This is a genomic window from Gallicola sp. Sow4_E12 (assembly GCF_052116305.1).
GTDB lineage: Bacteria > Bacillota > Clostridia > Tissierellales > Peptoniphilaceae > JBQKLI01.
The window spans coordinates 57,672-115,342 of record NZ_JBQKLI010000004.1 but is presented as its reverse complement, the minus strand read 5'-3'; the positions used below and the strand labels follow the sequence as shown (position 1 = coordinate 115,342).

57 protein-coding genes, 2 tRNA genes and 1 riboswitch (1 of these 60 only partly in view) are annotated in these 57,671 nt (G+C 36.1%); of the genes, 14 read left to right on the top strand and 45 right to left on the bottom strand.

The features are described from left to right. Nucleotides 1–588, top strand: partial view of a cobaltochelatase CobT-related protein gene (locus tag ACTQ46_RS03580; RefSeq protein WP_441747510.1) — the 3' end only. Its footprint begins 1,149 nt before the window's first position; only the last 588 of its 1,737 coding nucleotides appear in the window; the start codon falls outside the window, past its left edge; it ends in the stop codon at nucleotides 586–588. Between the two features lie 237 nt (nucleotides 589–825). Here the strand turns inward: ACTQ46_RS03580 and ACTQ46_RS03575 are convergent, their stop codons facing one another. Then, on the bottom strand, nucleotides 826–906 hold the full coding sequence (locus ACTQ46_RS03575; protein ID WP_441747533.1) for a hypothetical protein: 81 nt from the start codon (nucleotides 904–906) through the stop codon (nucleotides 826–828). Beyond that, entirely contained in the window at nucleotides 891–1,511 is a 621-nt protein-coding gene (locus tag ACTQ46_RS03570) for a helix-turn-helix transcriptional regulator (RefSeq protein WP_441747509.1), read from the bottom strand. Before ACTQ46_RS03570 ends, ACTQ46_RS03575 begins: the two co-directional genes overlap by 16 nt. A gap of 363 nt (nucleotides 1,512–1,874) precedes the next feature. Here ACTQ46_RS03570 and ACTQ46_RS03565 point away from each other — a divergent pair, with 363 nt between their 5' ends. Both ACTQ46_RS03565 and ACTQ46_RS03560 read left to right on the top strand, forming a co-directional pair. Next, nucleotides 1,875–3,149: a tryptophanase gene (locus ACTQ46_RS03565; RefSeq protein WP_441747508.1), complete on the top strand. Its 1,275-nt coding sequence runs from the start codon at nucleotides 1,875–1,877 to the stop codon at nucleotides 3,147–3,149. 74 nt (nucleotides 3,150–3,223) lie between these two features. Then, entirely contained in the window at nucleotides 3,224–4,549 is a 1,326-nt protein-coding gene (locus tag ACTQ46_RS03560) for a sodium-dependent transporter (protein WP_441747507.1), read from the top strand. Nucleotides 4,550–4,589: 40 nt separating this feature from the next. On the opposite strand, the gene nrdG is transcribed toward ACTQ46_RS03560, so the two are convergent. The 7 genes from nrdG to ACTQ46_RS03525 form a co-directional block, all read right to left on the bottom strand. Further along, a complete protein-coding gene (nrdG, locus tag ACTQ46_RS03555) occupies nucleotides 4,590–5,093 on the bottom strand; it encodes an anaerobic ribonucleoside-triphosphate reductase activating protein (RefSeq protein ID WP_441747506.1) in 504 nt (167 codons plus the stop codon). 8 nt (nucleotides 5,094–5,101) lie between these two features. Further along, nucleotides 5,102–7,225: an anaerobic ribonucleoside-triphosphate reductase gene (gene nrdD / locus ACTQ46_RS03550; protein WP_441747505.1), complete on the bottom strand. Its 2,124-nt coding sequence runs from the start codon at nucleotides 7,223–7,225 to the stop codon at nucleotides 5,102–5,104. Nucleotides 7,226–7,594: 369 nt separating this feature from the next. Beyond that, nucleotides 7,595–9,931 (bottom strand): endopeptidase La, encoded by a 2,337-nt coding sequence (gene lon, locus ACTQ46_RS03545; protein WP_441747504.1) that lies wholly within the window; start codon nucleotides 9,929–9,931, stop codon nucleotides 7,595–7,597. Nucleotides 9,932–9,985: 54 nt separating this feature from the next. Continuing rightward, nucleotides 9,986–11,224: an ATP-dependent Clp protease ATP-binding subunit ClpX gene (clpX, locus tag ACTQ46_RS03540; protein ID WP_441747503.1), complete on the bottom strand. Its 1,239-nt coding sequence runs from the start codon at nucleotides 11,222–11,224 to the stop codon at nucleotides 9,986–9,988. Nucleotides 11,225–11,233: 9 nt separating this feature from the next. Beyond that, nucleotides 11,234–11,818 (bottom strand): ATP-dependent Clp endopeptidase proteolytic subunit ClpP, encoded by a 585-nt coding sequence (gene clpP, locus ACTQ46_RS03535; RefSeq protein ID WP_441747502.1) that lies wholly within the window; start codon nucleotides 11,816–11,818, stop codon nucleotides 11,234–11,236. A gap of 32 nt (nucleotides 11,819–11,850) precedes the next feature. After that, nucleotides 11,851–13,152, bottom strand: a complete 1,302-nt coding sequence (gene tig, locus ACTQ46_RS03530) for a trigger factor (protein WP_441747501.1) — start codon at nucleotides 13,150–13,152, stop codon at nucleotides 11,851–11,853. A 170-nt stretch (nucleotides 13,153–13,322) separates the two neighbouring features. Further along, nucleotides 13,323–15,617, bottom strand: coding sequence for a cell wall-binding repeat-containing protein (locus ACTQ46_RS03525; RefSeq protein WP_441747500.1), 2,295 nt, complete (start codon nucleotides 15,615–15,617; stop codon nucleotides 13,323–13,325). A gap of 253 nt (nucleotides 15,618–15,870) precedes the next feature. Between ACTQ46_RS03525 and ACTQ46_RS03520 the strand changes: the two genes are divergently transcribed. After that, a complete protein-coding gene (locus ACTQ46_RS03520) occupies nucleotides 15,871–16,539 on the top strand; it encodes a helix-turn-helix transcriptional regulator (RefSeq protein ID WP_441747499.1) in 669 nt (222 codons plus the stop codon). 110 nt (nucleotides 16,540–16,649) lie between these two features. Here the strand turns inward: ACTQ46_RS03520 and ACTQ46_RS03515 are convergent, their stop codons facing one another. The 12 genes from ACTQ46_RS03515 to ACTQ46_RS03460 all read right to left on the bottom strand — a co-directional run bounded on the left by ACTQ46_RS03515 (nucleotide 16,650) and on the right by ACTQ46_RS03460 (nucleotide 24,615). Further along, nucleotides 16,650–16,799: a FeoB-associated Cys-rich membrane protein gene (locus tag ACTQ46_RS03515; RefSeq protein ID WP_441747498.1), complete on the bottom strand. Its 150-nt coding sequence runs from the start codon at nucleotides 16,797–16,799 to the stop codon at nucleotides 16,650–16,652. 33 nt (nucleotides 16,800–16,832) lie between these two features. Then, entirely contained in the window at nucleotides 16,833–18,983 is a 2,151-nt protein-coding gene (gene feoB, locus ACTQ46_RS03510) for a ferrous iron transport protein B (RefSeq protein ID WP_441747497.1), read from the bottom strand. 1 nt (nucleotide 18,984) lies between these two features. Further along, entirely contained in the window at nucleotides 18,985–19,215 is a 231-nt protein-coding gene (locus ACTQ46_RS03505; protein ID WP_441747496.1) for a FeoA family protein, read from the bottom strand. A gap of 40 nt (nucleotides 19,216–19,255) precedes the next feature. Further along, nucleotides 19,256–19,465: a FeoA family protein gene (locus ACTQ46_RS03500; RefSeq protein WP_441747495.1), complete on the bottom strand. Its 210-nt coding sequence runs from the start codon at nucleotides 19,463–19,465 to the stop codon at nucleotides 19,256–19,258. A gap of 187 nt (nucleotides 19,466–19,652) precedes the next feature. Further along, nucleotides 19,653–20,369: a phosphatase gene (locus ACTQ46_RS03495; protein ID WP_441747494.1), complete on the bottom strand. Its 717-nt coding sequence runs from the start codon at nucleotides 20,367–20,369 to the stop codon at nucleotides 19,653–19,655. Nucleotides 20,370–20,379: 10 nt separating this feature from the next. Further along, nucleotides 20,380–21,390: a tRNA (adenosine(37)-N6)-threonylcarbamoyltransferase complex transferase subunit TsaD gene (gene tsaD / locus ACTQ46_RS03490; protein ID WP_441747493.1), complete on the bottom strand. Its 1,011-nt coding sequence runs from the start codon at nucleotides 21,388–21,390 to the stop codon at nucleotides 20,380–20,382. Continuing rightward, a complete protein-coding gene (gene rimI / locus ACTQ46_RS03485; protein ID WP_441747492.1) occupies nucleotides 21,387–21,830 on the bottom strand; it encodes a ribosomal protein S18-alanine N-acetyltransferase in 444 nt (147 codons plus the stop codon). The genes tsaD and rimI overlap by 4 nt, the downstream gene beginning before the upstream one ends. Then, entirely contained in the window at nucleotides 21,784–22,518 is a 735-nt protein-coding gene (tsaB, locus tag ACTQ46_RS03480; protein ID WP_441747491.1) for a tRNA (adenosine(37)-N6)-threonylcarbamoyltransferase complex dimerization subunit type 1 TsaB, read from the bottom strand. Before tsaB ends, rimI begins: the two co-directional genes overlap by 47 nt. Beyond that, nucleotides 22,515–22,970 (bottom strand): tRNA (adenosine(37)-N6)-threonylcarbamoyltransferase complex ATPase subunit type 1 TsaE, encoded by a 456-nt coding sequence (gene tsaE, locus ACTQ46_RS03475; RefSeq protein WP_441747490.1) that lies wholly within the window; start codon nucleotides 22,968–22,970, stop codon nucleotides 22,515–22,517. The genes tsaB and tsaE overlap by 4 nt, the downstream gene beginning before the upstream one ends. Before the next feature lie 74 nt (nucleotides 22,971–23,044). Continuing rightward, nucleotides 23,045–23,635, bottom strand: a complete 591-nt coding sequence (locus ACTQ46_RS03470; RefSeq protein ID WP_441747489.1) for an ECF transporter S component — start codon at nucleotides 23,633–23,635, stop codon at nucleotides 23,045–23,047. Nucleotides 23,636–23,693: 58 nt separating this feature from the next. After that, nucleotides 23,694–23,812: riboswitch (FMN riboswitch) on the bottom strand. A gap of 33 nt (nucleotides 23,813–23,845) precedes the next feature. Next, nucleotides 23,846–24,343: a PTS sugar transporter subunit IIA gene (locus ACTQ46_RS03465; RefSeq protein WP_441747488.1), complete on the bottom strand. Its 498-nt coding sequence runs from the start codon at nucleotides 24,341–24,343 to the stop codon at nucleotides 23,846–23,848. Nucleotides 24,344–24,538: 195 nt separating this feature from the next. After that, nucleotides 24,539–24,615, bottom strand: a tRNA-Pro gene (locus tag ACTQ46_RS03460). Nucleotides 24,616–24,819: 204 nt separating this feature from the next. On the opposite strand from ACTQ46_RS03460, the gene ACTQ46_RS03455 reads away from it, so the two are divergent. Further along, nucleotides 24,820–25,521: an aspartate/glutamate racemase family protein gene (locus ACTQ46_RS03455; protein WP_441747487.1), complete on the top strand. Its 702-nt coding sequence runs from the start codon at nucleotides 24,820–24,822 to the stop codon at nucleotides 25,519–25,521. Here the strand turns inward: ACTQ46_RS03455 and ACTQ46_RS03450 are convergent. The 7 genes from ACTQ46_RS03450 to ACTQ46_RS03420 form a co-directional block, all read right to left on the bottom strand. After that, entirely contained in the window at nucleotides 25,518–26,789 is a 1,272-nt protein-coding gene (locus tag ACTQ46_RS03450) for a M18 family aminopeptidase (protein WP_441747486.1), read from the bottom strand. The two genes, ACTQ46_RS03455 and ACTQ46_RS03450, sit on opposite strands and share 4 nt — an antisense overlap. Nucleotides 26,790–26,801: 12 nt before the next feature. Continuing rightward, the gene (locus ACTQ46_RS03445) at nucleotides 26,802–27,218 is read right to left on the bottom strand and encodes a GTP pyrophosphokinase (RefSeq protein ID WP_441747485.1); all 417 of its coding nucleotides are present in this window, start codon (nucleotides 27,216–27,218) and stop codon (nucleotides 26,802–26,804) included. 98 nt (nucleotides 27,219–27,316) lie between these two features. Next, nucleotides 27,317–28,237, bottom strand: a complete 921-nt coding sequence (locus tag ACTQ46_RS03440) for a tocopherol cyclase family protein (protein WP_441747484.1) — start codon at nucleotides 28,235–28,237, stop codon at nucleotides 27,317–27,319. 89 nt (nucleotides 28,238–28,326) lie between these two features. Next, entirely contained in the window at nucleotides 28,327–28,698 is a 372-nt protein-coding gene (locus ACTQ46_RS03435; RefSeq protein ID WP_441747483.1) for a hypothetical protein, read from the bottom strand. A gap of 20 nt (nucleotides 28,699–28,718) precedes the next feature. Then, nucleotides 28,719–29,039 (bottom strand): hypothetical protein, encoded by a 321-nt coding sequence (locus ACTQ46_RS03430; RefSeq protein WP_441747482.1) that lies wholly within the window; start codon nucleotides 29,037–29,039, stop codon nucleotides 28,719–28,721. Between the two features lie 52 nt (nucleotides 29,040–29,091). Further along, the gene (locus ACTQ46_RS03425; RefSeq protein ID WP_441747481.1) at nucleotides 29,092–29,238 is read right to left on the bottom strand and encodes a hypothetical protein; all 147 of its coding nucleotides are present in this window, start codon (nucleotides 29,236–29,238) and stop codon (nucleotides 29,092–29,094) included. A gap of 89 nt (nucleotides 29,239–29,327) precedes the next feature. Beyond that, complete coding sequence (locus tag ACTQ46_RS03420; protein WP_441747480.1) at nucleotides 29,328–29,840, bottom strand: nitroreductase family protein; 513 nt, start codon at nucleotides 29,838–29,840, stop codon at nucleotides 29,328–29,330. A gap of 176 nt (nucleotides 29,841–30,016) precedes the next feature. On the opposite strand from ACTQ46_RS03420, the gene ACTQ46_RS03415 reads away from it, so the two are divergent. After that, entirely contained in the window at nucleotides 30,017–30,445 is a 429-nt protein-coding gene (locus ACTQ46_RS03415; RefSeq protein WP_441747479.1) for a Fur family transcriptional regulator, read from the top strand. A gap of 323 nt (nucleotides 30,446–30,768) precedes the next feature. On the opposite strand, the gene ACTQ46_RS03410 is transcribed toward ACTQ46_RS03415, so the two are convergent. Beyond that, complete coding sequence (locus ACTQ46_RS03410; RefSeq protein ID WP_441747478.1) at nucleotides 30,769–31,458, bottom strand: hydrolase; 690 nt, start codon at nucleotides 31,456–31,458, stop codon at nucleotides 30,769–30,771. A 738-nt stretch (nucleotides 31,459–32,196) separates the two neighbouring features. Between ACTQ46_RS03410 and ACTQ46_RS03405 the strand changes: the two genes are divergently transcribed. Genes ACTQ46_RS03405 through ACTQ46_RS03395 form a run of 3 tightly spaced genes read left to right on the top strand, consistent with a single transcriptional unit; the run spans nucleotide 32,197 to nucleotide 33,036 of the window. Further along, nucleotides 32,197–32,532: a hypothetical protein gene (locus tag ACTQ46_RS03405; RefSeq protein WP_441747477.1), complete on the top strand. Its 336-nt coding sequence runs from the start codon at nucleotides 32,197–32,199 to the stop codon at nucleotides 32,530–32,532. Between the two features lie 27 nt (nucleotides 32,533–32,559). Beyond that, nucleotides 32,560–32,805 (top strand): hypothetical protein, encoded by a 246-nt coding sequence (locus tag ACTQ46_RS03400; RefSeq protein WP_441747476.1) that lies wholly within the window; start codon nucleotides 32,560–32,562, stop codon nucleotides 32,803–32,805. 18 nt (nucleotides 32,806–32,823) lie between these two features. Continuing rightward, complete coding sequence (locus ACTQ46_RS03395; RefSeq protein WP_441747475.1) at nucleotides 32,824–33,036, top strand: hypothetical protein; 213 nt, start codon at nucleotides 32,824–32,826, stop codon at nucleotides 33,034–33,036. A gap of 253 nt (nucleotides 33,037–33,289) precedes the next feature. Here ACTQ46_RS03395 and ACTQ46_RS03390 read toward each other — a convergent pair whose 3' ends face one another. Next, nucleotides 33,290–33,781 carry an ECF transporter S component gene (locus tag ACTQ46_RS03390; protein ID WP_441747474.1) on the bottom strand — a complete coding sequence of 164 codons (492 nt, stop codon included), beginning with the start codon at nucleotides 33,779–33,781 and terminating at the stop codon, nucleotides 33,290–33,292. Nucleotides 33,782–33,882: 101 nt separating this feature from the next. On the opposite strand from ACTQ46_RS03390, the gene pdxR reads away from it, so the two are divergent. Together pdxR and ACTQ46_RS03380 are read left to right on the top strand one after the other, a co-directional pair. Then, nucleotides 33,883–35,274 carry a MocR-like pyridoxine biosynthesis transcription factor PdxR gene (gene pdxR, locus ACTQ46_RS03385; protein ID WP_441747473.1) on the top strand — a complete coding sequence of 464 codons (1,392 nt, stop codon included), beginning with the start codon at nucleotides 33,883–33,885 and terminating at the stop codon, nucleotides 35,272–35,274. A 165-nt stretch (nucleotides 35,275–35,439) separates the two neighbouring features. Beyond that, complete coding sequence (locus tag ACTQ46_RS03380) at nucleotides 35,440–35,640, top strand: hypothetical protein (protein ID WP_441747472.1); 201 nt, start codon at nucleotides 35,440–35,442, stop codon at nucleotides 35,638–35,640. Between the two features lie 46 nt (nucleotides 35,641–35,686). Here ACTQ46_RS03380 and ACTQ46_RS03375 read toward each other — a convergent pair whose 3' ends face one another. The 11 genes from ACTQ46_RS03375 to ACTQ46_RS03325 form a co-directional block, all read right to left on the bottom strand. Further along, entirely contained in the window at nucleotides 35,687–36,334 is a 648-nt protein-coding gene (locus ACTQ46_RS03375) for a V-type ATP synthase subunit D (protein ID WP_441747471.1), read from the bottom strand. A 2-nt stretch (nucleotides 36,335–36,336) separates the two neighbouring features. Beyond that, complete coding sequence (locus ACTQ46_RS03370) at nucleotides 36,337–37,725, bottom strand: V-type ATP synthase subunit B (RefSeq protein WP_441747470.1); 1,389 nt, start codon at nucleotides 37,723–37,725, stop codon at nucleotides 36,337–36,339. Further along, entirely contained in the window at nucleotides 37,718–39,487 is a 1,770-nt protein-coding gene (locus ACTQ46_RS03365) for a V-type ATP synthase subunit A (RefSeq protein ID WP_441747469.1), read from the bottom strand. Before ACTQ46_RS03365 ends, ACTQ46_RS03370 begins: the two co-directional genes overlap by 8 nt. Nucleotides 39,488–39,502: 15 nt before the next feature. Next, complete coding sequence (locus ACTQ46_RS03360; protein ID WP_441747532.1) at nucleotides 39,503–39,817, bottom strand: V-type ATP synthase subunit F; 315 nt, start codon at nucleotides 39,815–39,817, stop codon at nucleotides 39,503–39,505. Beyond that, entirely contained in the window at nucleotides 39,807–40,808 is a 1,002-nt protein-coding gene (locus ACTQ46_RS03355; RefSeq protein WP_441747468.1) for a V-type ATP synthase subunit C, read from the bottom strand. Before ACTQ46_RS03355 ends, ACTQ46_RS03360 begins: the two co-directional genes overlap by 11 nt. 13 nt (nucleotides 40,809–40,821) lie before the next feature. Beyond that, nucleotides 40,822–41,376, bottom strand: coding sequence for a V-type ATP synthase subunit E (locus ACTQ46_RS03350; RefSeq protein ID WP_441747467.1), 555 nt, complete (start codon nucleotides 41,374–41,376; stop codon nucleotides 40,822–40,824). 18 nt (nucleotides 41,377–41,394) lie between these two features. Continuing rightward, nucleotides 41,395–41,874 (bottom strand): V-type ATP synthase subunit K, encoded by a 480-nt coding sequence (locus tag ACTQ46_RS03345; RefSeq protein ID WP_441747466.1) that lies wholly within the window; start codon nucleotides 41,872–41,874, stop codon nucleotides 41,395–41,397. Nucleotides 41,875–41,889: 15 nt separating this feature from the next. Further along, nucleotides 41,890–43,848 carry a V-type ATP synthase subunit I gene (locus ACTQ46_RS03340; RefSeq protein WP_441747465.1) on the bottom strand — a complete coding sequence of 653 codons (1,959 nt, stop codon included), beginning with the start codon at nucleotides 43,846–43,848 and terminating at the stop codon, nucleotides 41,890–41,892. A gap of 1 nt (nucleotide 43,849) precedes the next feature. Continuing rightward, nucleotides 43,850–44,161: a hypothetical protein gene (locus ACTQ46_RS03335; protein WP_441747464.1), complete on the bottom strand. Its 312-nt coding sequence runs from the start codon at nucleotides 44,159–44,161 to the stop codon at nucleotides 43,850–43,852. A 277-nt stretch (nucleotides 44,162–44,438) separates the two neighbouring features. Beyond that, nucleotides 44,439–44,885 (bottom strand): arsenate reductase/protein-tyrosine-phosphatase family protein, encoded by a 447-nt coding sequence (locus tag ACTQ46_RS03330; RefSeq protein WP_441747463.1) that lies wholly within the window; start codon nucleotides 44,883–44,885, stop codon nucleotides 44,439–44,441. Continuing rightward, the gene (locus tag ACTQ46_RS03325) at nucleotides 44,885–45,907 is read right to left on the bottom strand and encodes an L-threonylcarbamoyladenylate synthase (protein WP_441747531.1); all 1,023 of its coding nucleotides are present in this window, start codon (nucleotides 45,905–45,907) and stop codon (nucleotides 44,885–44,887) included. Before ACTQ46_RS03325 ends, ACTQ46_RS03330 begins: the two co-directional genes overlap by 1 nt. Before the next feature lie 162 nt (nucleotides 45,908–46,069). Here ACTQ46_RS03325 and ACTQ46_RS03320 point away from each other — a divergent pair. Then, nucleotides 46,070–46,156 (top strand) — tRNA-Leu (locus ACTQ46_RS03320). Between the two features lie 138 nt (nucleotides 46,157–46,294). Here ACTQ46_RS03320 and nifJ read toward each other — a convergent pair. The 4 genes from nifJ to ACTQ46_RS03300 all read right to left on the bottom strand — a co-directional run bounded on the left by nifJ (nucleotide 46,295) and on the right by ACTQ46_RS03300 (nucleotide 54,485). After that, a complete protein-coding gene (gene nifJ, locus ACTQ46_RS03315; protein ID WP_441747462.1) occupies nucleotides 46,295–49,852 on the bottom strand; it encodes a pyruvate:ferredoxin (flavodoxin) oxidoreductase in 3,558 nt (1,185 codons plus the stop codon). Between the two features lie 106 nt (nucleotides 49,853–49,958). Next, on the bottom strand, nucleotides 49,959–50,873 hold the full coding sequence (gene hprK, locus ACTQ46_RS03310; RefSeq protein WP_441747461.1) for an HPr(Ser) kinase/phosphatase: 915 nt from the start codon (nucleotides 50,871–50,873) through the stop codon (nucleotides 49,959–49,961). Further along, nucleotides 50,874–52,718, bottom strand: a complete 1,845-nt coding sequence (gene uvrC, locus ACTQ46_RS03305) for an excinuclease ABC subunit UvrC (protein ID WP_441747460.1) — start codon at nucleotides 52,716–52,718, stop codon at nucleotides 50,874–50,876. It abuts the gene before it with no gap. Further along, nucleotides 52,719–54,485 (bottom strand): aminopeptidase P family protein, encoded by a 1,767-nt coding sequence (locus ACTQ46_RS03300; protein ID WP_441747530.1) that lies wholly within the window; start codon nucleotides 54,483–54,485, stop codon nucleotides 52,719–52,721. A 110-nt stretch (nucleotides 54,486–54,595) separates the two neighbouring features. Here ACTQ46_RS03300 and glmS point away from each other — a divergent pair, with 110 nt between their 5' ends. Together glmS and ychF are read left to right on the top strand one after the other, a co-directional pair. Next, nucleotides 54,596–56,413 carry a glutamine--fructose-6-phosphate transaminase (isomerizing) gene (gene glmS / locus ACTQ46_RS03295; RefSeq protein ID WP_441747459.1) on the top strand — a complete coding sequence of 606 codons (1,818 nt, stop codon included), beginning with the start codon at nucleotides 54,596–54,598 and terminating at the stop codon, nucleotides 56,411–56,413. Between the two features lie 115 nt (nucleotides 56,414–56,528). Then, entirely contained in the window at nucleotides 56,529–57,626 is a 1,098-nt protein-coding gene (ychF, locus tag ACTQ46_RS03290) for a redox-regulated ATPase YchF (protein WP_441747458.1), read from the top strand. Nucleotides 57,627–57,671 lie beyond the last annotated feature (45 nt).

Genomic DNA, 57,671 nt, shown 5'->3' with positions numbered 1-57,671 from the left:
TTTACTGTTGATATTTTGTTGGACAATTCAGCCTCACAGCAGGATCGACAAGCACAAGTCGCAGCCCAAGGCTATATTATCGCCTCTGCCCTAACAAAACTTCATATTCCTACAAGAGTATTAGGCTTTAATAATTTCAATCATATTCAAATATTAAAACTTTATCGGGATTATAATGAACCCTCTTCTAAAAACGAAAAGATATTCGAATATTTAGCATCCGGATCAAACAGAGACGGATTAGCGATTAAAACTGCCTTGGCTCTAATGGATGATGATTCTCAGGATAATATTCTCATTATATTAAGCGACGGAAAACCGAATGATAAGGTCAGTGTAGGTGTCGTAAAAGGCAGAAAACAAAAAGCAGTAGATTATACTGGCGATATGGCCATAAAAGATACTGCAAAAGAAGTCTTTACAGGAAGAAATAAAGACAAAATCATCTTCGGTATTTTTACCGGCAATGAAGAAGATCTAGACCAAGAAAAAAGAATATACGGTTCCAATTTTGTCTATATTCGAGATATTGAAAGATTTTCTGATACTGTAGGATCTTTTTTAAAGAAAATTATAGATGCTAGATAGAATTTATTTATAAAAAATTCATTCCTATACATTTTCGCAAATACTATCTATAGTTAAAATTTCATTTTATATACTTTAATGACATTAAATACCTCCTGTTGCAGTTGAGTTTGCAGACCAAAATTCATTTTAAAATATGGAGGTATTTTATTGTCTGTTTAAAAACGCTAAAATTATAATGCCCCAGTCTAGTTAAGGGTTTTCGAATTAAAAAAGAAGTCAGATTAATGCATTCTTTTAGTAGTTTTCATCGTCTTCTTCCAACTCATTTATATAACGGTATATTGTTGCTTCACTGCTATTTAGCTTTTTTGCGATAATAGGAACAGCCCCTTTATTAACAATATTCCTCGTTTTTTCAACTCTTTTACCATAGCAACTCTATCCTTTTTTCTTATTTTTTCATTCATTTCAGATTTTTGTTGCAATACTTTACCTATTACTTCATCTACATAATCTTCAATATTACCACTGACTATCTCTGCTTCATCATCCAAAGACAAATCCTCCAGCCGTTCGAACCGATAGTCTTTCAACAAATTATCTGGGTGACATAATCCCATAACAGCTCTGCTTATATCTTGATATCTAGAATCATCAAAGGTAATACATAATAAACCCACTAATTTTAAATTATCTTTAATGTAGATTGTCGAACTGCGTAAAGCTTTATTTTTCATAGATATTGAAACATAGTTCACTTCATAAGATTTCTCTTTATAACGCCCCGATGATATGATTTCTAACATAGCTGGTGATAAAGGTGATCCTAATCCCCTATTTGTTATATGTCCATTTGCAATGGCAATTACAGACTTGTCTCCCATTGCCAAATCATGTAATGCGATTTCATAACTAGGTCCCAAAACCAGACCTAAAAAGTTCACTAATTCAACATATCGCTCCCTCAACTCAATCCTCAAAACATACCTCCAGAAATCAAACTTTTACTTTATTTAATAATAGTATATCAAATTTGACAGATTTAAAGTAATTCGTTTATTTCTATCTATTATTAATAATATTTTCTCAATTTTATTCCATATTGTTAATCTAACTTAAATATATTTTTGATTATTTTAATTTTATTGATAATTTTTTATCGACTTTTCTTAATGCAATGATATTCTCATTTTACAATAAGAATTATATAATTCATCTTAATACTCAAGGAGGAAATTTATGAAAAAGTATATGGCAGAACCTTTCAGAATTAAAATGGTTGAACCGATTAAAATGACTACACGTGAAGAGCGAGAAAAAAACTTGAAGATGCAAAGTACAATATGTTTAATCTTAAAGGTGAAGATGTCTATATTGATTTATTAACAGACAGCGGAACAAATGCTATGAGCGATAAACAATGGGCAGGTATAATGTTAGGAGATGAAGCTTATGCAGGTGGTAAAAGTTATTATCATTTGCTTGAAGCTGGAAAAGATATCTTCGGTTATGAATACATTCAACCCGTCCATCAAGGACGAGCTGCTGAGAAGGTCCTCTTCCCTATTATTCTAAAGAAAAACCAGATAGCAATCTCAAACATGTTTTTTGATACTACGAGAGCCCACGTGACATTATCAGGCGGCAAACCAATCGACTGTGTATGTTCAGAAGCTAAAAATCCATCAAAATATGCAGATTTTAAAGGAAATATGGATGTAGAAAAGCTCGAAGATTTAATCAATAAATATGGCAAGGAGAATATTGGTATGATTGTCATGACCATAACAAATAACTCTGCTGGTGGTCAGGCTGTTTCTATGGCTAATATTCGACAAGTTTCTGAAATAGCAAAAAAATACAATATATTCTTCAATATCGATGCGGCAAGGTTTGCGGAAAACGCTTACTTTATTCATCATCGGGAAGAGGAATTCAAAAACACTTCTATCATAGATATCATTAGAGAAACCTTTAAATATGCTGATGCTTTTACAATGAGCGCAAAAAAAGACGGCATTGTTAATATAGGAGGTCTCATCGGGATAAAAACTAATACAGATTTATATCAAGATGTAAAAGAAAAATGTATATCCTATGAAGGATTTATAACATATGGCGGATTGGCAGGAAGAGATCTAGAAGCTTTAGCTATCGGTTTATATGAAGGCATCGATGAACAATACTTAGAATATCGAAATGCTCAAATGGAATACTTGGCATCAAACCTAATGGAAGCCGACATAGCTATTCAGAATCCCGCTGGCGGTCATGGTGTCTACGTAGATGCGAATGCCATGTTCCCTCATATTCCTTACTACGAGTTTCCTGGACATACATTGTGTATTGAATTATATAAAGAAGCTGGAATCCGTACTTGTGATATAGGATCCTTTATGTTGGGAAACGATCCTGACACTGGTGAGCAAATTAAATCAGAATTTGAATTTTGCCGTTTAGCAATTCCAAGAAGAGTGTATACTCAATCTCACTTTGATGTTATTATCCAAGCTTTAATCAATATTAAAAAACGTGCTCATGACGTTAAGGGATACAAAATCACATGGGAACCAAAAATCCTTTGTCATTTCCAAGCACATTTAGAACCTATAAAATAAATCAAAAAAGAGATTAAATATTGTAATTAATATATTTAATCTCTTTTCTCTTCTTAAAATATAAAGGAGTTATTATGGATAAGAATTTTGAGAAACGCGATTTATTTACATCTAAATGGGGGTTTATCTTAGCATGCATTGGTTCTGCTGTTGGAATGGGAAATATCTGGCTGTTTCCTTTTAGAGTAGGACAATTTGGCGGTTTTGCATTTCTGATTCCCTATTTTATATTTATAGCTTTAATCGGATATACAGGTGTCGTCGAAGAAATGGTTTTTGGCCGTTCTATGCGAACTGGCTCTCTTGGAGCTTTTACAAAGGCAACTCAAACTAGAGGCAGCAACGCAGGCAAGGTTATTGGCTGGATTCCAATCATAGGCTCCCTTGGTATTGCTATCGGTTATTCTATTGTTGTAGGGTGGATAATACGTTTTACAGTAGGTTCTTTTACAGGATCGATGTTAAGTACAGCAGATAGCGGTGCATATTTCTCTAGTATAGCAGGCAGTTTTGGAAGTATGTTTTGGCATATCTCGGCAATTGTAATTACAGCCGTAATAATGATTGCTGGAGTATCTTCGGGTATAGAAAAAGTAAATCGATTTATGATGCCTGCCTTCTTTCTATTATTCATAATTTTAGCAGTGCGTTCATTTATGCTACCTGGTTCTTCTGCAGGTTATGAGTTTATGTTTCGTCCAGATTTCTCGAAGCTTTTAGATATTAAGACATGGGTCTTTGCACTCGGGCAAGCGTTTTTCCCACTTTCCTTAGCTGGTAGCGGAACAATTGTCTATGGCAGCTATTTAAGTGATAAGTCTGATCCGCCTTCCAACGCGAAATACATAGCTATATTTGATACGTTAGCCGCTATGTTAGCTGCTTTAGTAATACTGCCCGCTGTGTTTTCCTTTAGTATTGAACCCACGGCCGGACCTCCTCTAATGTTTATAACTATGCCAGAAGTTTTTAAGCAGATGCCCGGTGGATTTATTTTTGCGATATTGTTCTTTGTTGCTGTATTGTTTGCTGGTATCTCTTCCTTGATCAATCTTTATGAGACACCTGTTGAACTGCTTCAGCAAAAATTCAAATTAAAGAGATCTACATCTGTTTTTATAATACTCGCAATCGGATTCCTTGTTGGGATCTTTATCCAAGATGCTGCTAAACTTGGGTTATGGATGGATGTCATCAGTATATACGTTATCCCTCTGGGAGCTCTCTTAGCAGGTGTCATGTTCTTTTGGGTTTTGTCAAAAGATTTTGCATTACAAGCCGTCAATAAAGGTGCATTAAAACCTTTAGGCGAGCAGTATTATATTCATGGTAAATATGTATACTGCGGTCTAACTCTTCTCGTCTATATACTAGGAATTTTTTACGGTGGCATTGGATAATTAAAACAGGGTAGACATCTACCCTGTTTTAATTTATTCTTTATTCTTTTCTATCAGTCCATAAAACAATCTGCTTTGCCAGTCTAGTTTGAACTAGATCGATAATCCTCTGATTAGAAGATCCTCTAAACTGCAGCGTCAAATCTTTAAGTTCTTCCACAAAAGGTCCATCTACTAAAACATCGCATAAGTGAAGGAGTTTCTTATTTTCTTCATTTTGTATCAAGTATTCAAATGTATATCCTGAATAAATCCAAATGCTTTTTTTCGAATTATTCTTTATTTCTCTGACGATCGAAAGGAGACCTTCTGTATTTTCAAAAGGTTCTCCACCTAAGATTGTCAATCCGTTATTCACAGTGTTATTTAAATACTTCAAAATTTGTTTTGTCTCTTCTTCTCCCCACACCGACCCGAAATTAAAATCCTGATATTCTTTATTAAAACAATTTTTGCAGTTGCGGCTGCATCCTGTGACAAAAATACTGGACCGGATACCCGGCCCATTTGCAATATCAAACTCTCTTATTTGTCCATATCTCATAATAACTCCTAAATATGAAGTACTCTGTTTTTAATTTCCTTTGTTTTTCCTTCATTCCAGAAATTCTCGCCTAAATATCCGCAGGTTCTTCTTGTAACATTCATTGTAGAATGATCCTTATTACCGCATTGCGGGCATTGCCACTCTCCCTCATCGTTAATAATAATTTCTCCGTCAAATCCACACTCTTGGCAGTAATCTGATTTTGTATTAAATTCAGCATACTGAATATGCTCATATATATAATTAACCATGGTTTCAAGGGCTTCTAAATTATTACTCATATTCGGAATTTCCACGTAGGAAATACATCCGCCTTTTGAAAGCTGCTGGAATTCTGCTTCAAAGTCAAACTTTTCGAAAGCTGAAATTTCTTCTCGTACATCCACATGGAAAGAGTTGGTATAATATCCTTTGTCAGTGATATTTTCTATCTTTCCAAATCTTTTTACATCTTTATCCGCAAATTTATAGCATAAAGATTCCGCAGGTGTTCCGTAAAGCGCGAATCCTAATCCTGTTTCTTCTTTCCATTCGCTGATCTTTCGATTCATTACTTCCATTATTTTTAAAGCAAATCTTTTTCCGCTGGGAGCCGTTTGAGAAATGCCTTTTACTAACAATGTAGCTTCGTATATCCCGATATAGCCAAGTGTTACCGTTGCATAGCCTCCTGTTAAAAGAGGTGCGATAGACTCATGCTGGCCAAGTCTTGCTATGGCTCCATGCTGCCAGTGGATTGGAGAGGAATCGCTTGTCACTGTTTTTAAGTGATCATATCTCATAATCCCTGCTTTTTTACAAAGCTCTAATCTCTTTTCTAATATTTCAAAGAATTTATCTTCATCTCCATCGGATAGAATACCTATTTGAGGAAGATTTATGGTACATACACCTATATTAAAGCGGCCGTTAAACTGATAATTTCCTTCCTGATCTTTCCATGGAGAAAGGAATGCTCTGCATCCCATAGGAGAAAATACATTGCCTTCGTAGTTTTCTCTCATTTTTTTTGCAGATATATAGTCAGGATACATTCTCTTTGCTGTACATCGGATAGCTAATTGTGTTAAATAATAGTATTCTGAACCATGGTTTACGTTATTATCGTCCAATACATAGATTAATTTCGGGAATGCGGGTGTTACATATACTCCTGCTTCATTTTTTATTCCTTGGATACGCTGTTTTAAGATTTCTTCAATAATATCAGCCGTTTCGTTTTTAAAATAGTCTCCTTCTTCGATATACATAAATAAAGTCACGAAAGGGGCTTGACCATTGCTTGTCATTAAGGTATTGATCTGATATTGGATTGTTTGGATACCAGACTCTAGATCTTTTTTTGTCATTTTATCTGCCATAGCAGATGCCAGCTCTTGATTTCCTAATGTTTCAAAAGCAAGTTTGTAGTTTTTCTCATAGCTTTTTCTTAAGTACTTGCCTAAACAGCGGATATCGATACTTTGACCGCCATACTGATTGGAAGCTATTTGGGCGATAATCTGCGTCATCACATTGCAGGCTACTTGGAAAGATTTTGGTGTTTCGATTAATTTTCCGTTTACAACTGTCCCTTTGTCCAGCATATCTTCCATATTTACCAAACAGCAGTTAAACATCGGCTGAATAATATAATCCATATCATGAAGATGTATTGCTCCTTCGTCATGAGCTTCTAATAAATCTGTAGGGATCATTTTTCTGCGGGCAATATCTTTTGAAACTTCCCCTGCAATCAAATCTCTTTGTGTGGAAGCAATGACAGGATTCTTATTGGAATTTTCTTCCATAACAGATTCGTTGTCTTTTTGCAGCAAACCGATAATACTTTCGTCTGTAGTATTGCTTTCTCTTTTAAAACGCTGTACAGCCTTATAGTTTTCATAGGCTCTTGCTGTTGCAGGATTATTGTATTGAATAAGTTTATAGTAAACTTGTTCCTCTATATCGTATATTGAAAATGTTTTATCGCTGCTTTTTGCATTATCTTCAATTTCATAAGCGATGCGGTCTGCTAAGCCTTCTTGAAAAACTCCTGTACTGCTGCTCATCGCCTTTTCAATAGCCAATACGATTTTTTCTTTATTAAATGGAACTTGTTCTCCGCTTCTTTTATATACCTTAATCATGATCCTGCCTCCTATTTATAATAGGAGTAATGCTTATATCATAATATATAATTTTATATACCATGGTATAGGTATTACCCCTACGAGTTATAATGTATTTTCTAGCAAATTCATTATAACTCGTAACGGTATATTTAGCAATCACAAGATGTCGAACCACTATATATAGTGTTATTTCATATTTATTCAAAGAACCTTTCATAAGCTGATATATTTTGGAGAATTATACATTATTTCTAATAATATAATTGAATACAAAAATATAATCTACATATTGTGGTCACCATGTTTTTATATTAACGTATATTTCTTCTTAAATAAAACAAAATCGGCATCTTAATGGAACATAAGAATACCGATTTTTATTTTTTACGCGTGTATTGCTATTTTAAAAACATCTTTTATTTCTGAAACATAATCAAATTTAACTTTATCTCTGATTTTTTCAGGGATATCATTTACATCTTTTTTATTCGCTTCTGGTAAAATAATATGATGAATATTGTATCGATTGGCTGCTAAAACTTTTTCTTTCACACCACCGATAGGAAGGACTCTTCCTCTAAGGGTGATTTCGCCAGTCATCGCTATATCATGTCTGATTTTTCTGCCTGTTATCGCTGATAACACCGCTGTTGCCATAGTTACACCAGCAGACGGGCCATCCTTTGGCACGGCTCCTTCCGGTACATGAATATGGATATCCTTATTTTTATAGAACTCTTTAGGAAGATCGAATTCTTCTGCATGGCTTCTTAGATATGAAATAGCTGCCATGGCAGATTCTTTCATTACATCCCCCAGCTGACCCGTTAATTGGACTTTGCCGCTTCCGTCCATAATATTGGCTTCTATGGTAAGAATCTCCCCCCCTACTTGTGTCCAAGCAAGGCCGTTGACAACCCCAACGGAATCTTCTTTCGGAATGTCGTCGTCTACTCTTTTATTCGGCCCTAAAAAGTCCGGCAGATTGCTTTTTGTTACTTTAACCGGTTTTTCGTCCCCTTCTAAAAGCTTAATGATTGCTTTACGCACCACAGTCCCGATATTTCGCTCTAAATTACGAACACCAGCTTCTCTTGTATAATTGTTTATAATCGAACGGATAGTATCCCGTGTGATGGTGATATCATCCTTATTCACACCATTTTCTCTTAATTGTTTTGGAATAAGATATTTTTGTGCAATATTGTATTTTTCATCATCGGTATACCCTGAAATCCGAATGACTTCCATACGATCCAGCAGCGCAGATGGAATCGTATCTGTACTATTTGCTGTCGTTACAAAAAAGGTATTAGACAGGTCGATAGGTATCTCCATAAAGTGATCCACAAAACTGTCGTTTTGTTCCGGATCTAGGACTTCAAGGAGTGCAGATGCCGGATCTCCTCGGAAATCAGAAGCCAATTTATCAATTTCATCCAATAGAAAGACAGGATTATTCACCTTTACTTTTTCTAAAAGTGTGATAATTCTACCAGGCATTGCTCCGATATAGGTTCGCCTATGGCCTCGTATCTCAGCTTCGTCCCGAACCCCCCCTAACCGCATGCTGATGAATTTGCGGTTTAAGGAATGAGCTATCGATTTCGAAATAGACGTCTTTCCAACTCCAGGCGGTCCTACTAAGCAGATGATCGGCCCTTTTAGATTGCCTTTCATCTTCTTTACAGCGATAAACTCTACGATTCTCTGCTTTACATCTTCTAAACCGTAGTGTTCTTTTTCTAAAGTCTTTCGTACAAATTTTATATCAGTATCATCATCTGTTTTATTTCCCCATGGAAGATCCATAACATGATCTAAAAAGTTTCGTACAACTGAAACTTCCGGCGAGCCCGGCGACATAGAACGAAGTCTCTTTACTTCTTTTTCCACATATTCTCTAGAATCCTCATCCAGCTCTAGTTCATCGAGTTTAGCCATATAGTCGTCGATATATTGATCCGTATCTTCCGTATCTCCTAATTCATCCCGAATAACATTAATCTGTTCCCGAAGGAAATATTCCTTCTGAGACTGATTCATTTTTTGAGTTACTTTTTGATTGATATTATTTTCGATGTGAAGAAATTCTATCTCTCTCTTCATAATACTGTGAAGAGACAGCATTCTGTCATAAACATCAAAAGCAGACAATAATTGGAAATATTCTTCATTCTTTAAATTAAGATAAGACGTCAGCACATCCGATAAACGGCTGGGATCTTCAATATCCACAACAGCCATAAGCATTTCTGTCGATAAATTCGAATTCAAACTTAGATATTCTCTAGCATCATTCATTAATAATCGTACAGCAGCTGTGACTTCTGTATTCATCTCTATATCTTCAGGTGAGTATTCATACACATCAATCTTAGCTTCATAAAACTCGGAATTGTCTTCAAAAGAATCGATAACTCCTCTATATAAACCTTCTACAAGAACTCTAGTATTTCCGTTTGGTAGTTTTAAAGTTTGTTTTATTTCTGCTACTGTACCTATATGATAAAAATCCGAAGGCAATGGATCTTCTACGCGCAGATCTTTTTGACTTGCTAAAAACACTTTGCTGTCATTCATCAATGCTTCATCCATCGCCTTGGATGAAATTTCTCTTCCAATATCAAAATGCAGAACATTATGGGGAAAAATCCATAATCCTCTTATGGGAATTATCGGCAATACCTCTTCAGTAATATTGTAATCAATCGTTGCCATAAAATCCCTCCTTTTCTTTATGATGAAAATAGCTCACTAAAAGTGAGCTATCTCCTATTTTTCTTTTAATTTTAATTCCGGCTCAGCACCTTCTGCAACAGATTCTTCGGTTATGATAACTGTTTCGACATCGTCACGGGAAGGAATCTCGAACATGATATCCATTAAAATATTTTCTATAATGGAACGAAGTCCTCTAGCTCCAGTTTTTCGTTCATATGCTCTTTTTGCAATAGCTCGAAGCGCTTCTTCTGTAAATTCTAAATTCACATCATCCATTCTGAAAAGCTCTTGATACTGCTTGACTATGGCATTTTTCGGCTCTAATAATATTCTTACTAGAGAATCCTCGTCCAATTCTTCTAACGAAACAATAACGGGTATTCTGCCGACAAATTCTGGAATTAATCCAAATTTGATAAGGTCTTCAGGCTGCACTTCTCTGATAAGCTGGTCGAAAGTTTTTTCATTTCTCTGAGAAATATCTGCTCCAAATCCAATGAATTTTGTTTCTTTTCTTTCGCTGATAATTTTATCCAGTCCGTCAAAAGCTCCGCCCACTATAAATAAAATATTCGTCGTATCTACTTGAATATATTCCTGATGAGGATGCTTTCTCCCGCCTTGAGGCGGAACATTCGCTATCATTCCTTCAACTATTTTCAAAAGCGCCTGCTGAACACCTTCCCCTGACACATCTCTGGTAATGGAAGGGTTCGCAGATTTTCTAGTGATTTTATCTATTTCATCGATATAGATAATACCCCTTTCTGCTTTTTCTATATCGTAATCAGCGGCTTGAACTAATTTCAAAATGACATTTTCAACATCTTCCCCCACATAGCCCGCTTCTGTTAATGTAGTCGCATCAGCTATGGCAAAAGGTACATCCAATATTCTTGCTAAGGTCTGAGCAAGGAGAGTTTTACCCGAACCTGTTGGACCAACCAAAAGAATATTCGATTTCTGAAGTTCAATGTCGCTATCTGAACTGGTATTTTGTATCCGTTTATAATGATTATGAACAGCAACAGATAAAGCCTTTTTGCCCTGTTCTTGTTGTATAACATATTGATCCAGTATCTCTTTTATTTGTTTCGGTGTAGGTGTCTCACCCATGGAATAACCCTGTTGAGGCTCCTTTGAAAGCACTTCCTCATCGATGATATCCATACAAAGTTCAACACATTCGTCACAAATATAGACACCTGGACCCGCTATCAATTTACGGACTTCATCCGAAGATTTCCCGCAAAAAGAACAGCTTACTTTCTCTTCTATATTATTCGGCATTCGGTCTCCTTACTTAGCGTGAGCGATGACTTCATCGATCAAACCGTATTCTTTCGCTTCTTCTGCAGACATATAAAAATCTCTATCCGTATCTTTTGCAATACGATCTAATGGCTGTCCTGTCTGATCTGCTAAAATTTTATTTAATTGATCTCGAACTTTAAGAATTTTTTCCGCTTGAATACGAATATCTTCTGCCTGACCTTGACTTCCGCCTAAAGGCTGATGAATCATAACATCTGCATTTGGAAGTGCGTATCTTTTCCCCTTTGTTCCAGCCGCTAGAAGCACAGCTCCCATACTTGCCGCCATTCCGATACAGATTGTGCTTACATCCGGTTTCACATATTTCATAGTGTCATAAATCGCAAGCCCTGCCGAAACAGATCCTCCTGGAGAATTAATATATATTTGAATATCTTTCTTTGGATCTTCTGATTCTAAAAACAATAATTGAGCTACAATCAAGTCTGCCATATCATTGTGAACTTCGCCGCTTAGAAAAATAATTCGATCTTTTAATAATCTAGAGTAAATATCGTAGGATCTTTCACCACGATTTGTCTGCTCTACTACCATTGGTATTAATGCCATAATTTCCTCCTTAAATGACTGAAGAATTAGGATTATTTACTTTTCACCTTGAAATTTACACTGTCGATCAAGTTCTTAACAGCTTTTTGTCTTACTACGCTGTCTTTAATAAAATCAAGGCTTCCACCCTTCTTCATGTTTTCAATAAACTTTTCTTTGTCGTCTGGACTATATTGTTCTGCTAGTTTATCAAGTTCTGCATCGATATCTTCATCTGAAACTTCAGGATTTTCCTTTGCAACCAAAGCATCTAATGCAAGATCTGCTTTCACTTGATTTTCTGCATTTACTCGTAGTTCCTCGCGAACTTGTTCTTCGCTTGAGTTTGTAATTGTATAATATTGGTCAATTCCTAGGCCCATGCTTTGAATACGTTTTGTAAAGTTATCGTAATCTTGATCTAATTGATTGTTGATCATAGACTCTGGAATATCCATTTCAGTAACATTTACCAATGCTTCAATAGCTTTGTTTTGTTTTGCACTTTCTAAAGAAGCTTCATTCTCTTTTTCAAGATTTTTTCTGATATCTGCTTTATATTCTTCTAATGTGTCAAACTCGGAAATATCCTTTACAAATTCATCATCTAATTCCGGTTTGATTTTTTCACTGATTGAATTTACTTTTACTTTAAATAGAGTATCTTTATTTGCTAAAGATTCTTCATGATAATCCTCAGGGAATGTAACATTCACTTCAACTTCTTCACCTGGTTTTTTGCCGATTAATTGTTCTTCAAAACCTGGAATAAAAGAATTTGATCCTAAAGTAAGATCATAGTTTTCTGCAGTTCCGCCTTCGAAAACCTCTCCATCTACCGAACCTTCAAAGTCGATATTAACAGTGTCGCCGTCTTTTGCTTCACGTTCCACTTTTTCAATGCGGGCATTTGTCTCTAATGCGCTCTCAACAACAGCATCTACATCTGCATCGTTTACAGAGTAATCTTCGATTTCTGCTTCTAAATTCGAATAGTCTCCTAGTACAGGCTCAGGACGAACATCTACTTCAAATTTGAAAACCACTGGGTTTTCTTCATCGATTTTTTCCACATCGACTTCAGGTGTTGCAACAGGGTTTAATTCTAATTCTTCTACTCCACTTTCATAAGCGTCTGGTAAAAGAATGTTGATTGCGTCCTCATAGAAGATTTCCTTGCCATAATTCATCTCAATCACTTTCATAGGTACTTTTCCCTTACGGAAGCCTGGAACATTAAATCTGCTCTTGTTTTTTGCATAAGCTTTTTTAATAGCCCCTTGGAAATCTTCTTGAGATACCTCTACTGTAAATACTGCTCTATTATTTTCTTTTGATTCTAATACTACGCTCATTTTATTCCTCCAATAATCTTTACTAAATCATATTCTCTAATTATATCATAACGCTATCTATTTTGACTAGTAATAATACATCCAAACTCAATTATAAAATATACCCGTGTAACATGCTTTTAAACAAAAAAAAGGAAGAATTCTTTTGAACTCTTCCTTCTTCTCTTTTTTTATTTCATACCGTAGTACTCTGCGAGAGCATTTGCTGACGCAACAGCTACTTTACGGTAATTTCTGACGTAATTGCGAATCTCTGTCGGGTTATCATGGAAACAGTGCTCCACTAAGAATCCGTTCTTCGCTTCATTGTTTCTTAACACTCCATACCAGTTTGTAGAGTTGTCTAACTTTCTGTAGAAAACACCTCTCATTCGTATTCCTTGAGAACGTGCTATTGCATTTCCTAATTTCAAAGCAAGAGTCTTGTTTGAATATCTAGGATTTACATCATCATAGATCTCCGCACCTGATGCCAGGTTTTTAGTTCCAGTCGCATTTGTATGAAGAGATAGAAGCAAGTCATATCCCCGTCCTGCTTGTCCTCTTGCTGCCAAAGACGGATCATCTGTTTTTCTAGGACGAGTTGTCCCTACAATAAATCCTCTTCTTTCAAGCTCTTCTTTAAGGATTAAATGATAAGCCCAGTTGCTGTCTCCTTCGTTGCCGCCTATAAATCCTCTATTGTGTTTGCTTCCAGCTCCATGTCCTGGATCAAGCATGATCTTTATCTTGCCCTTCGTGCTTGGATTAGGTTTAGGAGTTGGTTGAGGTTTTGGCTGTGGTACAGGTGCCGGCGCCGGTTGAGGAGTAGTCGTTTCGCTAGAAGACAGCGCACTAAAGATGCTGCCGCTTACCGCTTTCTCTCCGCCTAAAATATAGATACTGCTTACTCCAGATGCTGTAACATAGCTGTTTGCTGCAGATGAAAGCTTTTCAGAAGCAAGTACCATAGATGCATTTTTAGAAGCTGCGAACACTCCGCCTGCTAAGGCATCTGCAAAATCCATACCGCTTGCCATCACTACAGTACTTGGATTTTTATAATAGGTTTGAGCAAATTTTATACTTGTATCATATCTGTTAGATCCTTCAATACGTTTAACATTTACACCCATTGAAGTCAGTTCTTTGACAACATTATTTGAAACCACTGCTGCCCCGCCGACAACTAAAATCTCTTTAACGCCGCTGTCTTTGATATATTTCTTTGTCTTAGCTTCTAATTTATTCTTTGTTGTATAGAACATAGGAATGCTGTTTTGCGCAGAGTAGGCTCCTGCAGATAATGCATCTGCAAAACTGTCTCCGTTTGTTAAAATAGCTTTATTTTGAGATTTGAATTTTTTTACTTGTTTTGCAATTTCTATAGAAGTTTCAAAACGATTCCCACCAAAAATTCTTATAATATTAAGTTTTTCTCTGCTTAGTTCTGCTTCAATTTCTCTGCTTACCGCTGCAAAACCGCCCATTATATATACATTCTTAGCCCCAAGGCGTTTTATTTCTGCTTTTACTTCAGGGTTTAATTTAGAACCCGCTGCATATAAAAGTGGTGCTTTTAAATTTCTAGCTAAAGAAGAGGATGCTAATGCATCAGCAAATTTTGTTCCATTTGCGATAACTACACTATCCGCTTTATTGTAAGTATTTTTAGATATTTCAACAGAAGTTCCATAACGATTTTTCCCTGCAACACGTGCAACTTCGGTGTTTGCGCTTAAAGAAACTTCTTCTCCCGATAATCGAACAAAATTGCTGTCGGCTACATCAGAAACAATATGTAAAGTCTTTACCACATCGCTTCCGCCTTCAATACTATATGTCAATGTATAAGAGCCAGGTTGATATTTTGAACTGTTTTCATCTGTAATTACTGAAGAGCCGTCATTATATACATTAAAAACTTCATCAACTCCGCTGCCTTGGATTCTTACCGTAAGCTCAGTTGTATTTCCTTGTTGGTCGATACCGTATACTTGGCTGATTAATTGGTTTAAATCAGATACTAAAACCTTTGGCTCGTCCTGAAAAGCATCATCATATATAAAAGGGCCTTCTTTTCCATACTGATCCTTAACGGATTCAAATACTTTAAAATCTAACTCATAACTGCTTGATGAAACATTATTTCCATTAAGCAAAACAGTGTCTATTGTCCATTCTCCGGCTTCATCCGGTGTAATGGCAGTAGAATACATCCCACTGTCTTCGTTATAGTCTAGATGTACTTCTTTTTTATTGCCTGACGGTGTATTGTAAACTAGTACCGCTTCCGCTTCCTCTTCTGATTGATAATCCAATACAATTTCATTGCCTTTTACTACTTCTTTACGGCTTAATACAAATTTAGAAGCACTTCCTTGAACGGCTTCATCTCTTGATGCCATTGATATATTGCCAAAAGGTGTAATCATAAAGGTCAACAGCAATAAAAACGCAAATATCCTCTTTGCTTTTAAAAACATCTTAATATCCATCTCCTTATTCATCTTTAATTATAATTTATTCTAATAATTCTTATTCACAACGCATATTATAACCCAATTTCAAAGTAGTAACAAACTTATTACAAAAATATGACAAGAAAATTAATTTTTTTTACCTTTTTGTCACATTTGTAATCATTTGAAACATTTTGTTTTAAAATAGTTGTATTAATCGTATATAAAAGGTATAATAATATCAGCAATTACTTTATTATTATATTAGGATTTTATCATGATTATATTAGAACACAATTTAATTCGTGCAGTGCGCGACAAAAACCAAGAAGAATCTATAAAATTGGCAGGACTGCTTGCTAAAAACATTAAAGATACACCAAAATGTATTCGGCGCAGCAAGGTTTTTCTTTCTGAGCTTAATGGAATATTTTATTGGAACAGTGTAAAATACTTTTCTGATTCTAAAACCATCGCTAATTACTTAAGCGTAAGAAGAAAATATGCAAAAAAACTCAATCGCACTACAAACTCTGGCGACCTTATACATATACTTAATGAAATGGTCACATTCTACAGTGTTACTGAGGATCATTTGATTAACGCCAGCACTAGTCCATTGATCAAAAACTTAATTATTTACATCCATAACAACTGTGATCAGAATATACTTTTGGACGATCTGTCAAAAAACTTTAATATCAGCAGATCCTATCTGTCCTATTTGATTCGCAGCGAAACAAGAAAATCTCTACCAGATATTATATTATATTTTAGGCTGAAAAAAGCAAAACAGTATTTAGAAAAAACAAACTATTCGGTAAACGAAATTTCAAATCTATGCGGATTTAAAAGCCCTTCTTATTTTTGCAAGCTGTTTAAAAACAAGTACTCCTTAAGCCCGAAACAATACCACATCCAGTATCAGAACCAAAAAAGCAAATAACAGGCAGACTATGGAACCCATCCCGGGTTCTTTTTTCTTTTCATCTCCAATTATAATCTGCAGAATAAAAGAGCGGTTATAGTTAATAATAACCGCTCTTTTAAGTCTGTTTATATATTTTTCTTTTTCTTCGCACTATGAGGACAGTTTCCTGCAGAGGAACATCCCCCGCAAGGCGATCCTTTTTTTCTTACACTTCGAACTGCTAGGATTAGAAGTGCAATAATAATTAATAGAACTATTAAAGTCTGAATATTCATTTTTCACCTCTAATTTCTCATTATTTATTTAGATTAATTCTCAGTTGCAATATCTCTATTTTTATCTGCTTTTTTCGATTCAGGGCGTACTAACATAAATATAAAGAATATCAATACTGCTATAGCAACACCTGTCATCGCATTGAAGGCTTCCCCTAATACAAGAACACGGCCGAATTGATAGATCATAAGAGCAATCAGATAAGAGAATATAAGCTGATATCCTATTGCAAAGAATGTCCATTTGCTGCTGTTCATTTCTTGGCGTATAGCTCCTACTGCCGCAAAACAAGGTACAGTTAACTGGTTAAAGACTAGGAAGCTTAAACCGCTGACAGAAGTAAACAAGCTGCTTGCTAAAGTCATAGCAGACGGATCTTCTGCTGTAATTTCTCCCAATCCACTTAATACTCCTAATGTACTGACTACAATTTCTTTTGCTACAAGCCCCAGCGTAGAAGCCACAGCTGCTATCCAATTCCCGAATCCCAACGGACCAAAGAATGGTGCGAACACATGTCCAATAGCTGAAAGCAGACTATTTGTGCCATCTTGTGCAAATTCATGGAATTCGCCAGATGTTGAAATATTTTGAAGGATCCAAACCAATACCGATGCCGCAAATATAACAGTACCTGCTTTTATAACAAAGGCCTTTGAACGATCCCAAACCTTTTTTGCTACATTTTTCAAATTTGGCGGCTGATATTCCGGAAGTTCCATAACGAATGGAATCGGCTCCCCTGCAAAACGGTCGAATTTCTTTAGAATAATACCGCTTAAAATAACGGCAACTATACCGATAAAATAACATAAAGGACCGAACCACCATTTACCTGTAAAGATTGACCCGGCAAACACTGCAATAATTTCAGTCTTTGCTCCGCAGGGCATAAAACTCGCTACCGTGATTGTCATTCTTCTATCATTATCATTCTCTATAGTTCTTGTGGCCATAATTCCTGGTACGGAGCAGCCTACACCGATCAAAATAGGGATAAAAGATTTTCCAGATAAACCAAATCTTCTGAAGATTCTATCCAGAATAAATGCAACTCTTGACATATATCCTATATCTTCAAATACAGCGATAAATATAAACACCGTAATGATAAGAGGCAAGAATCCGATTACAGCTCCTACACCGCCTAAGATTCCGTTTACTATCAAACTTTGAAGCCATGGCGCTACTGCTGTCGTTTCTAGAAAAGCTCCCACATTACCTATAACGACCTCTCCTATAACAACATCATTCCACCAGTCGTTGAAGGTTCCGCCGACTATTACTAAAGCAATATAGTACATTGCAATCATCACAGCAGCAAATATTGGTATGGCCAAAAATCGATTGGTAACAATCCGATCTATTTTGTCTGAAGTCGAAAGCATATGAACCTTTTCTTCTACATTACCTCGGACTACATCGTCAATAAATCCATATCTTTCATCCGCAAGAATATCCTCGCCTTCCAGATCGTAATCTTCTTCCAGTTTTTCGACGATTCCGTCGATCTTGGCTTTCTCTTCCTGACTCAAGTTAAGCTTATCAACTGTTTCTTCATCGCCTTCAATAATCTTAATCGCAAATCCCCGACGATTAAACTGATTTTGAATCTCTGAACTTGCATTTGAAATCTCTTCGATAGCACCTTCCAAGTCGGCAGAATACTTAACAGGATGTTCCATGCCGATTCCTTTTTCCGCTTCTCTTTTTGCAATTTCAATAAGCTCGTCCATACCAGAGTTTTTAAGTGCGGATATTTCAACACCTGGACAGCCCATTCCTTTGCTAATGGCTTTAAAATTAACTTTTTCGCCTCTTCGATCCAAAATATCGACTCTATTAAAAGCTAAGACTACAGGGATTCCCAATTCTATTAACTGTGTTGATAAGTATAAATTTCGTTCTATATTTGTAGCATCGATTATGTTGATAATTACATCTGGTACTTCTTCAAATAAATACTCTTTTGTAACAACTTCTTCCATTGAATAAGGTGTTAAAGAATATACTCCAGGTAAATCAATTAGATTGATAGAAGAATCTTTAAGATATTTTCCCGTTTTCTTTTCTACCGTTACACCCGGCCAGTTTCCTACATACTGCTCGCTTCCTGTTAACAGATTAAAAAGAGTGGATTTACCAGCATTTGGATTTCCCGCCAATGCAATATTTAAAGTCATTTTACTCCTCCACTCTTTCTACTTCAACTATTTCTGCATCTTGTTTTCTAAGACTCAGTTCATACCCTCTTAAAGTTATTTGAAGAGGATCTCCTAAGGGAGCTACTTTGTGATACTTAATAATCGTACCTCTTATAATCCCCATATCCCTCAATCTTCTTTTAACCTTTCCTTCTCCTTTTAGAGAAAGGACTTTGTATGAATGTCCTATTTCAGCCTCGTTAAGCTTCATTTAATCAAACTCCTTTTGCTATATATATTACTAATGATTGCTAAATAATAATTTTTCTTGCTAGTTCTTTGCTGATTGCAATTCGTGTATCTGCTATGCGGATCACTAGATTACCGCCATTTTCTGAAATAACCATAATCTCTTTTCCCTTTTGAACACCCATATTAGATAATTGTTTTATCACTTTGTCTTTTCCTCTAATACGCTGAATACAAAAATTCTGATGTAAGGGCGCCATAGATAAATCCATAATTCTCGCCTCCCATTAGTAATTATTAATAAAACGATAATTGATAATCAATATCATGTTATCTTACGCTAACTATTATACCATAATTGTTTATAAAGATAAATAGATAGTCTATGTTTTAATAACAATTCTCATTTTACTGGAATGAAAAAGGAGCTTTCGCTCCTTCCTTATTTCAAACCGCACTTTATAGCACTTTCATTTCTAAAAGTTTTTCCAATTTACCGATACTATTATTAATAATAAGCTCTTCTGGAAAATCATTTTTCGCAGCCTGCTCTATCGATAGATCCACATTTCCAATTTCATAATGGATATGTGCATCTGAGTTCATAATAATTTTTGTTTTATATGTTTTTGCCCAATTTAAAATCTCCTGAATATTCTTTTTAGAATCTTTTCGAAATGTTTTTTCGATAAAAGAGGAATTGTTCACCTCGATTGCAATATTCTTATCAGCAGCCTTTTGGACAATAGTTTTGTAATCCAAAGGAAAAGTGCCATCATCGATATGGCCTAAAATATTTACCCTGGGATTATCCATCGCTTTCATAACGGCATTTGTATTTTCTTCTATCGTTCCGGGTTTAATCGTATTTTTATGAAGACTTGCAATTACATAATCCATCTTTCCTAAAACTTCTTCTTCAAAAATATCTCCTTGATAATTGAAGATATTCGCTTCCATCCCTTTTAGAATACGAACATCTTTATAATAATCTTGAATCACCCTGAAGTTAAAAAACATTGGCCGGACAGTCGTCCCAGGCATACCATATCCATGCTCCGACCACCCCAAAACCTTTAATCCGATTTCATGACTGTAATCCATATTTTCTTTCAAGCTGGAATAAGCATGATTGCAAAAACTAGTGTGTGTATGAAGATCCATAATCTGTTTCATAAAACTACTCCTATAACTCTAAATTAGGATCAACTCTCATGTCTAGATCCTCTGTCTTCCCATTGATAAAATCATAATAGCCGGCACAGCCGATCATCGCTGCGTTATCTGTACAAAGAATCGGCTCTGGAAAATAAATTTTTATATTCTCCTCCTGTCCCCGTTCCTCCATCCGTTTCTTAAGCTCTGAGTTAGCAGCTACTCCACCAGAAACAGCAATGATCTTGTACCCCTTTTCATGAGCAAGGCGAAAACTTTTCTCTACTAATACATCCATCACAGAAGCCTGAAAACTGGCGCAGATATCTTCTACATTTAGATCTTCCTCTTTCTGTTTTTGATGATTTATATAATTAAGAACCGCTGTCTTTAATCCTGAAAAGCTGAAGTCATAATCTTTGGAATCCATCATAACTCTTGGAAAATCAACTGCTTTCGGATTTCCCTGTTTTGCAAGCCGGTCGATTTGAGGTCCTCCCGGATAAGAGAGGCCCATTGCTCTGCCGATTTTATCAAAAGATTCTCCTGCAGCATCATCTTTTGTTCTGCCGATAATATTATAATCAGCATAACTTAATACTTCTATCAAATAAGTATGTCCCCCAGAAACGACAAGACTGATAAAGGGAGGTTCCAGTTCTTTGTGGCTGATATAGTTTGCGCAAATATGACCTTGCATATGATTTACGCCGACAAGGGGTATCCCCAGGGAGTAAGACAAAGCTTTGCTGGCAGATACCCCTACCAGCAATGCACCGATAAGGCCAGGGCCCTTTGTACAGGAAATAAAATCCAAATCTTCAAAACCTATATCTCCTTCTTCTAAAGCTTCCTCAATTATATTGTTAATACTTTCTAAGTGCATCCTGCTGGCAACTTCCGGTACAACTCCTCCAAAACGCTTATGCACATCTATTTGCGAGGATATCAGATTCACTAATACATCCCGTCCATTTTTTAATACAGCTACCGATGTTTCATCGCAGGAAGTCTCAATAGCCATAGAAATTAAATCTTTCATTCTCTCAACTCCAACTTCATTAAAATACCATCTTCTAAAGGATGGCGATAGTAGCCTTGAATCCTGGCAGCTTTCTTAAAACCATACTTCATATAAAGTTCCAAAGCTGGAAAATTATATTCCCGCACTTCTAAAATGATCCATTTCACATCTTTCTTTTTACAGAAATCGATGATAAATTCAATCATCTTTTTCCCGTATCCTCTGCTTTGAAATTCTTTTGCTACGGCAATATTATAAATTTGGCATTCATCCAGCACTATAATAAACCCGAAATACCCTATTATGATGTTTTCATTTTCAAGAACAAAATAATGGGATATCTGATTATTGGTTAATTCGTGAAGAAAACTTTTATAACTCCAAGGATCGGAAAAAAGCTCTTTTTCTAAATCAACAACTGTATCTAGATCCTTTAGACTCATTTCTCGAATGATCACTGCTTTTCCCCTCCTTTAACTCAAGGTCTCGTTGAGCTTGAGATTTGCGTATATATTCAGGAGCCAATGTATAAAGATTATCTAAAATTCCTTTTTCGCGTTTTTCAAGAGCGAGCAGGCAGAAGGCTTTGCCAACACAGCTGTTTAAAGACTCCGCCGCAACGTTAAAACCTCGGTCTATCAAAGTGTCTTTGTAAATCCTTGCGCCTTCTCCTACAAAAATATAATCTTCATCAGGGAGCCGTTCCAATAATTCATCTAAATAAATCAACTCGTCTTTTTCTATTTCCTCTAATATCTGGTTTTCCCATCGGTATATTCCATAATATACTCTGCCTCCCCGGGCATCTAAAAGAGGAACTATTTTTTTCGAAGAAGCTACAGAATAAGCCAGAGCTTCTAATGTAGAAATTCCTATAATATCCTTTTTGAAAACTTGAGCCATCGTTTTGACAGTGGTCATTCCTATACGAAGACCTGTAAATGATCCTGGCCCTTTTCCTACAGCATATAAATCAATCTTCTCCGGTCTTACTTCAAGTCTCACAAGCATATCTTTTATCATAGGTACTAAAGTTTCGCTATGGGTTTTCTGCTGATTAATATTCATCTCGCCTATAATAACTCCATCTTCCAGCAATGCACAAGATGAAATCATTGTAGAGGTATCTACACTTAATACAATCATATTTCAAGCTCCTTTATCAGCTTCTGTTCCCAATTGTTTTTGCCTTCAATTCGGATCTCTCGTTTCTCCTCGTCTATAGAATCAATAAAAATATCCATTTTATTTCGCGGCATATATTCAGGAGCTCTAGATGCCCATTCAATAATGGTAATGCCCTCCGGATATAAATACTGGTCCATATCGATAGACTCCAGTTCTCTCGCATCTTCTATTCGATAAAGATCGATATGATTTACTTCTTTCTTCCCTTGGTAGCTTTGTACAATGGAAAAAGTCGGACTTGTAATATATTCTTTTATGTCCAACCCTTCTCCTATAAACTGCGTCAAGGTTGTCTTACCTGCACCCATGCCGCCAACAAGAGAAAGCACATCACCATTTTTCAATATTTCGGCTAATCGATAGCCGAAGTCTTTCATTTCATTTTTATTATTTATAATTTTTTTATACATATTCAACACCTCTTCCATTATAGCACAGGGATTTCAGAATCAAAAAACACCTCTCTGTTAAAGAGAGATGTCTTTTAATACTTTTTCAACAACGGTGCAATATGCTTATATAACAGCATAACAACTATACTTGTGAGTGTTCCTTTTATCAAGTTAAAAGGCACCATAGAGAAAAGTATAAAGGTTCCAGCTCCTGATACATATGGATTTGTTTCTGTAAAACTGCGCCCAAATTCTGCCAGATCAATACCATATAAAGGAAATATAAAGAAATAATTGCTTAATGTCGCTAATACTGTCATGCTCAATACACCTGCCATTAGGGCAATAACTGCATTTTTCATAGTGCGGTTTCGATTATAAACAAGTACAGTCGTTACCACAAAAGCCGATGAAATAATAAAATTTGAAAGCTCTCCTACTCCCCCGGTTGAACTGCCTTGGGTTAAGAATTTAATAATAAGTTTTATAAATACAATAAATACTCCGGCTACCGGTCCCATGACAAATCCACCGATTAAAACTGGCACTTCAGAAATGTCAATATCCATGAAGGGCGGTGCAAAAGGAAGGGGAAATCTAAAAAGCATCAGTATAGAAGCGATCGCACCTAGTATTGCTATTTTAACCATATCCTTTGTTGAAATATTACCAATTTTTGACATAAAGTCCTCCTTTGAGGGCATAAAAAAGCCCCGATTATTCTTCGGGGCAAATAAACCAGTTAAACTTCTTCTATCCAGACTTTACTGTCGGTTTTGGAATTTCACCAAATCAGCCTTATAAAAAGGTTCGTGGACTATACCACCGGTGAGGAAACAAACCTCGCCCTGAAGCTTTTCTATTATATCATCTTAAGTCTGATATAACAACACTTATTTCTTCTTGTATTGAAGACATGGAGTTGAACGATCTCCCTCTAAATCTAATGAAACAATATCATATTCATCAATATTTGTAATAATTACAGGAGTGATTGTAGAAGGCACTTTATCTCGTATAGCATCTAGGTCCGCTTCAACTAATGGATCTCCTGCTTTTACAACATCTCCTTCTTTCACTTTCGCGGTAAACCCTTCTCCTTTCAGATTAACTGTATCCATACCGATATGGATCAAAACTTCTGCTCCTGTGTCGGCAGTAATTCCTACCGCATGAAGGGTTTCAGGAATAAGAGATACTTTTCCATCGCATGGACTATAAAAAGTATTTGCGGAAGGCTCTACTGCATAACCATCCCCCATCATCTTTTTAGAAAAAACCTCGTCAGGTACATCCTCTATATTCAATAATCGTCCTTCTGCCGCTGGATACAATACCCCATTATCCACAGGGGCTTTTTCTTCTTTTTTCTTTTTTAAAAAATCAAACATCTTCTTCCTCCTCATATTTTTTATCATTTAACTTCCTATTAGGATATATACCCAAGACTTCGGTTTAACTATAAAGAAGTATAAAATTTTCTTGAGTTTAACTTTTTTTTAAAGAAGAGATGTTTAATAAAAGTAAATAAAAAAAGATCAGCCATAAGCTGATCTTCTGTCGTCTTACAATAAAATTGTAATTTTTGGTCGGGGTGAGAGGATTCGAACCCCCGGCCCCATGGTCCCAAACCACGTGCGCTACCGGACTGCGCTACACCCCGTCTCTCGACGACTTCTTAAGTATACGTTAATTTTTTTAAGTTATCAACCGCTGTTTTTTGTTATAAATTGAATTTTATATCATAAATTCTCTATATTTCTTCCAATATCTCTTTATTTCTAATAATTTTAGGTTTATTAAAAAAGATTTTAATCATGTTATAATAAAGAAAATCCTTTGTAAAAATAACGAAAGAAGGTATACTATGTCAGAATTTAAATTAGGCGTTATCGGCGGTATGGGTCCTTATGCTACCGCTAAATTTATGGAAAATATTACTTTGCATACAAAAGCGGACAAAGATCAAGATCATCTAGATATGGTTGTGTTAAACCACTGCAAAATGCCGGACCGTACACAAACTATCGAAAGTGGAGACAGCACTCTTCTTCTAAGCCATTTTAAAGAAGCCCTGTCGATATTAGAGTTTGCTAAAGTGGATCATATAGCGATTCCCTGCAACACTTCTCACTACTATTATGATGATATTCAAAGTATGACAGATATCCCTATTATCAATATGATTGATGAAACGATCAAAAAAATCGCTGATGAAACACCTGCTGCAAAAATCGTTGTAATGGGAACGGATGGTACTGTAAAAAGCGGTGTTTATGATAAATACGCAAAAAAAAGAGGACTGTATTCAGTCCCCTTGGATAGCAAACAGCAAAAGATTGTAATGGATACGATCTATAATATGAAAAACAATAAGGTAATTTTTTCTCAAGAATTCAATCAATTGATCGATTGGTTTATTTATAAAAATATTAAAGTAATACTTGCCTGTACCGAACTTTCATCCCTTGAGATACCAACAGGATTAAAAGAACGCACTGTAGATGCTATGGATGTATTGATGAAAGAGTCTGTTTCCCGCTGTAAAAAAGAATGGGTCGAATTCTAATCAAAGAAAGCTTCGAAAAGCTGTTCCATCCATTCTTGGTCTTTGACTCCCCCCATCTCTCGAATAGAATGCATAGCAAAAATCGCATTGCCCAAATCAACACTTGCTATTGGCAGCTGTCTGGACAATAACGGACCTAAGGTAGAACCTCCCTTTACATCTGAACGATTGGTATAAACTTGATAGGGTATCTTTTCTCTATCGCAAAGACTTTTAATAACAGAGATAGAATAACCGTCTGAACTATAGCTCATAGAGGAAGACACTTTAAGAACAGGCCCTTGATTCAATAGAGGTTTATGAGTAGGATCCGCTTTTTCAGGATAATTCGGATGAACTCCATGAGCTTGATCTGCAGAAATCACAAAGGAATTCGCCATAGCTTTTGAATAATTTTCGTACTTATTGTTCTTATAAAAACATATTCGTTTTATAATATCGGATAAAATCGGACTTAGCGCCCCCTGCCTGCTTCCTGAACCTATTTCCTCGTGATCGAAGATGCAAACCATAGATGTATTTTCACTATTCCCACTCTTCCACAAAGCTTGAACAGAACTAAATGCCATAGCTAGATTATCTAGTTTTCCGACATGATAGAATTCCTTATCCATTCCTATTCTAGTACCTTTTTGCCGGTCATACAGATTTAAATCAAATCCAATAATCTTTCTATCTGAACTGTATCTGCTTTTTAGCATTTCCTCAAGAGACTCTTCCTCTAATTCTTTTTTTATATATCCTAAAAAAGGCAAGGTGTCTTTTTGGGGATTGAAATCCATCCCTTTATTTACTTTAGGGTTCATATGAATGGCAATATTTGGAATCGTCAACAAGTCTTCTTCAATATTTAGAAGTTCCATATGCGGTGTATATGGATTGTCTCCTTCATAGAATACTCTTCCTGCTATCGATAAAGTACGGTCAAACCATGTTGATAGAATCGGTCCTCCATAGACCTCAGTATTGAGTTTTAAAAACTTATCCTCTTTTATTCTTCCATGAGGTTTTATTTTAAAACCCGGGGAATCGCTATGGCTTGTTATAATTCTAAAATAAGGATGGTCAAGATTTCCTACACGAAATGCAGCTAGTGCAGTACCATTTATAGAGATATAATACTTTTGATCCTTTTCCAATATCCAAGAAGAAGATAAATCTAGAGGTTGATAACCCTCCTCTTCTAAAATCTTTATGATATTTTCTACAGCATGATATGGTGATGGACTGTTATCTATAAAATTCAATAATAAGTTGTTCTTTTCCATATATCGTCCTTTCTAATCCCTGAGCGAGTTTAGCATAGTATAGGCTTTTTTATATTTTGCAGCCCTTGTTAAATCCGCTTCTGTTATTTCATCTATTCGGGATACATTCATATTATGTTCCAAGTCTTTTAATTTTACATTTACTGCAATACTATTTTTCTTCAGTTTTTCTATATAATCAAAATAAAGAGAACCATCCTTTGTTAAAAGGGCCAGCGCTTCTTTTTGATTTTGAGATAGAAAATCAAGATCTTCTATTCTATATCCGCTGTCTTCTACTACATCATGAAGAAGAGCCACAATCTTTTCTTCCCTGCCCTTCACTTTAACACATACATATAAGGGATGAAAAATATAAGGTCTTCCCCCTTTGTCTTTTTGGCCTCTATGTGCTTTTAAGGCTATTATAAAGGCTTTCAAAAGGTTCATATACATACTCCTTTTTGTTTTCCTCTCTATATCATTATAACAGCAAACTGAAAACAAAAAACGCAGATTTGTTCTGCGTTTTTTAATCCAAATTCTTCTTAAAGAAAGTGCACGTCAATAGACGCTCTATTGCTTTTCAACTCTATTTTCTTTTTGCCTTTGTTTAAAAGTATAATTTCCACATCTCCATCAAGAGACTCTTTAATTTTTGCATTCATTTCACCCATCGATGGAGAAGCTAATGGTACGGGATTTCTCTGTTTTCCTTTTATCGATACTTCAGTATTTCCTTTTCGTATCTTTGCCCAGAACGAAATAGAATCAGCATTAAAATCGATAAGCCGGCTTCCTTCTATTGTACTGAATCGATATTCTATTCCTTCATGCTGCAGTAAAAGAAAAAATCCCTTGCGGTATTTCCCAAGCATAGGAACAGTAGCATAACTGAACACAATTCTGCTATTTTCCCAATTATTCGCCTGAAGCCACACGTATTTCTCAGGAAAGCTCGTTCCCCAGTCTTTCTCGATATATCCGTCGGCATCTACTATTTCCCACTTCTTTTCCCCCATACGCAGCTTTCCATTTACGTTATGATGCATACTGGTGATCGAATGATTGCATTCGTTTGGAAAATAGGTAAGCCATCCCATTATATTGGGTTTAAGAAATCCTTTTTTGATCTCAGAAAATTTTCCAAACTCAAAAACCCCCTGAACTCTTCTTCCTTCTATTGTAAAATCCAGCACCGCTTTTTTTTCGGATAAAAAGTTATTTCCTATCTTTAAATGGAAGGTGCTGCTTTTCCACTCCAGCTCTTCCAAGGGATAAGAGATATAGTGTGTTTGATGATCTATATTCGTGGTAAATTGCAAAAAAGCATGCCCTGTTTTTTCATGAGTAGTATAACCCCAAATTATTGAAAGCATCAGATCATTTTGTATATCGTCTATTTTTAAGAACCAGCCTTCGAAAGCAGATTTTTTGTGTTTCCCCATCATAATTCCAAATTGTTCCATAATACCTCATTTTATTCTATATCTATTATTGCAAATATCTATCAACTGCTAAGAAAAGAAACACAGATACAGACATCTGTGTTTCTTTTCTAAATATTTCTTTTCGTTTCTATTAAAAACATAGTGTTCAAAATATCGTCATCATTCATTTCTCGATAATCATCAAAATTATTTATAATATGGCGATATACTTTGTATTGTTCTGTAAGAATCCGAAAAGACTCCTTTTTATCTGCGTATTCAGTGGTATAACCTTGGATAATATCTTCTGACAGATCTTGAAAATTACTTTGCTGACATTTTTGGAAAGCTTCGAATTCCATAATCTGTAGCATTAATTCCGCAAGCTCTGTTTCAATAGAGTCCGCTAATTCTATTAAGTATCTTTCAAATTCGTACGCCTTTCGAGTCTTCATATCCACTTCTAAATCGGATCTTTTATTATGAAATTTATCTGTCATATAGTTTCCTTTCTTTATTTTTAACGAAAAACTCCTTTATTGATATTCACATATTTTTCTTTTTTTTCATGATTTAATAAACGTTCTGCATAAGTCTTGTCTATCGTCAATCTCAAACAGGATTTAATATAGTACTCGTTCTTCGGAATTTTTTTATTATAAACCCAGCTAAGTACACTGCAGGCTATACTATATTTTTTTAGATGGGCATGATGTTTTTCATTGCCTCTTATGTTTTTTATAGTATAAAACACTCTCCCTCTAGCGTCATAAGATTTTCCCAGCTGATAGTCTCCCTTTGTTTTAATAATTTCTTTTAATTCTAAAGTACAAGCTTCCATATTATATCATTCTCCTTCTTTTTAACGAAAAAATAAGGATCCAAAAGGGTCCTTATTTTTTCATATTATAGTTTAAGAACAAAACAATCGCTTTCTTAGAGTCAGAACTATTGTTTCCATTAGAAATCTCTTTCGGACAAAATACAGCATAGCGGTCTGCAAGAACATTTATTTGGATATCTTCTTTACACTGAAACATTCTCATCACCGCCTTTTCTGATCTCTCTCTTATTATAAAATTCTTTATTAAAGTTTAGTACATTAACAAGTAAAATTTAAATAAAGTGACTATAAATAAAATGTAGTTTCTTCTAAAGGTTTTCTGTTCGCATGACTTGGACCTGGTTTCGATTCAATCATCGGAAATCCAATAGCAATGATTCCAATTGGCACAATATATTCTTCAAGATTTAATACTGTTTTTAATTTACCTAGATCAACGTCCCCAATCCATATTGATCCCAAACCTGTGTCCGATGCTTCAAGCATTAGATAGGTCGCTACAATGGAAGCTGAAACAGTACCGCCGTCGATAACGGGATAATTTCTTGTTCTAGTCTCTCTCTTGTCATAAGCTACTAAAACATAAAGAGGAGCTTTTATTTCAGAATTCATCGCTTTATTAAGATTTTCTCTTGCAGTTTCGCTCTCTAAAATAAAAAGCCTTTGTGGCTGATCATTTTGCGAAGTTGGAGCAAGTCTTGCTGCTTCTAATATACTCTCTAACTTATCTCTTGGAATTCTTTCTTTTGTAAATTGTCGTACTGAATAACGCCGCTTGGCTAAATCATAGAATGTCATATTATCACCTCTTTATTTGTATACCCCTTTTATTTGAAAAAACTCTTCAACTTCAGAGATTATCTATCTCCTACTCATTGACAAGGACACTTAGTTACACTATAATTGTAACAATACTAAATCTAAAACAGATTTACAATTATGAAATTAATCCAACATTGAAACCGGAGGAAATCATGGAATTAACTATAGAAAATTTCAAAGAAACACTTGTAGATTATAATATCAGACCTACATATCAGCGTATCAAAATACTAGAATACTTAGAGGGAAACAAAATACATCCTACTGTGGATGAAATTTATCATCATCTTTACCCTCAAATACCTACTTTATCGAAAACAACTGTCTATAATACATTGCGCTCTTTCGCAGATGCCGACTTGGTTCTAGAACTTCATGTAGATAATTCAGAAGTACGATTTGATATTAATACCGAACTTCATGGACATTTTCTATGTAAAGACTGTGGTACTGTTTATGATTTTGAAATCAATACTGAAAAAATAAATGATGATCAGTTGTTTATTGGTTTAGATGATTTTTCAATCATGAGTAAAAATATATTTTTTACAGGTATCTGTAAAAAATGCAAAAATCAATAGTTCGCTGATTAAAAACAAACTATCTGGGTATAAATAAATCATAAAAACATAATAATGTTATCAAACTTTGTTGAGGTAATCAAAAGCAAAATTATGATCGAATTATATTGTAAGAATAATGTCTTGCTCTATAAGACCCACAAAATCATATATTTTCATTCTTAAAGATTATTACAATTCATTTTTTCAAAGAATAAAGTATTATTTTTAGAAAGAAGGGATTCCATTGAAAGAGATAGAACTATTTTCTACTACCTCAATAAAGTTAAAATAGAGAGTCTTCCAAGTATCAGGAAAAGACTCTCTATTTTTATTTTCGAACTTTATTTTTTGAACTCATCGGACCGTTTGCGATATTTTTCCATAACTTTTGAGAAAATCTCGCCATTTGATGGCGGTGTAAATGTGATTGCATTCGCCCCTGCTTCTATCGTTTCTAAAATCAATTCCTTCGTGGGGCCTCCCGTAGCGATTATCGGAAACTCATCCCCTACTTTTTCTCTTATTTTTTTCACGAGATCAATTGTATTTTTCCCGCCAGACACATTTAATATTTCAGCTCCGCTTTCAATTTTCGCTTCGATATCATCATTAAAGGATACTACCGTTGCCAAAATAGGAATATCTAGTACCTCTCTGATTTCTCGAATGATATAATTTGGTATCGGGGCGTTTACAACTACACCAAAAGCACCCATTAACTCCGCATGAAGAGCAATATTGATCACGCGGCTGCCGCTGGTCGTTCCTCCTCCTACTCCCGCGAATACTGGAAGAGGTGTTGCCGTCATAATGGCATTTGTAATCGAAAGACTTGGTGTAAAAGGATATACAGCCATAGTTGCATCTGCATTGCAATTGCTTAGTATTGCCACATCTGTAGAAAAGACCAGAGATTTAATTCTGCGGTTTAAGATCTTAATCCCGCTAGCCTTGTATATTTCTTCAGGAACCAATACGGACTTCTCCCTTAATGTAGAATGTACCGTTGGTATGTACTTTTTATCTTTCATGAGATCACTTCCTTTATAGTATAGTTTCTTGTTACCATAATCTAAGTATTTATACCCAAAACTCATATATTAAATATTTGAATTTATTTTTAATTTTTTTCGAAAAAAATGTTTAGACATAGTTTCGCAGGGTATAATTACAATAACATAATAATAGTAATTATTATTATGAAGTGTACTTTGACAATTGCACCTAGCTCAAAATATTTCACAAAGAAATTCAGTTTCAGTATTTTATAATTTCTATGTTTATATAAATAACTAAAATACTATGATTTAAAGATTCAAATTAAATCCGTTTTATTATTCAAAGAAGTAAAGAAACTAAATGAAGTAAAAAGAAACACATGTTATACCCGATGATCTTATTACAAGTGTAGTCTATCGAATGTAAGAAATGTAAGTAGAATATTTTTATATAAGATCATTAATAAAAGAAAAGGTAGGTAACCAGATGTTAGAACCTAAAAGTTTTTCTAGGTGCAGTTGTCATTTCACTATTTGAGGTCTGATTTGTAAAACATTACAAAAAAGACCTCTTATTTTTTTGCCTCTTTTCTCCTATTACATCCAATTTTCTTATAGTACATTTACTTGTTCCTCTTAAAAATACCGACTCCACTCTTAAAAGCATTATCTATTCGTTATAATTTTGTAATATTCTTATTCTTTTTTATTCAATCTAGAGCTGTATAATAAATATAAGATAAGACTACTCTATAGAAAGAAAAGAATAAAATGAGGAAAATGATTATTGCAGTACTTAGTATAATAGTATTAAGCTCTTGTCAGAAAACAATTCCAGAGAACAAGGAATATCCATCCGCTGCCGTTCCTAATGCAGCATCCGTTGCAGAAAAAGCAGTTCCTGCCGAGATTGATTTGGAGAAAACAGAAAAAATGAATCAGAAAGAAATAGAATCATTGATCGAAAGCCATCTTCGTCAGAATATGAAATCTCATCTGTCAGATCAGCTTAATATTATAATCGCAGACTATGCGGGAAAATTTATGGAAGGTGATTCCCTAAGCTTTATAGCATATGTTGATCACAGCGGCTTCAACTTTAAATAAGGTATTTTTGAACGCGTCTCTGGCAGGATGAGTCCAATAGAAGTAAAATATATCAAAAACACTGATAATGATAAGGAAAACATTTATTCCTTTAAAGAAGTCATCTATCCTATAGATGGAACTGACTATGAAAAATCAATTCTGGAAATGACTCGGCAAAATCAGGAAATTTTAAACAAGTTAAAGGAATCGGAAAAAAACCAGGAGCAAACCTATTATAAAATGATGGATCATTTAAAAATAGAAGCCGATAAAGCCGGCTTAAAAAATTAACAGCATAAAGTTAATGAAGTGCCCGGCTTTGATAAAGGGGTACAACTCATCGAAAACAGCAGCATACATATTAAGGACACCATACAGATTATTTCAAAATCAGATTATGAACGTCTTAAAAATGTGTCTTCAGGAGAGAAATCCCACACTGAAACAGCTGACGGAGTTTTATACGATAAAAAAACAGGTATTGCAGTAAAAGATATTTTATATGCGGATATGCTTCCATAAAACTCAAAAAAGATCTCTATGTGAAATCCCGCCTTCAGCAAAAGTTATTTGTGTACAGGGAGCTGCACAAGATATAATGAAAGAAAGCATGAGCTGAAAGGCAAGAAGAAAGCCCCTTCTCAAGATTTCCGTTTTAATTTACTTTAACTTTTTTGTAAATTCGATAATCATTTCAATTCTTAATATAAATGCTCCCTCATTACAATACAATCAGAAACCTGAAGCGCATAAAAAATAGAAGCGGAAGAGGCTTCTATTTTTTGATTCGTTTTTCAAATCCCATCTTTTCTAATGCTTCTTTTAAAATTATAAATAACACAACGCCTATGATTCCTTGAATACTATTTGCCGGCACAGATCCTAATGATACTGCTAAACTTCCTGTAAGTATCGTTCCTCCGAGAAGATAGCCTATAACCATCCATATTTCTGCAAATACCGCTAATAGATACACATTTAACTTCCTATTCTTAAAATACCCCATTAATAGTCCTATAATTCCTTTGATGATCAATGTAAAGGGAGCCCATAAACCATATCCGGTCGATAAGTCTGTTAAAGCAGAACCGAATCCCCCCGCAATAAATCCAGTTATCGGACCGAAGAAATATCCAGACAACAGTATAAAAGAATCTCCAAGATTTACATAGCCGCTGGTACCTGGAATAGGTATTTGAATAATTAATGTTGCAACATACACTAAAGCAATAAATATCGCCGTTAAAACAATTCTTCTAGTTTTCATCTTCTTCCTCCAAAAACAATATATTAATAGTATAGGATGAATTTGATATTGTTTATAGACCCAATCTGTGATATTTTAATGATATCAGAAAGGAGCATAATATGGACTTATTTACCTTGCACTTTACAAAGAATGAACCTTTATATCAGCAGCTTTATCATTATATAAAAATCAACATTGAGGATGGAACTCTTAAACCCCATGAAAAATTACCTTCAAAAAGAAAACTTTCAGATTATTTAAATCTTTCCCAAAACACAATCCAATCAGCCTATAATCAGCTTTTAGATGAAGGGTATTTGTACTCTAAAGAGAGAAGCGGATATTATGTAGAAAAAATAGACTGGTTTATGACTCCTATTGAAAAGAAGGATATCAGTATAGAGACAAAAAAAACAAAAAACTACAGCTATGATTTCGACTTCAATTCGATCGATACAAGCGAATTTCCTAAAAAGGAATTTGCTAAAGCATATAAGGATGCAATCGATGAAGTATCTTTGTTCGAAACCACCGGATCTCCACAAGGTTTATACTCTCTTCGAGAGTCTATCTCAAGATACTTATTATCTTCCAGAGGAGTCGATACTTCTCCAGAAAATATTGTTATCAGCTCCGGTACAGAATACCTTTATGATCTGCTCATTCGGCTATTGCCGAAGAAGACGGTCTATGGTATAGAAAACCCGGGATATGCTAAAATAGGCCTTCTCTTTAGAGAAAACAAACTCTCCCATGTGCCGGTACCTATACAGGATAATGGTATTGAAATCGAAGATTTAAACGAAAATGAAATCGACTGCATATCCATCTCTCCTTCTCACCAGTTTCCAACAGGTATTCTTTATCCGATTTCAAAAAGATATGAACTTTTAAAATGGGCCACCCAAAAGAATTCATGGATCATTGAAGATGATTACGACAGTGAATTCAGATATAGCGGAAAACCCATCCCCGCACTTAAAGGGCTGGATAAAAGCGATCGTGTAATTTACTTAGGTAGTTTTTCCAAATCTTTTTCCCCCGCCCTTCGCATCAGCTATCTCGTTCTCCCTGATTCTTTGATGCTTCGTTATCTGGACTTAGCTCATTTCTTTGTTTGCCCGGTTCCCTCTCTCACACAGAGAGTTTTTCAGCAGTTTATGGACAATGGAAATTTCACGAAACATCTGAACAAAATGCGTTCTCTGTATGGCAGAAAAAGAGAACATTTAATCAGCGAATTATTAAAAACAAAATTTCCTTTAAGTTTTTTAGGTACTGAAGCAGGACTCCATCTCCATATAAGACTGCATACTGAAATAAAGGAAAGAATCCTCGTTGAAAAAGCTTTGAATAATGATTGTAAGGTTTACGGGATAACAGATTATTATTATAATAATATGAATCCCCATAAAACAGCTGAATTATTATTAGGATATGGTAATTTATCAGAAGTCCAAATAACAGAAGGTGTTCAAAAATTAAAAGAAGCTTGGAAAGATTGTTTCTAAAAAAAATAAGACCCGAAGATATAGTCTTCGGGTCTTGTATTCATAGGGGATACTATGAATAGCCATAATCATAATAGCTACTATATATTACCATGTATTGTTTAAGGTGTCAATATCCGGTTTAATCCTCTTCTTTGGGGGTATCTTTAATTAAGAGGTGATAATATGAAAGATTTTATGTATAAAGACTTATGTCCGCTTTTAAATTGCGAAAAGGAAATCAAAGTAATCGTAGACAGTTCAAACCCAGAGGGAGAACAAGTTGTTGATTTTTATTGCGATTATGCTGCAGAACATGGCTGCGCATTTAAGGAAGAAGATCATTGTCCTGTTTTTGAGGGAGCCGTCTATAGAGAAGATGAATAATCCAATCTTTTTAGTACATAGAAAAACCAGCCTTGCGGCTGGTTTTTTATTCTTTAGAAATCATATCCTTAACTTTCATCAGTCTTGTGATTGTTGATCTCTCATTTTCGTCTAATTTACTACGAATATATTTTATTGTTTCTTCTAAATCCGGAATGGTTCTATATTCCAATGCATTTACTCTTCTACGAGTCTTTTCGATCTCATCTGCCATTAATTGGGCGGCTTTTTCGACCTGAGCAAGCTCCAGCAACTGTTCCATTACTTTGTCCAAGCCGTCTATGGCTTCGTCAAGATCTGAAGTCGTCTGGGCATATCCGTAAGGATAAACGCCCCCGCTTACATCTCCAGGAACAATACTCTCTTTTTTGAATTCCATTCTAGGAACGTTTACGCTCATTACGTTTTCCGTTCTTATTTCAACAGAGATTCCTTGTTTAGGAACTGAAACAGCTTCATCCAACATTTCCGGACTCATAATTGCACTGGCTAGTAGAAAATCCTTGAAGGAATCGCTTAAGGCAGTCTCTACTTCAAGTCTAAGCTCTTTATTCTTACGAATAAGCTCAATAAATTGTCTCATCAATTCATCCTGCTTATCTTTCAGAAGTTTATATCCTCTGCTTGAAGTTTTCAGTCTTCCCTTAAGTTCCGAAAGAGCCATTCTGGTAGGATTTATATTCAGCCTTGCCATACTTATTCAGCTCCTTGATTCTCTTCACCAAGATATTTGTCAAGATATGCATCTTTAATTCTCTTAAGCTCAGATCTTGGAATAATATTCAATAATTTCCATCCTAGATCCAATGTATCGATAATGCTTCTATTTGTATAATAACCTTGGTTAACATACTGTTCGTCAAAAGCTTCTGCAAATTTTGCGAAAGCTTTATCCGCATTCGATAACGCTGACTCCCCAAGGATTACAGACAATTCTTTGGCTTCCAGACCTTGTGCATATGCTGCATACAACTGGTTCATTGTATCCGCATGGTCTTCACGTGTTTTGCCGTCTCCGATACCCTTATCTTTAAGTCGAGATAATGAAGGCAATACATTTACTGGAGGCGCATATCCTTTTTTATAAAGATCTCTAGATAGAATAATCTGTCCCTCTGTTATATAGCCTGTCAAGTCAGGGATTGGATGTGTGATATCGTCCTCTGGCATGGTAAGAATCGGAATTTGAGTAATAGATCCTTCTCTTCCAATAATACGTCCCGCTCTTTCATAAATAGTAGCAAGGTCTGTATATAGATATCCAGGATATCCTCTACGTCCAGGAACTTCTTTACGTGCAGCAGATACTTCACGAAGGGCCTCAGCATAGTTTGTCATGTCTGTCATGATTACAAGAACGTGCATTCCTTTTTCAAAAGCCAAGAACTCTGCACATGTAAGTGCCATCCCTGGTGTAGAAAGTCTTTCGATTGCAGGATCGTCTGCAAGGTTCATAAACAATACCGCTCTATCGATAGCTCCAGTTTCGTTGAAGTCGTCAATAAAGTATTGTGCCTCTTCGAAAGTAATTCCCATCGCAGCGAAAACTACGGCAAATTTGTCGTCTTTTCCAAGAACGCCTGCTTGACGGGCGATTTGGGCAGCTACGTTGTTATGAGGAAGTCCTGATCCTGAGAAGATCGGAAGCTTTTGTCCCCTAACAAGGGTGTTCAAACCATCGATTGTAGAAATTCCCGTTTGAATAAACTCGTTTGGATAATCTCTAGATACAGGGTTTATCGGCTCGCCATTGATATCTAGTTTGGCTTCTGGAATAATCTTAGGGCCGTCATCGATAGGATTTCCTAAACCATCGAATACCCTTCCGATCATATCTTCAGATACTCCAATTTGAAGAGGCTTTCCTAGGAATCTAACACTTGTGCTTTCCAAGTTGATTCCGGATGTTCCCTCGAATACCTGAACCATAGCTTTAGAACCGTCGATTTCGATAACTCTTCCCCGACGTTTTTCTCCGGTTTGTAATTCTATATCTACTAATTCTTCGTATTTAACACCTTCAACTCCTTCAACAGTCATCAAAGGTCCAACTACTTCAGAAACACTTCTATATTCCTTAAGCATTCGCCTCACCTACCTTTACAAGATCATTCATTGCTCCTTTAATATCTTCAACCAATTGATCTAAGGAAGATAAGTCGTCTTCTGGAACATTTTTTGCTCTGGCGATCTTTTCGCGAATAGGCATATCTTCAATTTCAGATATATATGCACCCTTTTCAAGAGCAACAAGTCCGCTATCGTAGAATTCCAAAATAGCTCTCAGCATTTTAGACTGCTTTTCTAATGAACAGTATGTATCTGTTTCATGGAAAGCATTCTGCTGCAAGAAGTCTTCACGGATAGACTTTGTAACTTCTAGTTTTAATTGGTCTTCTTGTGATAATGAATCTCTACCTACAAGACGTACAATCTCTTCTAAGCTTGACTCTTCTTGAAGATAACCCATAGCGCGAATTCTGTTTTCTGAGAAATCAGAAGCAACTTCGCTATCCATATATCGGTCTACTTTTGTTTGATATAAGGAATAAGAGTTTAACCAGTTGATCGCAGGGAAATGTCTTCTATGAGATAAAGCATGGTCAAGTCCCCAGAATACTTTTACGATACGAAGTGTAGACTGAGATACCGGCTCGGAGATATCTCCCCCTGGAGGGGATACAGCACCAATTGCACTAAGAGCTCCTTCACGAGCATCTTTACCATTACAAATAACTTTCCCGGCACGCTCATAGAATTCAGCGATTCTAGAAGATAGATAAGCTGGGTAACCTTCGTCCCCTGGCATCTCTTCCAAACGTCCCGACATCTCACGAAGAGCCTCTGCCCATCTGGATGTAGAATCCGCCATCATCGCTACAGAATATCCCATATCTCTGTAATATTCAGCAATCGTAATTCCTGTATAAATAGAGGCCTCACGAGCTGCTACCGGCATGTTGGATGTATTTGCTATAAGAACTGTTCTCTTCATTAGAGTCTCGCCAGTTTGAGGATCTTCTAGTTCAGGGAACTCGTTCAATACGTCTGTCATTTCGTTTCCACGCTCGCCGCAGCCTACATAGACTACGATTTGCGCATCTGCCCATTTAGCAAGCTGATGCTGAACTACAGTTTTACCAGAACCGAATGGTCCAGGAATTGCAGCCGCCCCGCCTTTTACTAAGGGGAAGAATGTATCTATAACTCTTTGTCCTGTAATAAGCGGTGTTACAGGGTCTAGTTTTTCTTTATAAGGTCTACCGATACGTACAGGCCATTTCTGCATCATGGAGATTTCTTTGTCTCCTTCAGCAGTTTCAATCACTGCAACGATATCTGTTACTACAAAGTCACCGGCTTCTATACTTTTAATTGTTCCAGAAATTCCATTTGGAACCATAATTCTATGAAGGACTACAGGTGTTTCTTGAACTGTTCCCAACGTATCCCCAGGGCCAACTTCGTCTCCTACATTGGCTACTGGTTTAAAATCCCAAATTTTCTCTCTGTCAAGAGAAGGTACTACAACTCCCCTTGTTAAGAAATCTCCTGCTTTGTCTTGTAAGGCAGTAAGAGGTCTTTGAATACCATCGAACATTTGCTCAATGATGCCAGGTCCCAGCTCAATCGACAAGGGTGATCCAGTCGTATAAACTGAATCTCCAGGCCCAATTCCTGTTGTTTCTTCATAAACCTGAATGGAGGCTTGGTCACCTCTCATCTCTATAATTTCGCCGATGAGCTTATCTTCTGAAACTTCAACAACGTCATATACGTTTGCTTTTTCCATTCCTGAGGCAACTACCAAAGGTCCGGATACTTTTATAACTTTTCCTGATTTCAATATAAGCTCGCTCCTTTATTCTAAAATATTTGATCCAACTGCCTTTTCAACATTCTTGTTGATATTATCCATTCCAATATTCAAAGTACCTTGATTGGATGGAATTAATATAACTGCAGGGATAACAACACTATTATATCTACTAATGGTTTCTGGAATTAAATTTGCCAACTGCTCTGTAATAAAAATAACTCCATAACCTTCTTTTGCGATTTTATCTAATGTAGCTCTTGTTTCTTCCGCTCCATAGGCGGTAAAAACTTCGATACCTAACGCTCTAAACGCCAGTACTGAATCCTTATCACCAATTACTGCAACATTATACATTATTATCACGCAACCTTTCTCTAATGAATTCCGGTGATAACCCGTTTAATTTCGCAACGAAGATAATGCCTAGGTTTTTAATCTCTGTTTCCTTCGTCTGCAAATAAGCAAATATCACTTCCGGTCCATAGGTTACTCTTTTTGCTTCGCTTGTAATGTACATCAAGTAATCATCCATCATTTTTTCAAAACCTGCTAAGCTGCCGGTTTTTTCAAATTCTGCAATTCCTTGAGAAGCATAATAATAAATCCTTGCACTTTTGAAAAGATTACTGTTTGATTCAACTTTTGTATGCAGATACTCTTCATATTTCGATTTATCGATGCTTCCGCCTGGAATAATTACTTTGTTCAAGAAGGAAGGATCTTTGTCTTGTTTTTGACAACGAAGAAGAGTTTTTATATTTGTTAAATCGATCAAATCCTCTACATACTGAGTGAAGAATTCGCTGTCCAAAGCTTCTGCCTTGACTTTTAATTCTTCAAAATAAGCTCTGTCTAAAAGAATATCGATCATTTGCGGATCTTTCATATTCTCATATTGAGTATATACATAGTTTAAATCTTCATATTGGCGTTGATTTTCTAAAGGTGTATTTCCAGCTTCAAAATCAGCTTTCAATTTATTCATATCTACACCCCCGATATTTATATACATACGGGAATAATCTTCGCCTGTAATCTTCTCTTTTAAAATCACCTTAAGATTATGATACAGATACTTTAATGTAACTAAATCAACCACTTCTCTTCTAGGAGAAACTCCATACATTTCAGTAAAGAAACGCTGTTGTTCTCCGGCTAAAGCTTGTGTATAATCTTCAGGTCTTTCTAGTTTATTGATGAAAGGCTGATATTGACTGTCGTTAAGTAAACGTATCAACTCGTCAACATCATTTGCTTCTATTAACCTTTGCATTTGAATTTTATCAAGAAGCTTTTTTTCCAGCACTCTAGTTCTAGTTGAGCTTTGGATAAATAATTCTCTATCCATTTATTCACTCCTCCTATTTCTGAAATAGCTTCTCAACAATTTCCGTTTCCAAATCATCCTTTTGAAATTCTATAAGACTTTCAAAATCATTATTTAATCGAACATTTCCATTGTCTACTGCAAAACCGCTTTGGATATTTTCATCAGATAACTGATAACCCAAACCTGCTTTTTCTACAGCTGCTCTCTTATTTTGAGGCACGATTAATGTACTACCCGCTGGAATATCCATGTCGCTAAGGGATTTTTTAAGATAGGCAAGATACGTCTGATCATCCAGATTTTTAAGCTTTTCTTTCACACTTTCGATCACTCGATCTACTACGATTTGTTTCGCAGCAAGTCTTCGATCTCTCGCTTTTAACTCTGCTGATGAAACAACATTATCTCTAATAGCGCCTACTTCTCTATCCGTTCTTTGTCTTAATTCTCTTGAAATATTATTAGCGTCTGCGATTCGTTGATTTTGAAAAACGTCTTTCTTATCTTCTGCATCCTTTAAGATTGCAGATTCTTGCGCTTTGGCATCTTCCTGAATCTTTTGGATTATATTATCTAAGTTTGACATTTTTACAACTCCTTATTCCTATAAGTTTGGAGCTACTGTGAACACTAATAAGAAAGCGATAGCGAATGCTAAGATCGCATACATCTCAACCATTACTGCGTAAACGATACCTTTTGATTGTTGTGCTTCGTTTTTCGCTAAAATATTCATACCTGCAACAGATACTCTACCTTGGGCTTTAGCTGAAGTTAAACCAGAGATTCCCATAGTTAAACCAGCTGCTAAATAAACGAATCCAGCTTGAAGACTTACTTGAGGGTCTAATGCAAAAAGAATAAGAATTCCAATTACGAAACCATAAAGACCCTGTGTACCTGGAAGAAGTTGGAGTACTAAAGACTTACCGAATTTTTCCGGTTCTTCGATTACGATTCCTGCAGCTGCTTCCCCTGCAATACCTACACCTTTTGCTGAACCTGTTCCTGATAAGAATACAGATAACGCTACTGCAATTGCACCTAAACTAACTCCACCATAATTTAATATAAATTCTACCATTATTTACTAATCCTCCTACTCATTTTCATTGATTATGTTAAAGAATTTCGATTCTTTAATCATTTTTCTAAATGGCTTTCCGCCACCTTCATAAAATTTGTTGAACATTTCTACATAAGTTAAACGTGCTGTATGAACATAAGCAGACAGATAACTTAAGAACATATTGAAGGCTTGCATCGCTACAAACAGTACAATTCCGCCTGCTATACCTGCAATACCCGCTCCGAAAAGCATTTTTACAATTAAGTTTACCGCTACTGCGATAAATCCGCCTGAAAGACCTAAAGCCATCAAACGAAGATACGACACGAAGTCTCCTATATAGGAAGTTACACCGTATAAAGAATAAATACCACCGGCAATTTTTCCACCCATTGAAGGAGCTTCTCGACCTCCAGTTACTACAATTCCAATGGCGCCTATAATAGCTGCCCATTTTGATATCTCTCCTACAATAGCAGGAAGTCCTAATGGACCTGCAGCGATCATAAGAACTAAACCGATAAGAATCATATACCAGAAACCTACATCAAATAATGCATCTAACGGTTTTCCATCTCTAAAATCCATATAGGCTTGAATTCCCAATGCGAAGAAGATATGAACCGCACCAAAAATCAAAGATATAATAATCAAAGTCATGGAATCTGTTTCTTGATTGATCAATTTCGGCATTTCGATTACCCCGCCGAAGAAAGATCCGTATATAAGCCCCCATACAATGGCAAAAAATCCCATATACATTAAAAACTTAAAGAAATTTCTTTGGGATTTCTTTAAGTTAAAGGCTTTTAAACCGATAAATGTAATAATAAAAAGAAGCAATCCATACCCTAAATCTCCTACCATCATTCCAGAGAAGAATGCATAAAATGGAGCTAACAACGGAGTAGGATCGATCTCATTGTACTTCGGCAGCGAATACATAGCTGTTGTATTTTCATAAGCTTCTGCAAATGCGTTATTTTCTAAAATGATCGGTACGTTAGCATCATCTCTATCTGCAGGATTTATTTCTAAATAATAGTCCTCGCCTAATACCTTTGTTAAAAGGTTTTTGAATTCTTCCTCTTTCTTTGTCGGTACATATCCTTCTATAATATCTACCTTGCTTGTACTAAGGAAGTTTTCGCTCGCAGCTATTTGAGTTTTTTTATTGTCGAGATAATCATGATAGATCTCGAAATTTTCTAGCAAATAGGCTCTTGATTCAATTTTGTCTTCTAATACCTTTAACTCGCTATCGATTTTTTCTTGACGTATGGCATTGTCAGAAATTTCGTCTTTCACAGAGCTTTTTGCATTGATACGCGTTTGCGTAAATGCATTTTTTCTTAAAATCTCTGCTAGTTCGTCGTACTCTTCATTTGTCGTAATAAGGAGCACGTAGGAATTTCCATCTACAGAATCCACTTTTTCCAAATATGTTTCTTTTAGATCAATTAAGTCTTTCTCTAAATTAGCCACATACTTGTCTGCTATGAAGCCTGTCATTGCCTTAACCTTGTCAAAACCGTATAAATCATTCACCGGCAGGGACAGTTTTGTCCATGGGGATAATTCATCCAGCTGCGACTCAAGATTCGTTTTTTCCTGAAGCAGTGCTGTTTTCTGATCGCTTATTCCTTTAAGTTCTTCGAAAGAATGATCGAAATCAAATTCTTGAGCTCGATTGTTAAGCTGATCCAAAGTCAACGATTTTTGACCTAGTTTCATCTCTGTAATCATGCCGAGCTTCACTTTATAAGGAGACAATGTATCTATCGCCCAGTTGGCTCTAGCCAGTTCTTCATTGATTTCTGTAATGCTTTCTGGAACTTCAACTTCATTCAAAGCAGCATAGGCTTCATCATCTTCTACTTGGAGATCATCGAAATGAACATAATCAAATCTTTGCAGATCTCTTAATAGAAGATCCCGATCATAGCCAAAGGACATTAGATGGAATTTACTCATATCTACTATAGCCATCTTAATTCACTATCCTTTCTACAATGGAATCTACAATTTGTTCTAAATCTTGATTTTTAATGGAGCGTATTCTTTCAGATTCTCCATCTGCTCTTTCCAGAATCGGCGCTGCCAATTCATTTCCTTCTTTTCTAGACTCTTCTAGAGCTTGGTCTCTCTCATAATTTGCTTGTGCTATAATCTCATTGTATTTAAGCTCGGTTTCTTCCTTGCCTTCTTCAATGATCTGCAAAGCTTTTCTTCTGGCATTTTCAATCAGCAGTTTTGCTTGATCTTCAGCCTCTTTTACTCTTTGGATAGCATCTATTGACACTGTATCACCTCCTAAAATACTTTAAAAACGATTTCAAGTATGAGATAACGAATTTACATATAACTTATGTACTCACTATCATCCAAACGGATTTTATATAATAAATTCATACTACTATTGTACCATGCTAAATAGTTAATTTCAATAAACTATTTAGGAATAAAATCCTAGATAACAGGAAGATTCTGCTATTTATCGATAATATTGCTATATAACTTCCACTTCCTGATCCATAAATTAAAATGCAGATTCCCCTCATGCTCTATCGCGGTTCAAATTAGCTCTGATCCCATTCGACTAGTCTATAATACAACGTTTCCTTCAAAGAGTCTATCTCATTTCGCACATTTCGATAAATCTCAATATTTTGTCCATAAGGATCCTCAATATTAAAGCTTTCTTCTCCGGCGAATTCTTTTAAAGTATACACGTTTTTATAATCCATAGCTCTTAAATAGTTTCGCTGATCCACCGTCATCGTCAGTATCAAATCATCAGGCTCTGGTTTTTTATCCTCTATTGAAGAAGGAGTAAAGCCGAGTAAAATGTACCCCAGCTCCTCCATAACCTTCACGGAATTTTTATTTGCAACACTGCTGTCTGGAAATAAGCCGAAGGATTCAGCTTGAAACATCTCTTTAATATCTTTGTATTTTTCATTAAAGAGTACCTCTGCCATGGGACTTCTGCAGGTATTTCCCGTACATACAAAATAAAAAATCATTATAAATCTTCTACCCTCCCTTTTGAGGATTTCCTCAACCGGTTCATAATTCCAACTCCCAACCCCTTCTCTTCGGCACCTTCTACTAGAACTATCTGTACTTTTCTGCGGTCCATTTCCCGAAGATGCTGAAATAATACGTGGGCCATCACAATATAGCTTTTTTCTGATCCTAACGATAATCTTTCATCAGCAGAATATAAATCAAAATTCTCGGAAAAAGCCAAAACTCCTGTTCTAAAACCTAGTTTCTTCCAATATAGAAGTTTTTCTCGAATTCTTTCAACTCTTGCATTTTTTTCTCCCCGATAACAATAAACCTCTGCTTTCGGTGCATAATGTTTATATTTCTGCCCAGGGGATTTCGGCACAGCCCCTTCTTGAATAAGACCCGGATCAAAAAGAACCAATCCTGCATAAGGACGAAGATCTTCCTGATCAAAATACCCCGGTCTTAAAATTTTAAAAGGTTTCTCTGTAAGATCAAGCACTGTAGACTCGATGCCGATTCTGCTTTCGCCGCCATCTAGTATCATCGGGATTTTGCCTTTTAAATCTTCATAAACATCGTAAGCCTTTGTAGGGGAAGGCCTTCCGGAAATATTAGCGGAAGGGGCTGCTATCGGCTTTCCAAGCTTTTCGATTAAAGACAGGGCTATTGGATGAGACGGCATTCTTACAGCTACAGTGTCTCCTCCCGCAGTGACAACTTTTGGTATAGAATCCTTGGCTTTGAATACTAGTGTCAAAGGCCCCGGCCATAAATGTTCCATTATTTTACCAGCTTCATCCGGGATCTCCTTAACGAGCTGGGATAATTCTTCAATATTTGAGATATGAAGGATCAGAGGATTATCTGCAGGCCTTCCTTTCGTTTCAAATATTTTTCTGCAGGCTTCCGAGGACAATCCGTCCCCTCCGAGACCGTAAACGGTTTCAGTCGGAAAAGCTACCAGCTCCCCTTTTCTCAGATATTCGGCCGCTTCTAATATGCTTTCCTCTTCTGATGAAAGATCTTTGATTTCTACAAGTTTTGTTTTCGTAATCAGCCCCTCCTTATTCTTTTAAAATCATCCTATCATAATTGTACAACAAGTATATCCTTCTTCAAATTTTTTTATCTATATTTATTATCTAGATTTATCTTGTATATTTTATTCAATTATGTTATTATATTTAGGTCAGCCGAAGTGATGGAATTGGTAGACGTGCGGGACTCAAAATCCCGTGGTGGCAACACCGTGTGGGTTCGATCCCCACCTTCGGCACCATATGTAAGACCAGCAGAGCGGCTGGTCTTTTTTTGTTTTTTACTTTTGATTACTTTTTATAGATAAAGCTCTTAAAAGAAAAAAAACCAGAGTGTAAATTCACTCTGGTTTTTTGTTCTTTCATTAATGATAGAAAAATTATTTTTCTTCCTTGTCTTCTTTGTTAAAATCTACAGAAGCAAGTCTTTTGTATGTTTCATATACGTCACGAGCATCTTTTTCTGATTGTGCAAATAATACTTCTGCTTCTTCAGGGAATGATCTCTTAAGTGAAGTGTAACGCACTTCAGAGTTTAAGAAATCTTGGAAAGATGCAGTAGGCTCTTTAGAATCTAATTGGAATGGATTCTTGCCTTCCGCTTTAAGTCTTGGGTCGAATCGGTATAATGACCAGTATCCAGCTTCAACGGCTCTCTTTTGTTGTGCTTGAGCTTTGCCCATACCACTTCTGATTCCGTGGTTGACACATGGAGAGTAAGCGATGATTAGAGATGGTCCATCATATTCTTCCGCTTCTTTTAATGCTTTAATTGTTTGATTTTGATTTGCACCCATAGCAATTTGCGCTACGTATACATATCCATACATAGATTGCATTAAACCAAGTTCTTTCTTGCGGATTCTCTTACCAGATGCAGCAAACTGTGCTACCGCTCCTGTAGGAGTCGCTTTAGATGCTTGACCGCCGGTATTAGAATATACTTCTGTATCGTATACCATAATATTGATATTTTCTCCAGAAGCTAAAACATGGTCTAAGCCGCCGTATCCGATATCATATGCCCAGCCGTCTCCACCGAAGATCCAGATAGATCTCTTAATGAAGTAGTCTTTGTTTTCTGCAATTTTTCTGATTAAATGATCTGCTTCTTCATTTCCTGTAGTTTGATCTAGAAGTGGAAGCATTTCGCCAGCAGCAGCTTTTGATTTTTTCACGTCGTCCATTCCGTCAATCCATCCTTGGAATGCATCTTTCAATGGAGAATCTACATCCAATGCGATGAATTTTTCCATATCGACACGAAGCTGATCTCTAATTTGTTTTACTGCTAAATGCATACCAAAACCAAATTCAGCATTGTCTTCAAATAAAGAGTTTGCCCATGATGGTCCTTTGCCTTCTTGATTTGTACAGTAAGGAGTAGATGGTGCAGAAGCTCCCCAGATAGAAGTACATCCTGTTGCATTGGCAATCATCATTCTATCGCCGAACAATTGAGTGATAAGTTTTGCATAAGGAGTTTCTCCACAACCTGCACAAGCTCCTGAGAACTCTAATAGAGGTTGTTTGAACTGGCTTCCTTTTACAGTTTGATCATTCATAAGATCTTCTTTATATCCAACTTCGTTTACCGCATAAGTCCAGTTGTCTTTCTGCTCTTGATATTGTCCTTCGAAAGGCTTCATAATCAAAGCTTTTTCTTTTGCAGGACATACATCAGCACAGTTTCCGCAGCCTGTACAGTCTAATGGACTTACTTGAATACGGAATGTGTAGTCGTCCAACCCTCTTCCTGTTGCTTTTTTAGAAGTAAAGTTTTCAGGTGCGCCGTTTCGGTCTTCTTCATTTAACATAAATGGTCTGATGACTGCATGAGGACAAACATACGCACATTGGTTACATTGGATACATTTATCCATTTGCCATTCTGGAACATTAAGTGCGATACCGCGTTTTTCAAAGGCTGCAGTTCCCATTGGGAATTCTCCGTTTGAACGGTCTTTGAATGCTGACACTGGCAAATCATTACCCGCTTGAGCATTCATCGGTCCAGCGATTTCACGAATGAATTTTGGAAGGTGAGATAGATCTTCTTCTTGCTCTTCAGCAGATTTCCAAGACTCTGGAACTGTCACTTCTACAAGAGATTCAATTCCGCGATCTACGGCTTGATAGTTCATATTTACAACTTCATCGCCTTTTCTGCCGTATGCTTTAACGATAGATTCTTTTAATGCTTTCACAGCTTCTTCGATTGGAAGAACGCCTGAAAGTTTAAAGAACGCAGACTGCATAATCATATTTGTTCTTCCGCCAAGGCCGATTTCAGAGGCAATTTTAGAAGCGTTGATTGTGTAGAATTTAATGTCGTTTTCTGCAATATACTTCTTAATAGAAGCAGGTAAATGTTCTTCTAATTCACTTTCTTCCCAAATACAGTTTAATAAGAATGTTCCGCCTTTTTTAAGACCTCTTAATAAATCATATTGGTAGATATATGATTGTTTAGAACAAGAGATTAAATCTGCGATGTCGATTAAATAAGTTGAGCGGATAGGAGAGTTACCAAATCTTAAGTGAGATTGTGTTACCCCGCCTGATTTTTTAGAGTCATACTCGAAATATCCTTGAGCATACATGTCTGTACCGTCACCGATAATTTTAATCGCTTGTTTATTCGCTCCAACTGTACCATCAGATCCGAATCCCCAGAACTTGCAGCGGATTGTATCTTCAGGAGAAGTGTTGATATGCTCTTTTACTTCTAGTGAACGATGAGTTACATCATCAACAATTCCGATAGTGAAATTATCTCTTGGTTGTTCTTCTTTAAGTAGTTCATAAACAGTATTGATATGGCTAGGTGTTGTATCTTTAGATCCTAATCCATAGATTCCGCCAACGATAACCGGTTGAACTTCTTCGTTGTAATATACTGATTTGATATCTAAGTATAGAGGATTTCCTAGAGCGCCTTTTTCTTTAGTACGATCTAAAACAGCAATCTTTTTAACAGTTTTAGGTACTACTTTTAAGAAATGCTCTCTTGAAAAAGGTCTGTATAGATGAACTTTAACAAGTCCTACTTTATCGCCTTTTGCATTTAAATAGTCTACAGTTTCTTCAATCGTATCTGTTACAGAACCCATAGCTATAATAATGTTCTCAGCATCTTCTGCTCCATAATAGTTGAAAAGCCCGTATTCTTTACCAGTGATTTCATTGATTTTTCCGAAATATTTTTCAGTAATACCAACGATGTCTTCGTAATATTTATTAGATGCTTCCATTCCTTGGAAGTATATATCAGGGTTTTGGGCTGTACCCATAGTTTTTGGATGCTCTGGTGTTAATGCATTTTCTCTAAATTCGCGAACTGCATCTAAGTTAATAAGTTTAGATAATTCTTCATAATCCATAACTTCAATCTTTTGAACTTCGTGAGAGGTTCTAAATCCATCAAAGAAATGAAGAAATGGCACTTTACCTTCGATAGAAGCTAAATGAGCGATACTTCCCAAGTCCATTACTTCTTGAACAGATCCTGATGCAAGAAGTGCAAAACCAGTTTGTCTAGCTGCCATAACATCTTGATGATCGCCGAAGATACTTAATGCGTGCGTAGCTAATGCTCTTGCTGCCACGTGAAAAACACCGGGAAGTTGTTCCCCAGCTATCTTGTACATATTCGGTATCATTAAAAGCAAACCTTGAGATGCTGTAAATGTTGTTGTTAGTGCTCCTGCTGCAAGCGAACCGTGTACTGCACCAGCCGCACCTGCTTCTGATTGCATTTCGGATACAAGAACTTCTTGTCCAAAAATATTTTTAAGTCCATTTGCCGACCATTCATCCACAACTTCTGCCATTGGTGATGATGGTGTAATTGGATAGATTGCTGCTACATCGGAAAAGGCATATGCCACATGTCCAGCAGCGGTATTTCCGTCCATGGTCTTCATTTTTCGAGCCATAAAATACCCCCTGTTAGTTAATATATTTGAGTTTTACTTATTGGATTACAATCTCCTATGTGCAATTATATACTAAATTTTTTGATTATGTCAAATGACAGACAAGTTAATTGCTTTCATGAAAAATCCGATTGTTCAATTCGATCGCAGCGTTGTAACCATAGGCTTTCTGGCGTACATTTCTAACTGCAACTTCAACAATCATAGCGATATTTCTTCCAGGCTTCACAGGTATCGTTAATAAAGTAACCTTTTCCCCTAAAATTTCTGTCGTGAACTCGTCTAGTCCTATCCGATCGTATTCTTTCCCTTCATCCCACTTCTCCAAATGGATGACAAGATCGATATAAGTGTTTGTTTTGACACTTCCCACTCCATAGAGCCTCTGGATGTCTAAAATTCCCAATCCGCGAATCTCCAAAAAGTGACGGATATTCTTAGGACATTGTGCTTTTAAACCATCATCTAAGCGTACAATATCAACAACATCATCTGCTACTAAGGTATGACCCCTTATCACAAGATCAAGGGCCGTTTCCGACTTTCCTACAGAACTTTTTCCAGTAATCAAAACCCCCATACCGTAGATTTCCAAAAGACATGCATGCATAGTGGTCTCTTCGCTGAAAACGTATTCAAATTGATCATCGAGTTTAGAAATTAATCTTGTTGTAGATTTATCGGAGCGAAGAAGATTTTTATTATAATAATCAGCTAAATCTACAATATCTTGAGGAATTTCTGCATTTTGAGAAAAAATCATACAGGGTATATCATAGGAAAAAATCCCCCTCATCCTTTCATAACGCAGACCATCATCAAGGGATTCAAAATAGGCAACCTCAGCTTTCCCCATAATTTGAAGACTTTGATAAGGAAATTCTTCCATAAAACCAGCCAGCTGAAGGCCCGGCCGGTTTATTTCTGGATTTGTTATAAAGGTTTCATCATAGTTAGTGCTTTTTTCTACAACCTCTAGATTTAATTTTTCAGTTAATTTGCTTAATTTTATACCTTTCATTTAGGCTTGCTCCTTAAAATAATTATAAATATTTTCAGCCGCCTGCTGATTAATTTTCGGCACTTCCTTTAATTCCTCCACCGTTGCTTTGCGGATTTTTGCAATGGATTTAAAATATTTCAGCAGTTCTTTTTTTCTCGCTGGACCAATTCCTGCAATTGAATCGAGTTCGGAAGCCTGAAGAGCTTTTTCTCTTAGCTTTCTATGATAGTTGATCGCAAAACGATGAGCTTCTTCTTGAATCTGATAGAGAAGCCGATAAATGGCTGTTGTTACTTTTAAAGGATATTCTCTATTTCTATAGATGATCCCTCTTGTTTTATGGTCTTGATCTTTTACAAGCCCCAACACAGGTATTCTGATTCCCAATTCCTGTAGAACGGATTCGGCAATATTTACCTGTCCTTTTCCTCCATCCATAAGAATAATATCCGGCATTTTGCCAAATCCTGTTGCTGTATTTCCTTTCTTTTCTTCCACAAGACCTCTTTTAAGTCTTCTTGTTAAGACTTCCCGGTGGGAAGCATAATCATCCGGTCCTTCTACTGTTTTTATTTTAAATTTCCGATATTCTTTCGGATCTTTTTTGCCTTTTGTAAAAACAATCATCGACCCTACCGACTGTACCCCGGAAGTGTTGGAAATATCATAACACTCGATTCGATCGATGTTAGGAATGCCTGTTAACTCTTGCAGATCTAATATTGCCGACTGAATATTTCTTTCCCTTTTGAAATGACGTGCAATATATTTTTCAAGCATTTCCTTCGCATTTTTTCGGACCATCTCCATCAAGTCCACTTTGTCTCCTCTTTGAGGATTTCTTATTTCCACTTTATTGCCCCGCTTTTCAGAAAGAAGGGCTCCCAGACCTTCTGCTTCATTTGGAAGAATATCCACTAGTATCGTTTTAGGAATGTAGGTAAGGTCTACATAAAACTGCTTCATAAAGGAACTCATGATTTCTTCATTCTTTTCATTGAAATCATCTTCTAAAAAGAAATGTTCCCGGTCAATAATTTTACCATTTCTCATAAAGAAGACTTGAGCGCAGATGATCCCTTCATCCCTTGCTAAAGAAATCATATCCATATCTAAAGCCTCTACATTGGAAACTTTCTGTTTCTCTAAAATGATACTGATATTGTTGATCCGGTCTCTATATTTTGCAGCCGATTCGAAATTTAGTTTACGGCTTTCATCCATCATTTTAGCTTCCAGTTCTTTGATAACTTTCTGCTCTTTGCCTTTCAAAAACTCTTCGACTTCGTTAATCTGCTCTTGATATTTTTCTTTATCCGCTTTTCCTACACAAGGCCCGTCGCAGCGTTCTATAAAATAATTTAAGCAGGGTCTTTTCAAATATTGGCCTTTGTCAAAATTCAGATTACAGTCTCTTATCTTATACATCTCATGAAAAAGATCGATAATATCATTCACCGCATAAGCATTCGGATACGGTCCGAAATACTTCCCATTATCTTTTCCAACACTGCGTACTTTTAAAACCCTCGGAAAACTTTCATTTGTTATCTTAATATACGGATATTGTTTGTCGTCTCTTAAAAGAATGTTATAATGAGGTCTGTTTTCCTTAATTAAATTAGATTCTAGTACAAGAGATTCTACTTCATTGTCTACAATAATGTATTCAAAATATTCTATATGCTCAACCATCGCCTTTACTTTTGGCGATCGGTTTCGACTTTTATCAAAATATTGATGAACTCTTCTTCTAAGATTTATAGCTTTTCCCACATAGATGATTTTGTCATCCTTGTTAAACATAAGATAGACTCCCGGTTTTTGGGGGATTTTCTTTAATTCTTCTTCTATATTAAACATCTATATACTCTTTGTCACCTCTTTTAAAAATTCTGCCTCAGCTCCGTTAAGACCTTGAGCTAATTTTTCAAAACAGTCTTTATGATACTGATTAATCCACGCTATTTCTTCTTTCGTCAACATCTCTTTTATAATCGGCTTTGTATCAATGGGGCAGAACGAAATACATTCGAACTCTAAAAATCTTCCAAATTCTGTTTCTTCGCTCTCAACACACAGCATAATATTTTCAATACGAATCCCGTGTTTTCCTTCTCTATAAATACCAGGTTCGTTGGAGGTGATCATTTTCTTTTCGATTTCGATCTCTGTATTTCTCGGGCTGATACTCTGCGGTCCCTCATGACAGGAGAGCATAAACCCTACCCCGTGGCCTGTTCCATGATTAAAATCCACCCCCTCTTTCCATAGAGGGTTTCTTGCTATTGCATCCAAAGCCGCACCTTTTGTGCCTTCTTTAAATTTCGCTTTCATTAAAGCTATATGAGCCTTTAATACAAGGGTATAGTCTCTTTTTTCTTCTTCGGTCAGACTGCCTAAAGCGATCGTCCTAGTAATATCCGTAGTCCCGTTAGAATATTGCCCTCCGCTGTCTACAAGATAAAACCCTTGTTCCTTTAAATCGGAAACACGTCCTGGAACAGGCGTATAATGTGGAAGTGCTGCATTTTCGCCATAGGCAGAAATAGTTTTAAAACTCGGTTCGATATAACCTCCCTGCTCTTTTCGAAAAGATTCCAGGCGGCTTGCACCGCTTGCTTCTGTAACATTTCCCGTTGGAACACCTGTTTCCAGCCAATGAAGATATTTTACGAGTGCGATACCATCTTTTATAAAAGCATTTTTCATATTTTTTATTTCTGTATCGTTTTTTATAGCTTTCATAAACGTCGTGATATTTGTTTCTTTTATAAATCGTACATTGTGATTTACACTGTCGTATATATCCATATTTGTTTTTTGTGGATCGAATGATAACGTGCTCTTTCCAGGTATTTCTTTTAAATCAATATAGATACCGTCATATTTTCGAACTTTAACACCTTGCGAACTAAAATAATCCAATACTTCATCTGAACATTTCTCTTCATCTATATAAATAGCCGAAGAATTTTGTGTAATCAAACTATAAGACAGTACAACAGGATTGTAGTCGATATCTCCGCCTCGAATATTAAACAAATAACAGATATCATCCAATGAGCCTATGAAATAATAGTCTATTCCAGAATTCTGCATATACTTCTGCAATTGGAGAATTTTATCCGCCGCTGATTTTCCTGTCACATCTTCCGATAATATTCTTATTTCTTTTTTCGGTTTGGCAGGTCTAAATTTCCAAATTTCATCTATAAAATCTACATTCGTAATAAGAACACGAGTGCCGATCCCTTTTTTTAATTCCATATAATATTTATAAGAACAAGTCTCTCCCTGAATTCCGATTTTACCGAAATCAGATACCTCTTCCTTGAGGAAATCGATTATTGACGGATCCTCTGTCCCCATTCGATATAAGTCAATTCCTGTACCTCTAAGTTCCTTTTGCGCCTGTATAAAATATCTTCCGTCTGTCCATAAACCAGCTTTGTCCTGAGTCACAACAACAGTTCCTTGGGAACCTGTAAAGCGGGAGATAAATTCTACAGATTTATAATAATCAGATAGATATTCAGAATTATGAGGATCTGAAGATGGGATGATATATGCTTCCATCGTTCTGCCCTTCATTTTTTGCCTTAAATCCTTTAAAAAATCATTCAATATTCTCTCTCCTTATATATGCACTATTAAAATTTATTATAGCATAAAAAAATCTACTCAGAGTTCCCTGATTGTGGTATATTATTACAGTAATTTCTGAAAGGAGTGATTATATGTGCGGTATTGTCGGATATATCGGCGAAAAAAAAGCGATCGATATAGTATTAGACGGTTTAGAAAAATTAGAATACAGAGGTTATGATTCTGCCGGTGCAGCTATAATGAACAACCATGAAATCCGCTGCGTGAAAGAAACTGGACGATTAGAAAATCTCAGAAAAGAAGTTGAAAAGGAAATACCCCTAGGCAATATCGGGATCGGGCATACTCGATGGGCAACTCATGGCGAACCTTCAAAAGAAAACAGCCATCCTCATAGAGATGAATCGGAAAGCATCTACTGTGTCCATAATGGTATTATCGAAAATTATCTTTCCTTAAAAGAAAAATTAATTGAAGAGGGTGAAACATTTTACTCGGAAACGGATACAGAAGTAATCCCTAAGCTGCTCAGCAAACATTATAATGGTAATCTGCTGGAAACAGTTCGCGATATTCTTCCCCTTTTGGAAGGTTCCTTCTCCCTTGGAATTATTCATAAAAACGAAAACAAAATCATTGCAACAAAAAAAGAAAGCCCTCTATTAATCGGAGCTGGAGATAAAGAATACTTTTTAGCTTCTGATGCTTCCGCTATTATAGAACATACAAGAGACATTATCTATCCGGAAGACGGCGATTTAATCGAACTGACGATGGACGCAGTTCATATCTATGATAAGGACTTGAATCCGATTGTTAGAGAAACTGTTGAGATCGACTGGACGATAGAAGATGCCCAGAAAGACGGTTTCGATCATTTTATGCTCAAAGAAATCTTCGAGCAGCCGAAGGCTCTTTATGAAACCTATCATAGAAGATTAAAAAACGGACTATTCGAATTGGAAAATATAGAGTTGACGAAAGAATATTTGGAATCTCTTAACAAAGTCTATATCGTAGCCTGCGGTACAGCTTATCATGCAGGGCTTGTAGGGAAACCACTCCTCGAAAAAGCTCTGCATATCCCTGTAATTCCAGATATCGCTTCTGAATTTCGATATATGGAAAGATATCTTGACGAAAAATCTTTTGTTATTATCATCAGCCAGTCTGGAGAAACTGCCGATACCCTCGCAGCTCTAAGAAAGGCAAAGGCAGCCGGTTCCAAAGTTTTGGCAATCACAAATGTAATCGGATCTTCTATCGCTCGCGAAGCAGATCAAGTTCTGTACACTTGGGCCGGCCCGGAGATAGCAGTAGCTTCTACCAAAGCGTATATGACTCAGCTGATCTCCATTTATATGATAGGCCTTGCTATAGGATCTGTCACAGAAAATATCAGCGAGGAAGAATATAGAAATATCCTTCAACATATCGAAGAGCTTCCCGGAAAAATCGAAGAAATACTTGAAACAGCAAACTTATATCCAGACTATTGCAAATCTTTAATCGAGTCCCATTCCTCTTTTTATCTTGGAAGAGGACTAGATGCCTATACCTCTATGGAAGGAGCTTTAAAGCTTAAGGAAATATCTTATATACACGCGGAAAGTTTTGCAGCTGGAGAATTAAAACATGGAACGATTGCCCTTATCGAGAAAGACACTCCTGTGATTGCTTTAGCTACTCAGCATGCAGTCTATGATAAAATGATTTCAAATATCAAAGAAGTACGAACTCGAGGCGCCTATGTGATAGGGATTACGATGAAAGGACTTCCTCAGGATGATTTCGCCGATGAAATTATTGTAATACCGGAAACCATTGATCTATTAGCACCATTCTTATCTGTTGTTCCCACTCAGCTTATCGCCTATTATTCTTCTCTCTTAAGAGGAAATGATGTAGATAAACCGAGAAACCTGGCAAAATCCGTCACTGTAGAATAAATAAAGCAGCACCTGTCAAGCCCTTCCTCTAGTGGAAGGGCTGTCTTTATTTACTTTGATATATCTCTATGATATTATTAAAAATAGCGTAGAACGAAGAAAGTGAGTGAATAATATGAAATTAGGTATAGTGGGTTTGCCAAATGTAGGCAAAAGTACACTTTTTAATGCAATAACAAAAGCCGGAGCAGAATCTGCGAATTATCCATTCTGTACCATCGATCCAAACATCGGTCTTGTTCAGGTACCGGATGAGCGGTTAGATGTACTGGCAGAGATGTTTCATTCTAAGAAGAAGGTGCCGGCAACAATAGAATTTTATGATATTGCAGGTCTTGTAAGAGGTGCCAGCAAAGGCGAAGGTTTAGGCAACAAATTCTTGGAAAACATCCGAGAATCCGACGCTATTGTCCAAGTTTTAAGATGTTTCGATGATGAGAATATCGTCCATGTCGACGGAAGTATCGATCCTTTGCGTGATATTGAAACGATCAATCTGGAACTGATCTTCTCCGATATGGAGTTAGTAGAAAGAAGACTGGAAAAATCAAAGCGGTCTCTTAAAGGAAACAAAGATCTAAAAGAAGAAGTCGAATTATTGGAAAAAATTATCACCGTATTGGAAGAAGGAAAATCCATTCGAGTGCTTGATTTTACCGAAGAAGAGAACAAACTCCTTCGAGGGTTTAATCTTTTAAGCGATAAGCCGATTATCTATGTTACAAATGTCCCTGAAGAAGACATGGCAAATGACGGGGCTGAAAACGAAATGGTACAAAAGGTAAAAGCTTTTGCCAAAGAAGAAGATGCGGAAGTTGTTGTCATAAGTGCCAATATCGAAGCTGAAATCGCAGAGCTTGACAGCGAAGAAGAAATCCAAGAGTTCCTAGAAGCTTTGGGAATGGAAGAATCCGGCACAAATAAACTTATCAAATCAAGCTATTCTCTCTTAGGCTTAATGAGTTTCTTAACTACAGGAGAGGACGAATCTCGAGCTTGGACCATTCAAATAGGTACAAAAGCAATCGATGCTGCTGCCAAAATCCACACGGATATTTCTCGAGGATTTATCCGGGCAGAAATCGTAAGCTACGACGATTTAGTCGAGTTAAAAAGTATGAATGCTGCAAAAGAAAAAGGTCTTGTCCGTTTGGAAGGTAAAGACTATATTATGCAGGATGGAGATATTGTTCACTTTAGATTTAATGTATAATTGAATATAAAAAACCCCTTAGCCTGTATCCTTAAATAATTTTAA

Bases quoted from the DNA above. Each gene is read 5' to 3' on its own strand.
- ACTQ46_RS03565 (WP_441747508.1), top strand. From the start codon at position 1,875: ATGTTTAATCTTAAAGGTGAAGATGTCTATATTGATTTATTAACAGAC.
- ACTQ46_RS03560 (WP_441747507.1), top strand. From the start codon at position 3,224: ATGGATAAGAATTTTGAGAAACGCGATTTATTTACATCTAAATGGGGG.
- nrdG (WP_441747506.1), bottom strand. From the start codon at position 5,093: ATGAGATATGGACAAATAAGAGAGTTTGATATTGCAAATGGGCCGGGT.
- nrdD (WP_441747505.1), bottom strand. From the start codon at position 7,225: ATGATTAAGGTATATAAAAGAAGCGGAGAACAAGTTCCATTTAATAAA.
- lon (WP_441747504.1), bottom strand. From the start codon at position 9,931: ATGGCAACGATTGATTACAATATTACTGAAGAGGTATTGCCGATAATT.
- clpX (WP_441747503.1), bottom strand. From the start codon at position 11,224: ATGCCGAATAATATAGAAGAGAAAGTAAGCTGTTCTTTTTGCGGGAAA.
- clpP (WP_441747502.1), bottom strand. From the start codon at position 11,818: ATGGCATTAATACCAATGGTAGTAGAGCAGACAAATCGTGGTGAAAGA.
- tig (WP_441747501.1), bottom strand. From the start codon at position 13,152: ATGAGCGTAGTATTAGAATCAAAAGAAAATAATAGAGCAGTATTTACA.
- ACTQ46_RS03525 (WP_441747500.1), bottom strand. From the start codon at position 15,617: ATGTTTTTAAAAGCAAAGAGGATATTTGCGTTTTTATTGCTGTTGACC.
- ACTQ46_RS03520 (WP_441747499.1), top strand. From the start codon at position 15,871: ATGATTATATTAGAACACAATTTAATTCGTGCAGTGCGCGACAAAAAC.
- ACTQ46_RS03515 (WP_441747498.1), bottom strand. From the start codon at position 16,799: ATGAATATTCAGACTTTAATAGTTCTATTAATTATTATTGCACTTCTA.
- feoB (WP_441747497.1), bottom strand. From the start codon at position 18,983: ATGACTTTAAATATTGCATTGGCGGGAAATCCAAATGCTGGTAAATCC.
- ACTQ46_RS03505 (WP_441747496.1), bottom strand. From the start codon at position 19,215: ATGAAGCTTAACGAGGCTGAAATAGGACATTCATACAAAGTCCTTTCT.
- ACTQ46_RS03500 (WP_441747495.1), bottom strand. From the start codon at position 19,465: ATGGATTTATCTATGGCGCCCTTACATCAGAATTTTTGTATTCAGCGT.
- ACTQ46_RS03495 (WP_441747494.1), bottom strand. From the start codon at position 20,369: ATGAAACAGATTATGGATCTTCATACACACACTAGTTTTTGCAATCAT.
- tsaD (WP_441747493.1), bottom strand. From the start codon at position 21,390: ATGAAAGATTTAATTTCTATGGCTATTGAGACTTCCTGCGATGAAACA.
- tsaB (WP_441747491.1), bottom strand. From the start codon at position 22,518: ATGATTGTATTAAGTGTAGATACCTCTACAATGATTTCATCTTGTGCA.
- tsaE (WP_441747490.1), bottom strand. From the start codon at position 22,970: ATGTATAAAAAAATTATAAATAATAAAAATGAAATGAAAGACTTCGGC.
- ACTQ46_RS03470 (WP_441747489.1), bottom strand. From the start codon at position 23,635: ATGTCAAAAATTGGTAATATTTCAACAAAGGATATGGTTAAAATAGCA.
- ACTQ46_RS03465 (WP_441747488.1), bottom strand. From the start codon at position 24,343: ATGTTTGATTTTTTAAAAAAGAAAAAAGAAGAAAAAGCCCCTGTGGAT.
- ACTQ46_RS03455 (WP_441747487.1), top strand. From the start codon at position 24,820: ATGTCAGAATTTAAATTAGGCGTTATCGGCGGTATGGGTCCTTATGCT.
- ACTQ46_RS03450 (WP_441747486.1), bottom strand. From the start codon at position 26,789: ATGGAAAAGAACAACTTATTATTGAATTTTATAGATAACAGTCCATCA.
- ACTQ46_RS03445 (WP_441747485.1), bottom strand. From the start codon at position 27,218: ATGAACCTTTTGAAAGCCTTTATAATAGCCTTAAAAGCACATAGAGGC.
- ACTQ46_RS03440 (WP_441747484.1), bottom strand. From the start codon at position 28,237: ATGGAACAATTTGGAATTATGATGGGGAAACACAAAAAATCTGCTTTC.
- ACTQ46_RS03435 (WP_441747483.1), bottom strand. From the start codon at position 28,698: ATGACAGATAAATTTCATAATAAAAGATCCGATTTAGAAGTGGATATG.
- ACTQ46_RS03430 (WP_441747482.1), bottom strand. From the start codon at position 29,039: ATGGAAGCTTGTACTTTAGAATTAAAAGAAATTATTAAAACAAAGGGA.
- ACTQ46_RS03425 (WP_441747481.1), bottom strand. From the start codon at position 29,238: ATGTTTCAGTGTAAAGAAGATATCCAAATAAATGTTCTTGCAGACCGC.
- ACTQ46_RS03420 (WP_441747480.1), bottom strand. From the start codon at position 29,840: ATGACATTCTATGATTTAGCCAAGCGGCGTTATTCAGTACGACAATTT.
- ACTQ46_RS03415 (WP_441747479.1), top strand. From the start codon at position 30,017: ATGGAATTAACTATAGAAAATTTCAAAGAAACACTTGTAGATTATAAT.
- ACTQ46_RS03410 (WP_441747478.1), bottom strand. From the start codon at position 31,458: ATGAAAGATAAAAAGTACATACCAACGGTACATTCTACATTAAGGGAG.
- ACTQ46_RS03405 (WP_441747477.1), top strand. From the start codon at position 32,197: ATGAGGAAAATGATTATTGCAGTACTTAGTATAATAGTATTAAGCTCT.
- ACTQ46_RS03400 (WP_441747476.1), top strand. From the start codon at position 32,560: ATGAGTCCAATAGAAGTAAAATATATCAAAAACACTGATAATGATAAG.
- ACTQ46_RS03390 (WP_441747474.1), bottom strand. From the start codon at position 33,781: ATGAAAACTAGAAGAATTGTTTTAACGGCGATATTTATTGCTTTAGTG.
- pdxR (WP_441747473.1), top strand. From the start codon at position 33,883: ATGGACTTATTTACCTTGCACTTTACAAAGAATGAACCTTTATATCAG.
- ACTQ46_RS03380 (WP_441747472.1), top strand. From the start codon at position 35,440: ATGAAAGATTTTATGTATAAAGACTTATGTCCGCTTTTAAATTGCGAA.
- ACTQ46_RS03375 (WP_441747471.1), bottom strand. From the start codon at position 36,334: ATGGCAAGGCTGAATATAAATCCTACCAGAATGGCTCTTTCGGAACTT.
- ACTQ46_RS03370 (WP_441747470.1), bottom strand. From the start codon at position 37,725: ATGCTTAAGGAATATAGAAGTGTTTCTGAAGTAGTTGGACCTTTGATG.
- ACTQ46_RS03355 (WP_441747468.1), bottom strand. From the start codon at position 40,808: ATGGATAGAGAATTATTTATCCAAAGCTCAACTAGAACTAGAGTGCTG.
- ACTQ46_RS03350 (WP_441747467.1), bottom strand. From the start codon at position 41,376: ATGTCAAACTTAGATAATATAATCCAAAAGATTCAGGAAGATGCCAAA.
- ACTQ46_RS03345 (WP_441747466.1), bottom strand. From the start codon at position 41,874: ATGGTAGAATTTATATTAAATTATGGTGGAGTTAGTTTAGGTGCAATT.
- ACTQ46_RS03340 (WP_441747465.1), bottom strand. From the start codon at position 43,848: ATGGCTATAGTAGATATGAGTAAATTCCATCTAATGTCCTTTGGCTAT.
- ACTQ46_RS03330 (WP_441747463.1), bottom strand. From the start codon at position 44,885: ATGATTTTTTATTTTGTATGTACGGGAAATACCTGCAGAAGTCCCATG.
- nifJ (WP_441747462.1), bottom strand. From the start codon at position 49,852: ATGGCTCGAAAAATGAAGACCATGGACGGAAATACCGCTGCTGGACAT.
- hprK (WP_441747461.1), bottom strand. From the start codon at position 50,873: ATGAAAGGTATAAAATTAAGCAAATTAACTGAAAAATTAAATCTAGAG.
- uvrC (WP_441747460.1), bottom strand. From the start codon at position 52,718: ATGTTTAATATAGAAGAAGAATTAAAGAAAATCCCCCAAAAACCGGGA.
- glmS (WP_441747459.1), top strand. From the start codon at position 54,596: ATGTGCGGTATTGTCGGATATATCGGCGAAAAAAAAGCGATCGATATA.
- ychF (WP_441747458.1), top strand. From the start codon at position 56,529: ATGAAATTAGGTATAGTGGGTTTGCCAAATGTAGGCAAAAGTACACTT.